At 67.2% G+C, this 54,071-nt stretch carries 52 protein-coding genes, 1 tRNA gene and 1 other RNA gene (1 of these 54 cut by a window edge); 26 read left to right on the forward strand and 28 right to left on the reverse strand.

The features are described 5' to 3' along the window. The first annotated feature begins 27 nt into the window (after positions 1 to 27). Positions 28 to 2,706, forward strand: a complete 2,679-nt coding sequence (gene ppdK, locus CHRYSEO8AT_RS09830) for a pyruvate, phosphate dikinase (protein WP_159849572.1) — start codon at positions 28 to 30, stop codon at positions 2,704 to 2,706. 228 nt (positions 2,707 to 2,934) lie between these two features. Beyond that, positions 2,935 to 3,462, forward strand: a complete 528-nt coding sequence (locus CHRYSEO8AT_RS09835) for a porin family protein (RefSeq protein WP_159849574.1) — start codon at positions 2,935 to 2,937, stop codon at positions 3,460 to 3,462. Between the two features lie 72 nt (positions 3,463 to 3,534). Here CHRYSEO8AT_RS09835 and CHRYSEO8AT_RS09840 read toward each other — a convergent pair whose 3' ends face one another. Continuing rightward, positions 3,535 to 3,795 (reverse strand): hypothetical protein, encoded by a 261-nt coding sequence (locus tag CHRYSEO8AT_RS09840; RefSeq protein WP_135194945.1) that lies wholly within the window; start codon positions 3,793 to 3,795, stop codon positions 3,535 to 3,537. Between the two features lie 143 nt (positions 3,796 to 3,938). Here CHRYSEO8AT_RS09840 and CHRYSEO8AT_RS09845 point away from each other — a divergent pair, with 143 nt between their 5' ends. Both CHRYSEO8AT_RS09845 and CHRYSEO8AT_RS09850 read left to right on the forward strand, forming a co-directional pair. Beyond that, a complete protein-coding gene (locus CHRYSEO8AT_RS09845; protein ID WP_159849576.1) occupies positions 3,939 to 5,144 on the forward strand; it encodes a M48 family metallopeptidase in 1,206 nt (401 codons plus the stop codon). A 39-nt stretch (positions 5,145 to 5,183) separates the two neighbouring features. Continuing rightward, entirely contained in the window at positions 5,184 to 5,645 is a 462-nt protein-coding gene (locus CHRYSEO8AT_RS09850) for a DoxX family protein (RefSeq protein WP_159849578.1), read from the forward strand. Positions 5,646 to 5,719: 74 nt separating this feature from the next. Here CHRYSEO8AT_RS09850 and CHRYSEO8AT_RS09855 read toward each other — a convergent pair whose 3' ends face one another. The 5 genes from CHRYSEO8AT_RS09855 to CHRYSEO8AT_RS09875 form a co-directional block, all read right to left on the reverse strand. Continuing rightward, positions 5,720 to 6,871, reverse strand: a complete 1,152-nt coding sequence (locus CHRYSEO8AT_RS09855) for a beta-ketoacyl-ACP synthase III (protein ID WP_201304402.1) — start codon at positions 6,869 to 6,871, stop codon at positions 5,720 to 5,722. Positions 6,872 to 6,899: 28 nt separating this feature from the next. Next, positions 6,900 to 8,954, reverse strand: coding sequence for a capsular polysaccharide biosynthesis protein (locus tag CHRYSEO8AT_RS09860; RefSeq protein WP_236547498.1), 2,055 nt, complete (start codon positions 8,952 to 8,954; stop codon positions 6,900 to 6,902). Between the two features lie 219 nt (positions 8,955 to 9,173). Further along, positions 9,174 to 10,007 (reverse strand): CoA ester lyase, encoded by an 834-nt coding sequence (locus CHRYSEO8AT_RS09865; protein WP_159849580.1) that lies wholly within the window; start codon positions 10,005 to 10,007, stop codon positions 9,174 to 9,176. Then, on the reverse strand, positions 10,007 to 10,684 hold the full coding sequence (locus CHRYSEO8AT_RS09870) for an SDR family NAD(P)-dependent oxidoreductase (protein ID WP_159849582.1): 678 nt from the start codon (positions 10,682 to 10,684) through the stop codon (positions 10,007 to 10,009). The genes CHRYSEO8AT_RS09865 and CHRYSEO8AT_RS09870 overlap by 1 nt, the downstream gene beginning before the upstream one ends. A gap of 46 nt (positions 10,685 to 10,730) precedes the next feature. Continuing rightward, positions 10,731 to 11,228, reverse strand: a complete 498-nt coding sequence (locus CHRYSEO8AT_RS09875; protein ID WP_159849584.1) for a GAF domain-containing protein — start codon at positions 11,226 to 11,228, stop codon at positions 10,731 to 10,733. A 180-nt stretch (positions 11,229 to 11,408) separates the two neighbouring features. Between CHRYSEO8AT_RS09875 and CHRYSEO8AT_RS09880 the strand changes: the two genes are divergently transcribed. The 3 genes from CHRYSEO8AT_RS09880 to CHRYSEO8AT_RS09890 all read left to right on the forward strand — a co-directional run bounded on the left by CHRYSEO8AT_RS09880 (position 11,409) and on the right by CHRYSEO8AT_RS09890 (position 13,575). Next, entirely contained in the window at positions 11,409 to 11,879 is a 471-nt protein-coding gene (locus CHRYSEO8AT_RS09880; RefSeq protein ID WP_159849586.1) for a hypothetical protein, read from the forward strand. Positions 11,880 to 12,162: 283 nt separating this feature from the next. After that, on the forward strand, positions 12,163 to 12,762 hold the full coding sequence (locus CHRYSEO8AT_RS09885; protein ID WP_159849588.1) for a hypothetical protein: 600 nt from the start codon (positions 12,163 to 12,165) through the stop codon (positions 12,760 to 12,762). Between the two features lie 426 nt (positions 12,763 to 13,188). Beyond that, positions 13,189 to 13,575 carry a helix-turn-helix domain-containing protein gene (locus CHRYSEO8AT_RS09890; protein WP_236547499.1) on the forward strand — a complete coding sequence of 129 codons (387 nt, stop codon included), beginning with the start codon at positions 13,189 to 13,191 and terminating at the stop codon, positions 13,573 to 13,575. On the opposite strand, the gene CHRYSEO8AT_RS09895 is transcribed toward CHRYSEO8AT_RS09890, so the two are convergent. From CHRYSEO8AT_RS09895 to CHRYSEO8AT_RS09920, 6 genes are all read right to left on the reverse strand, one after another. Further along, positions 13,572 to 15,197, reverse strand: coding sequence for a TadG family pilus assembly protein (locus tag CHRYSEO8AT_RS09895; RefSeq protein WP_159849592.1), 1,626 nt, complete (start codon positions 15,195 to 15,197; stop codon positions 13,572 to 13,574). The two genes, CHRYSEO8AT_RS09890 and CHRYSEO8AT_RS09895, sit on opposite strands and share 4 nt — an antisense overlap. 1 nt (position 15,198) lies before the next feature. Continuing rightward, a complete protein-coding gene (locus tag CHRYSEO8AT_RS09900) occupies positions 15,199 to 15,609 on the reverse strand; it encodes a TadE family protein (RefSeq protein WP_159849594.1) in 411 nt (136 codons plus the stop codon). Positions 15,610 to 15,796: 187 nt separating this feature from the next. After that, the gene (locus CHRYSEO8AT_RS09905) at positions 15,797 to 16,123 is read right to left on the reverse strand and encodes a hypothetical protein (RefSeq protein WP_159849596.1); all 327 of its coding nucleotides are present in this window, start codon (positions 16,121 to 16,123) and stop codon (positions 15,797 to 15,799) included. 2 nt (positions 16,124 to 16,125) lie between these two features. Next, positions 16,126 to 16,395: a hypothetical protein gene (locus CHRYSEO8AT_RS09910; protein WP_159849598.1), complete on the reverse strand. Its 270-nt coding sequence runs from the start codon at positions 16,393 to 16,395 to the stop codon at positions 16,126 to 16,128. Between the two features lie 257 nt (positions 16,396 to 16,652). Further along, positions 16,653 to 17,687 (reverse strand): DNA repair protein RadC, encoded by a 1,035-nt coding sequence (gene radC / locus CHRYSEO8AT_RS09915; RefSeq protein ID WP_159849600.1) that lies wholly within the window; start codon positions 17,685 to 17,687, stop codon positions 16,653 to 16,655. Positions 17,688 to 17,813: 126 nt separating this feature from the next. After that, entirely contained in the window at positions 17,814 to 18,224 is a 411-nt protein-coding gene (locus tag CHRYSEO8AT_RS09920) for a helix-turn-helix domain-containing protein (RefSeq protein ID WP_159849602.1), read from the reverse strand. 104 nt (positions 18,225 to 18,328) lie between these two features. Here CHRYSEO8AT_RS09920 and CHRYSEO8AT_RS09925 point away from each other — a divergent pair, with 104 nt between their 5' ends. Then, the gene (locus CHRYSEO8AT_RS09925; RefSeq protein ID WP_159849605.1) at positions 18,329 to 18,514 is read left to right on the forward strand and encodes a nucleotidyltransferase family protein; all 186 of its coding nucleotides are present in this window, start codon (positions 18,329 to 18,331) and stop codon (positions 18,512 to 18,514) included. 194 nt (positions 18,515 to 18,708) lie between these two features. Here the strand turns inward: CHRYSEO8AT_RS09925 and CHRYSEO8AT_RS09930 are convergent, their stop codons facing one another. Both CHRYSEO8AT_RS09930 and CHRYSEO8AT_RS09935 read right to left on the reverse strand, forming a co-directional pair. Beyond that, a complete protein-coding gene (locus CHRYSEO8AT_RS09930) occupies positions 18,709 to 19,758 on the reverse strand; it encodes a hypothetical protein (protein WP_159849607.1) in 1,050 nt (349 codons plus the stop codon). 277 nt (positions 19,759 to 20,035) lie between these two features. Next, a tRNA-Ile gene (locus tag CHRYSEO8AT_RS09935) sits at positions 20,036 to 20,111 on the reverse strand. 211 nt (positions 20,112 to 20,322) lie between these two features. On the opposite strand from CHRYSEO8AT_RS09935, the gene CHRYSEO8AT_RS09940 reads away from it, so the two are divergent. After that, positions 20,323 to 21,114: an SIMPL domain-containing protein gene (locus CHRYSEO8AT_RS09940; protein ID WP_159849609.1), complete on the forward strand. Its 792-nt coding sequence runs from the start codon at positions 20,323 to 20,325 to the stop codon at positions 21,112 to 21,114. Positions 21,115 to 21,239: 125 nt separating this feature from the next. Here CHRYSEO8AT_RS09940 and panD read toward each other — a convergent pair whose 3' ends face one another. Next, positions 21,240 to 21,593, reverse strand: coding sequence for an aspartate 1-decarboxylase (gene panD / locus CHRYSEO8AT_RS09945; RefSeq protein WP_159849611.1), 354 nt, complete (start codon positions 21,591 to 21,593; stop codon positions 21,240 to 21,242). 224 nt (positions 21,594 to 21,817) lie between these two features. On the opposite strand from panD, the gene sppA reads away from it, so the two are divergent. From sppA to CHRYSEO8AT_RS09960, 3 genes are all read left to right on the forward strand, one after another. Then, complete coding sequence (gene sppA, locus CHRYSEO8AT_RS09950; protein ID WP_159849613.1) at positions 21,818 to 23,596, forward strand: signal peptide peptidase SppA; 1,779 nt, start codon at positions 21,818 to 21,820, stop codon at positions 23,594 to 23,596. A 105-nt stretch (positions 23,597 to 23,701) separates the two neighbouring features. Further along, positions 23,702 to 24,025, forward strand: coding sequence for a hypothetical protein (locus CHRYSEO8AT_RS09955; protein ID WP_159849615.1), 324 nt, complete (start codon positions 23,702 to 23,704; stop codon positions 24,023 to 24,025). A 13-nt stretch (positions 24,026 to 24,038) separates the two neighbouring features. Then, positions 24,039 to 24,800, forward strand: a complete 762-nt coding sequence (locus CHRYSEO8AT_RS09960) for an N-acetylmuramoyl-L-alanine amidase (protein ID WP_159849617.1) — start codon at positions 24,039 to 24,041, stop codon at positions 24,798 to 24,800. Here the strand turns inward: CHRYSEO8AT_RS09960 and CHRYSEO8AT_RS09965 are convergent. Together CHRYSEO8AT_RS09965 and CHRYSEO8AT_RS09970 are read right to left on the reverse strand one after the other, a co-directional pair. Continuing rightward, entirely contained in the window at positions 24,797 to 25,093 is a 297-nt protein-coding gene (locus CHRYSEO8AT_RS09965; protein WP_159849619.1) for a type II toxin-antitoxin system RelE/ParE family toxin, read from the reverse strand. The two genes, CHRYSEO8AT_RS09960 and CHRYSEO8AT_RS09965, sit on opposite strands and share 4 nt — an antisense overlap. Further along, the gene (locus CHRYSEO8AT_RS09970; protein WP_159849621.1) at positions 25,094 to 25,291 is read right to left on the reverse strand and encodes a hypothetical protein; all 198 of its coding nucleotides are present in this window, start codon (positions 25,289 to 25,291) and stop codon (positions 25,094 to 25,096) included. 78 nt (positions 25,292 to 25,369) lie between these two features. On the opposite strand from CHRYSEO8AT_RS09970, the gene rnpB reads away from it, so the two are divergent. The 12 genes from rnpB to CHRYSEO8AT_RS10030 all read left to right on the forward strand — a co-directional run bounded on the left by rnpB (position 25,370) and on the right by CHRYSEO8AT_RS10030 (position 39,098). Further along, positions 25,370 to 25,760: RNase P RNA component class A (gene rnpB, locus CHRYSEO8AT_RS09975), an RNA gene on the forward strand. A 455-nt stretch (positions 25,761 to 26,215) separates the two neighbouring features. Then, on the forward strand, positions 26,216 to 26,692 hold the full coding sequence (locus CHRYSEO8AT_RS09980; RefSeq protein WP_159849624.1) for a division/cell wall cluster transcriptional repressor MraZ: 477 nt from the start codon (positions 26,216 to 26,218) through the stop codon (positions 26,690 to 26,692). After that, positions 26,689 to 27,654 carry a 16S rRNA (cytosine(1402)-N(4))-methyltransferase RsmH gene (gene rsmH / locus CHRYSEO8AT_RS09985; RefSeq protein ID WP_159849626.1) on the forward strand — a complete coding sequence of 322 codons (966 nt, stop codon included), beginning with the start codon at positions 26,689 to 26,691 and terminating at the stop codon, positions 27,652 to 27,654. Before CHRYSEO8AT_RS09980 ends, rsmH begins: the two co-directional genes overlap by 4 nt. Continuing rightward, complete coding sequence (locus CHRYSEO8AT_RS09990) at positions 27,651 to 28,094, forward strand: cell division protein (protein WP_159849628.1); 444 nt, start codon at positions 27,651 to 27,653, stop codon at positions 28,092 to 28,094. Before rsmH ends, CHRYSEO8AT_RS09990 begins: the two co-directional genes overlap by 4 nt. Beyond that, positions 28,091 to 29,863 (forward strand): penicillin-binding protein 2, encoded by a 1,773-nt coding sequence (locus CHRYSEO8AT_RS09995; RefSeq protein ID WP_159849630.1) that lies wholly within the window; start codon positions 28,091 to 28,093, stop codon positions 29,861 to 29,863. The genes CHRYSEO8AT_RS09990 and CHRYSEO8AT_RS09995 overlap by 4 nt, the downstream gene beginning before the upstream one ends. Further along, positions 29,860 to 31,323: a UDP-N-acetylmuramoyl-L-alanyl-D-glutamate--2,6-diaminopimelate ligase gene (locus tag CHRYSEO8AT_RS10000; protein WP_159849632.1), complete on the forward strand. Its 1,464-nt coding sequence runs from the start codon at positions 29,860 to 29,862 to the stop codon at positions 31,321 to 31,323. The genes CHRYSEO8AT_RS09995 and CHRYSEO8AT_RS10000 overlap by 4 nt, the downstream gene beginning before the upstream one ends. Continuing rightward, positions 31,316 to 32,734, forward strand: a complete 1,419-nt coding sequence (murF, locus tag CHRYSEO8AT_RS10005) for a UDP-N-acetylmuramoyl-tripeptide--D-alanyl-D-alanine ligase (protein WP_159849634.1) — start codon at positions 31,316 to 31,318, stop codon at positions 32,732 to 32,734. The genes CHRYSEO8AT_RS10000 and murF overlap by 8 nt, the downstream gene beginning before the upstream one ends. 9 nt (positions 32,735 to 32,743) lie before the next feature. Further along, on the forward strand, positions 32,744 to 33,853 hold the full coding sequence (mraY, locus tag CHRYSEO8AT_RS10010; protein WP_159849636.1) for a phospho-N-acetylmuramoyl-pentapeptide-transferase: 1,110 nt from the start codon (positions 32,744 to 32,746) through the stop codon (positions 33,851 to 33,853). Between the two features lie 4 nt (positions 33,854 to 33,857). Next, entirely contained in the window at positions 33,858 to 35,246 is a 1,389-nt protein-coding gene (murD, locus tag CHRYSEO8AT_RS10015) for a UDP-N-acetylmuramoyl-L-alanine--D-glutamate ligase (protein WP_159849638.1), read from the forward strand. Then, positions 35,243 to 36,421, forward strand: coding sequence for a putative peptidoglycan glycosyltransferase FtsW (locus tag CHRYSEO8AT_RS10020; RefSeq protein WP_135194971.1), 1,179 nt, complete (start codon positions 35,243 to 35,245; stop codon positions 36,419 to 36,421). Before murD ends, CHRYSEO8AT_RS10020 begins: the two co-directional genes overlap by 4 nt. A gap of 366 nt (positions 36,422 to 36,787) precedes the next feature. Continuing rightward, positions 36,788 to 37,876, forward strand: coding sequence for an undecaprenyldiphospho-muramoylpentapeptide beta-N-acetylglucosaminyltransferase (gene murG / locus CHRYSEO8AT_RS10025; protein ID WP_159849640.1), 1,089 nt, complete (start codon positions 36,788 to 36,790; stop codon positions 37,874 to 37,876). Between the two features lie 76 nt (positions 37,877 to 37,952). Then, positions 37,953 to 39,098, forward strand: coding sequence for a mechanosensitive ion channel family protein (locus CHRYSEO8AT_RS10030; RefSeq protein WP_159849642.1), 1,146 nt, complete (start codon positions 37,953 to 37,955; stop codon positions 39,096 to 39,098). Here the strand turns inward: CHRYSEO8AT_RS10030 and CHRYSEO8AT_RS10035 are convergent. From CHRYSEO8AT_RS10035 to CHRYSEO8AT_RS10055, 5 genes are all read right to left on the reverse strand, one after another. Next, positions 39,067 to 39,492, reverse strand: a complete 426-nt coding sequence (locus tag CHRYSEO8AT_RS10035) for a surface-adhesin E family protein (RefSeq protein ID WP_159849644.1) — start codon at positions 39,490 to 39,492, stop codon at positions 39,067 to 39,069. The two genes, CHRYSEO8AT_RS10030 and CHRYSEO8AT_RS10035, sit on opposite strands and share 32 nt — an antisense overlap. Further along, on the reverse strand, positions 39,489 to 42,926 hold the full coding sequence (gene smc, locus CHRYSEO8AT_RS10040) for a chromosome segregation protein SMC (RefSeq protein ID WP_159849646.1): 3,438 nt from the start codon (positions 42,924 to 42,926) through the stop codon (positions 39,489 to 39,491). Before smc ends, CHRYSEO8AT_RS10035 begins: the two co-directional genes overlap by 4 nt. A 12-nt stretch (positions 42,927 to 42,938) precedes the next feature. Further along, positions 42,939 to 43,550 carry a thioredoxin domain-containing protein gene (locus CHRYSEO8AT_RS10045; protein WP_236547500.1) on the reverse strand — a complete coding sequence of 204 codons (612 nt, stop codon included), beginning with the start codon at positions 43,548 to 43,550 and terminating at the stop codon, positions 42,939 to 42,941. Positions 43,551 to 43,554: 4 nt separating this feature from the next. Continuing rightward, positions 43,555 to 44,199, reverse strand: a complete 645-nt coding sequence (locus CHRYSEO8AT_RS10050; protein WP_159849650.1) for a DsbA family protein — start codon at positions 44,197 to 44,199, stop codon at positions 43,555 to 43,557. Between the two features lie 96 nt (positions 44,200 to 44,295). Continuing rightward, on the reverse strand, positions 44,296 to 44,847 hold the full coding sequence (locus tag CHRYSEO8AT_RS10055; protein ID WP_159849652.1) for a DUF721 domain-containing protein: 552 nt from the start codon (positions 44,845 to 44,847) through the stop codon (positions 44,296 to 44,298). Between the two features lie 20 nt (positions 44,848 to 44,867). On the opposite strand from CHRYSEO8AT_RS10055, the gene mutY reads away from it, so the two are divergent. Continuing rightward, positions 44,868 to 45,917 (forward strand): A/G-specific adenine glycosylase, encoded by a 1,050-nt coding sequence (gene mutY, locus CHRYSEO8AT_RS10060; protein ID WP_159849654.1) that lies wholly within the window; start codon positions 44,868 to 44,870, stop codon positions 45,915 to 45,917. A 2-nt stretch (positions 45,918 to 45,919) separates the two neighbouring features. Here the strand turns inward: mutY and CHRYSEO8AT_RS10065 are convergent, their stop codons facing one another. From CHRYSEO8AT_RS10065 to CHRYSEO8AT_RS10075, 3 genes are all read right to left on the reverse strand, one after another. Continuing rightward, a complete protein-coding gene (locus CHRYSEO8AT_RS10065) occupies positions 45,920 to 48,067 on the reverse strand; it encodes an amylo-alpha-1,6-glucosidase (protein WP_159849656.1) in 2,148 nt (715 codons plus the stop codon). Positions 48,068 to 48,216: 149 nt separating this feature from the next. Then, positions 48,217 to 49,332 (reverse strand): glycosyltransferase family 4 protein, encoded by a 1,116-nt coding sequence (locus CHRYSEO8AT_RS10070; protein WP_159849658.1) that lies wholly within the window; start codon positions 49,330 to 49,332, stop codon positions 48,217 to 48,219. Positions 49,333 to 49,542: 210 nt separating this feature from the next. Next, positions 49,543 to 50,619, reverse strand: a complete 1,077-nt coding sequence (locus tag CHRYSEO8AT_RS10075) for a site-specific DNA-methyltransferase (protein ID WP_159849660.1) — start codon at positions 50,617 to 50,619, stop codon at positions 49,543 to 49,545. 315 nt (positions 50,620 to 50,934) lie between these two features. On the opposite strand from CHRYSEO8AT_RS10075, the gene CHRYSEO8AT_RS10080 reads away from it, so the two are divergent. Beyond that, positions 50,935 to 51,138, forward strand: coding sequence for a hypothetical protein (locus CHRYSEO8AT_RS10080; protein WP_236547501.1), 204 nt, complete (start codon positions 50,935 to 50,937; stop codon positions 51,136 to 51,138). 3 nt (positions 51,139 to 51,141) lie between these two features. Here CHRYSEO8AT_RS10080 and CHRYSEO8AT_RS10085 read toward each other — a convergent pair whose 3' ends face one another. The 3 genes from CHRYSEO8AT_RS10085 to CHRYSEO8AT_RS10095 form a co-directional block, all read right to left on the reverse strand. Continuing rightward, positions 51,142 to 51,318 (reverse strand): hypothetical protein, encoded by a 177-nt coding sequence (locus CHRYSEO8AT_RS10085; RefSeq protein WP_201304403.1) that lies wholly within the window; start codon positions 51,316 to 51,318, stop codon positions 51,142 to 51,144. A 61-nt stretch (positions 51,319 to 51,379) separates the two neighbouring features. Then, complete coding sequence (locus tag CHRYSEO8AT_RS10090; protein ID WP_159849665.1) at positions 51,380 to 52,480, reverse strand: HlyD family secretion protein; 1,101 nt, start codon at positions 52,478 to 52,480, stop codon at positions 51,380 to 51,382. A 13-nt stretch (positions 52,481 to 52,493) separates the two neighbouring features. Beyond that, positions 52,494 to 54,071, reverse strand: partial view of an MFS transporter gene (locus tag CHRYSEO8AT_RS10095; protein WP_159849667.1) — the 3' portion only. 120 nt of this gene lie beyond the right edge of the window; the window shows 1,578 of its 1,698 coding nt (coding positions 121-1,698); its start codon lies beyond the right edge, outside the window; its stop codon occupies positions 52,494 to 52,496.

The raw sequence follows: 54,071 nt of genomic DNA on the forward strand, positions 1-54,071 counted from the left end.
CGATCCGAAAAGCTCAGGGACTGCAATATGACCAAGTGGGTGTACGGCTTCGGCGGAGGCTCCGCCGACGGCGACGCGTCGATGAAGAACCTTCTCGGGGGCAAGGGCGCCAATCTGGCGGAAATGTCGTCGCTGGGTCTGCCGGTCCCTCCTGGCTTCACCGTCACCACCGAAGTCTGCACCCACTATTACGCCAACGGCGAGACCTATCCCGCCGATCTGGAAGCCCAGGTGAAGGCCGCCCTGGATCACGTCGAGGGCATCGTCGGCAAGACGTTCGGCGACGTGAATAACCCGTTGCTGGTCTCGGTCCGCTCGGGCGCGCGGGCCTCGATGCCGGGCATGATGGATACCGTCCTGAACCTGGGTCTGAACGATCAGACGGTCGAGGGCCTGGCCAAACTGTCGGGCGACCGCCGTTTCGCCTTCGACAGCTATCGCCGCTTCATCACCATGTATTCGAACGTCGTGCTGGGCCTCAGCCACGACGATTTCGAAGAGGTGCTGGACCAGCACAAGGACCGGCTGGGCGTCACCGTCGACACCGATCTGAAGGCCGAGGACTGGCAGAAGGTGGTCGCCGACTACAAGACCGTAGTCGAGCGCGAGCTGGGCCACCCCTTCCCGCAGGATCCCAAGGACCAGCTGTGGGGCGCTGTGGGCGCCGTCTTCGCCAGCTGGATGAACGACCGGGCGAAATTCTATCGCCGCATGCACGACATCCCCGAGAGCTGGGGCACGGCCGTCAGCGTCCAGTCGATGGTGTTCGGCAATATGGGCGAGACCTCGGCGACCGGCGTGGCCTTCACCCGCAACCCCTCGACCGGAGAGGCGCGCCTGTACGGCGAGTTCCTGATCAACGCCCAGGGCGAGGACGTGGTGGCGGGCATCCGTACGCCGCAAAGCCTGACCAAAATCGGCCGCGAGGAGATGGGCGAGACCGCCCCCTCGATGGAAGAGGCCATGCCCGAGGTGTTCGGCCAGTTCGTCGAGGTGGTGAACACGCTGGAGAGCCATTACCGCGACATGCAGGACATCGAGTTCACGGTCGAACAGGGCCGGCTCTGGATGCTGCAGACCCGCAACGGCAAGCGCACGGCCAAGTCGGCGCTGAAGATCGCCGTGGATCTGGCGGCCGAAGGCGTCATCACCCAGGAAGAAGCCATCAGCCGTGTCGAGCCGTCGGCTCTGGACCAACTGCTGCACCCGACGCTGGACCCCGATGCGGCACGCACCGTGGTCGCCGCCGGCCTGCCGGCCTCGCCCGGCGCCGCCACCGGCAAGATCGTCTTCGACGCCGACGAGGCCGAGCGCATGTCCGGCCTGGGCGAGGCGGTCATCCTGGTGCGCGAGGAAACCAGCCCTGAGGACATCCACGGCATGCATGCGGCGCGCGGCATCGTCACGGCGCGCGGCGGCATGACCAGCCACGCCGCCGTCGTGGCGCGCGGCATGGGGCGCGCCTGCGTCTCCGGCGCCGGCGAAATCCACATCGACGAGGCCAAGGGCACGTTCACCGCGCGCGGCCGCACCTTCAAGACCGGCGAGATCATCACCATCGACGGATCGAAGGGCGAGGTGCTGGACGGCGCCGTGCCGATGATCGAGCCCGAGCTGACCGGCGACTTCCAGACCCTGATGGCCTGGGCCGACAAGGTTCGCCGCCTCAAGGTGCGCGCCAACGCCGAGACGCCGCTGGACGCCAAGACCGCGCGCGGCTTCGGCGCCGAGGGCATCGGCCTGTGCCGGACCGAGCACATGTTCTTCGACGACACCCGGATCGCCGCCGTGCGCGAGATGATCCTGGCCGACGACGAGGCCGGCCGCCGCACGGCCCTGGCCAAGATCGCGCCGTTCCAGAAGTCGGACTTCGTCGAGCTGTTCGAGATCATGGCCGGCCTGCCGGTCACGGTGCGCCTGCTGGACCCGCCGCTGCACGAGTTCATTCCCCATACCGAGGAAGACATCGACGCCCTGGCCGCCTCGTCCGGCATCGACGCCGACAAGCTGAAGCGTCGCGCCAAGGAACTGCACGAGACCAACCCCATGCTGGGCCATCGCGGCTGCCGCCTGGGCGTGGCCTATCCCGAGATCTACGAGATGCAGGTCCGCGCCATCATCGAGGCGGCGCTGGAGGTGCAGAAGACGTCGGGTCAGGCCCCGCTGCCGGAGATCATGCACCCGCTGGTCGCCCTGGGCCTAGAGATGAAGTTCCTGCGCGAACTGACCGACCGCACCGCCAAGGCCGTGTTCGAGGAGACGGGCCAGAGCATCGACTATCTGGTCGGCACCATGATCGAACTGCCCCGCGCCGCCATCCGCGCGGGAGATCTGGCCGAATACGCCCAGTTCTTCAGCTTCGGCACCAACGACCTGACCCAGACGACCTTCGGCATCAGCCGCGACGACTCGGGCCGGTTCCTGCAGGCCTATCTGGACAAGGGCATCTTCGAGACCGATCCGTTCGTGCGTCTGGACCAGGACGGCGTGGGCGGTCTGATCGAGATCGCCGCCGAGCGCGGTCGCGCGGTGCGTCCCGAGGTCAAGCTGGGCATCTGCGGCGAACACGGCGGCGACCCGTCGTCCATCGCCTTCTGCGAGAAGGCCGGTCTGGATTACGTCTCCTGCTCGCCCTACCGCGTGCCGATCGCCCGGTTGGCGGCGGCCCAGGCCGCGCTGAACGTGGAGCGCGAGAAGGACCGCTAGGCCTTCTGCACGTCAGAAACGCGAAAAGGGCGGTCTCTGCCGAGGCCGCCCTTTTTCTTTGTCACAAAACCGCCAACCTTGGCGGAACGCCGTATGTGTCCTGGCGTCCACAGGCATTCGTTGTGTTTTTTAGCCTCTGGAACAGATGAAGGCCTGACCTATTTAAGCTCTCGCTGGATGGGGCTGATGATCGGTCCGGTCATCACATCTAGGAGTTAATAAGAAACAATGCGTAACATTCTTCTCGCCGCCGTCGCCGTTTCCGCAATCGCCGCTCCGGCCTTTGCTCAAACCAATCCAGAGCCGCGCGGTTACGGCTCGCTGGGTTACACTCATCTTGAAGGCGACAATGCAACGACGGGCGCCGTCACGGGTCGTCTGGGCGTAAACCTCAACCGTTACATCGCGCTGGAAACCGAAGCCTCGGTCGGCGTCAAGGACGACGACTTCACCGTCGCCGGCGTCGATGGCTCGATCAAGCATGAGTGGGACGCCGCCGGTTATGTGGTCGGCAAGGTGCCGGTCTCGGACAAGCTGGAACTGTTCGCGCGCGGCGGCTACGGCCACACCGAGCTGAAGCAGGAGTTCCCCGGCGCCAACACCGATGTGGGCGCTGACAGCTGGAACTACGGCGCCGGCGCCAACTACTACCTGGATGGCGTAAACGGCGTGCGAGCCGACTGGACCCGTCGCGACTACCGTGACGATGCGGGCAAGGCCGACGCCTATTCGGTCAGCTACATCCGTCGCTTCTGATCTTTAGGATCAGCTAGAACGACGAAGGCGCGCTCCGTAAGGGGCGCGCCTTTCGCGTTCAGGACAGTGATATCAGGCGAAGTCGCCCGCGAGGGCCCAGCGTTGAGAGCCTTCGCCGAACGGACGCACGAACCAGTCGCGGTATTGTTCGAAGGTCTCGATGATCTTCTGGCGCAGATCGGGCGGATTGACCGCCTCGCCGCGCTGACGTTTCATCGCCGCGACGCAATCGACCACCATATTCTGGTGCGCCGAACCGCCCATGCTCTTCAGCACGGCGGCAATATCCTTGGCCAAGCTTTCCAGCACCTGCTTCGGTGTCATGTGAGCCATCTGGGAAATCCCCTGTTCTCGACAATCGAATGCGTTGCAAAATACTGTGACAGTTTCAAGCGTGGCGGCGCAAGAATCATCATGGATGGGAATTAACCTGACATAACGCGGGTCACGCGCTTTGGTTCTCTTAAGGAGAAACCATGAAGAATTTCGATCCGGCAGTCGCCACGGCCCAGTGGCTTGCGACCCTGTCGCCCCAGGATACGGCCCGCGCCGTCGCCTATACCCACGGATCACACTGGCTGATCCTGTGGAGTTTCCTGGTTTCGGCCCTGGTCGCCTGGATCATCGTGCGCACCGGCCTGCTGGTCGCGATCCGCAGCCGGATCGAGCGCCGCCGTAATCGACCGCTGATGGCCAGTTTCGCCGTCGCCCTGGTCTATTCGATCATGAGCTGGGTGCTGACCCTGCCTTGGTCCATCTATGAAAGCTGGTATCGCGAGAAACAGTATGGCCTGACGAGCCAGGCTTTGGGCGGCTGGCTGGGGGAGGCGGTCATCGGCGCAGCGATCTCGGTCGTGATGACCGCGCTGTTGCTGGTCGCCATCTACGCCCTGATCCGGCGCGCGCGGCGGTTTTGGTGGGCCTGGGCGTCGGCGGTGACGGCGGCCTTCATCGTCATCGGCCTGGTGCTCGCCCCGCTAGTGATCGAGCCGATCTTCAACACCTATACGCCCGCGCCGAACGGCCCGGTGCGCGACGCCGTCGTGGCGCTGGCCAAACAGACCGGCACGCCGTCGGACAAGATCTTCATCTACGACGGGTCCAAACAGTCCGACCGCTACACCGCCAACGTCTCGGGCCTGTTCGGCACGGCGCGGGTGGCGATGAGCGACACCATGTTCAAACAGAACGCGGACCTGGCTGAGGTGCGCGGCGTCGTCGGTCACGAGATGGGCCACTACGCCCATGCCCACATTCTCTGGACGGTCGGGGTGCTGGTGCTGCTGTCGGCCCTGGCCTTCTGGCTGACGGACCGGCTTTACCCGCTGGCGCACCGACTGCTGAGAGCAGACCGCGTGGGCGACATCGCCGATCCCGCCGGCCTTCCGATCCTGGCCCTGGTCCTGGCCTTCCTGGGCGTGCTCGGCACCCCGGTCTTCGCCACCCTGACGCGGACGATGGAGGAGGACGCCGATCATTTCTCGCTGGTCCACGCCAATGCGCCGGACGGCCTGTCCAAGGCCTTGATCAAGACCGCCGAATACCGCGCCCCGTCGCCCTCGGCCGTAGAGGAGTTACTGTTCTACGATCACCCCAGCGTCGAGAACCGCGTCCGTCGGGCGATGGAATGGAAGGCGACGCATCCGCCCCAAGACATGCCAGGGCAACCGACGCGTCCGTAAGGCATTGAAGGCTCCGCCATCCAGCGGAGCCTTTGTCTGATGATCGACCTCTATCGCGGCTTCGGCCTGGGCGTTCCGGCGCTGATGGACATCGCGCCCTTGATCGCGCGCGTCGTGGTCGGAGGGATGTTCTTCCTGTCCGGCTTCTACAAACTGTTCACCCCGGCCCAGGCCGAGAAGATGCAGAAGACCATGGTCGAGGCCGGCGTCGCCGCCCCGCGCCAGACCGCGCGGTTCGTATCGGTGTGCGAGTTCGCCTTCGGCGCCCTGTTGATCATGGGCCTGTTCACCAGCCTGGCGGCGCTGGTGCTGCTGGTCATCTGCGTCGTGGCCCTGGTGACGGTGGCGTCCAAGTCCGTCGAGGGCGCCAGTCTCGGCTATCGCCTGTCCAGCTATTTCGACCTGCCCGAGACCCTGCTGATGGTCATCCTCATCTGGCTGATCGCCAACGGGCCGGGGCTTTGGAGCCTGGACTTCGTCCTGTTCCTGCCCCGGCTCTAGGGCACGTTAAGGTAAGAGCCTGATTCACGCTTCAGCCGGAACCGCGACGCGGTTCCTTCCGAAACGATCAGGCTCTACGCGCGCTTCCTGACGAAGACCGTCCCGGCGGAATAGCCGGCGCCGAAGCTGCAGATCAGGCCCGTGTCGCCCGGGGCGAACCCGTCGTTGTGCAGATGGAATGCGATGATCGACCCGGCCGACGAGGTGTTGGCGTAGTCGTCCAGGATGATGACGTTCTCGTCCGCCGAGGGCTCACGCCCCAGCACCTTTTTGCCGATCATCGTATTCATGTTGATGTTCGCCTGGTGCAGCCACAACCGCTTCAGGTCGTGCGGATCAAGGCCCAGTTCGCCGCCGTGATCCACGATCATGTCCGACACCATCGGCACCACGTCGCGGAAGACCTTGCGGCCCTGCTGGATGAACAGCTTGTCGTTCTGCACGCTGTCGTCGGCGGCCGGTGTGTCCAGATGCGCGGTGTCGCGCGCGTTGCGGTTCAAAAAGCCGAAGTTGTTGCGGATATTGTTCGAGAAGGTCGTCTTCAGCCGCGTGCCCAGCACGTCCCAGCCGCCCGGTCCCGCCGTCTCTGACGATTCCACGATCACCGCCGTGGCTACGTCGCCGAAGATGAAATGGCTGTCGCGGTCGGTGAAGTTCAGGTGGGCCGAACAGACCTCGGGGTTGACCATCAGCACGGCCTTGACCGAGCCGCCGGCGATGAAGTCCGTCGCCGTCTTGATGCCGAATGTCGCCGAGCTGCACGCCACGTTCATGTCGAAGGCGAAGCCATCGATGCCCAGGGCCTGCTGCACCTCGATGGCCATGGCGGGATAGGCGCGCTGCATGTTCGACGCGGCGCACAGGACGGCGCCGATCTCCGAGACCGGCTTGCCCCAGGCCTCGATCGCCTGACGCGCCGCCTTGACCGCCATCTCGGCCAGGATCGAGATCTCGTCGTTGGAGCGTTCGGCAAGGTTCGGAGCCATCCGCTCGGGATCGATGATCCCGGCCTTGTCCAGCACGAACCGGCTCTTGATGCCCGACGCCTTCTCGATGAACTCGGGCGAGGAGTGGGCCTTGGCCTCCAGTTCGCCGGCCTCGATCTGTGCGGCGTGGCGGGCGTTCCAGCCGTCGGCCCAGGCGTTGTAGCTGTCGACCAGCTCGGCGTTGGAGACCGACTGCTCGGGGGTGAAGAGGCCGGTGGCGGCGATGACGGCTTTGGACACGGGAAGCGGGTTTCCTTTACGAACCCCCTTAATAGGACGGCGGCGGCCTGCGGTCGAGACTAGCGATTATACCCGCAGCCCAGCGCTGGATCTGACCGCGCGGCGCCTTGGGCGTGGGCTGGTCGCGCGCCGCGATCAGGGCCTGGACCAGGTCTTCCGCTTCGCAGGGCCATCCCGAGGGCGTGACATAGATCGGATAGTGGATCAGTGCGGCCAGGATCAGGTGATCCACCGTCGCCCGGCGCTTCCGACGCGCAAACGCCAGCCGGTCGTCGGTCAGCCCCCATCCGGCATAGAAGGGCCGCCCATAGACCGACACGGCCTTGCCCCGCATCAGGGCCTCAAACCCGGTCAGGGAGGTCAGGGTGGCCACCCGGCGACAGGCGTTCAGGCAGTCGACGATGTCCAGTCCATCAGCGCTGGCGTCCACCGAGGCCATGGCCGACGCATCCAGCCGCCCCGGCCGGTTGCCCGCCAGCACATCGGGGTGATTGCGATAGATCAGGAAGGCGTCGGGATGATCGGACCGCGCGGCCTCGACCAGGGCCGAGTTGGTGGCCAGGTCCGGCTCGCACCCCAGCAGGATCGACTTGTCGTTCTCGACCTGGCCGACGACCAGCAGGATTTCGCGATCGACAGGCCAGCCGGCCGGCGCCTGGCCCTTCAGATTGTATTTCGACAGCCCGGCCTGGACGATGCGCGCGCCCAGCGCTGCGGCGCGCGCCAGCTGCTCCGGCGTGGCGTCCGTCGTCTCGATCAGGGTCTCCAGCCGCGACGGACGCGACGGGTCGTAATAGACGCCCTGGTCGTCCAGGGCGACCGACAGGGCCCCGACGAAATCCGACCCCAGGCCGCGCGAGCGGATGAAGCCGTCCTCCATCCGAACGGTGGGGCCGTCGAATGCGGCGGCCGCCTGACGCGTCGCCTCGCTCTCCTTGCCCGCCCACCAGATCAGCCGGCCGTTCGTCGCGGTCGCATGGGCGGCGGCCCGCGACGGCGACATGAAGTATCGCATCGTCGCCTTGGGCGAATTCAGCAGGCGGCGCACCGGCGGCCGCTTGGCCGGCGCGAACCCCACCGCCGACCACGACCCCGCCAGCCGGTCGGCCCGGTCGCGCAGCGCAATCAACCGCTCCACGGCTTGTTCGGCCTCGCAACCGTAGCCCGTCACCGGATCGACATAGCGGCTGTAGGCGATCAGGGCGGCGGCGGCGACCTGTTCGATCGATCGCGCAGCGCCCCGGCGTCCGGTCTGGACCGCATCGGTCGTCAGGCCCCAGCCGGAATAGAAGGGCCCCCCGAAACAGCGCACCGGCAGGCCGCGCAACAGCGCCTCGAACCCCAGGGCCGAGGTGACGCAATAGACCGCATCCACCGCCGCCAGCAGGTCGGCGGGCCGCACGTCCGTATCGACCAGGGTGACCCCGGCCAGGTCGGTCACGCAGCCGCGCTTCTTGCCCGCCGCCACCGCCGGGTGGCGTTTGACAATCAGTTGGGCGTCCGGCTCGTCGCGCCGGGCGGCGGCGATCATGTCGTCGAAGCTCTGCTGCGTCGCCAGACCATGGGCAATGGAGGCGTCGCCGAAGGTCTGGTCCACGATCAGCAGACGCCGACCGGGCTTCAGCAGGCCCGGATCCAGCGGCCCGCCCATGTTTGTCTTGGACACGCCCGAGGCGACGATCCGGTCGATCAGCCCCCGCGTCCGGGCGGTCATGGCGACGTCGCACCAGTCGTCGGCCGTCTGGATCAACTGCTCCAGCCGGCTGGGCCGCGTCGCATCATAATAGACGCCCAGATCGTCGACGATCAGGCTCAGGCTGGTCGCCCCCGCCTCGCCGATCCCGACCGACCGCAGAAACCCGTCCTCCAGCGCCACATAGGGCCGCCCGTTCTTCTCGGCCCACCTTCGCCCCGCCGCCGCCGTCGGCTTCATCCCCCAGCCGAGCACAGCCTCAACCTCGTCCCCCGGCAGGCGACGCAGGTTGTAGTCGGGCAGGAAGACGTCGAGAAAAGGGACCTTCAGCACGCCGGGCGCGCAGACCCAGGCCGAGATTTTCGAAGACGTGTCGGCAGGTAGGGTCAAGGCGGGTCCGCTGAGTTTCGACGCGAGGTTTAGGGCGGTTGCGTAAAGGCGGCTAGGGTCCACACCCGTCTCCTCCCCATTTCATGGGGAGGTGGCTCGAAGCGCAGCGGAGAGACGGAGGGGTTCTTCACCGCATCACAGGCGCCTGTGGGACTTCAAGAGCCCCTCCACCACGCTTTGCGCGGTCCCCCTCCCCAGGATGTGGGGAGGAGACGGTGTTCAGCCTTCCGCCCGCGTCAGCAGCGCCTTAGCCTGCTCCAGATGCAGCCGCTCGACCATCGCCCCGTCCACGCGGATCGCGCCCTGGCCTTCGACATCCGGCTGCGCAAAGGCCGCCACAACCGCGCGGGCCTGGGCGATCTCGGCGTCCGACGGCGAGAAGGCGGCGTTGGCCCCCGCGATTTGGGACGGATGGATCAAGCTCTTGCCGTCGAACCCGTACAGCCGCCCCTGCAATGCCTCGGCCGCCAGGCCGTCCGCATCGTCGATCCGGTTGAACACCCCGTCGATGGCCAGCAAGCCATTGGCCCGCGCGGCGGCGACCAGCATGGCCAGCCACGGCTTGAACGGTTCGCGATCCGGCGACGCTCCGGTCCCTAGCGCCTTGGCCAGGTCGTTGACCCCCAGCATCAGCCCATCCAGCGCCCCGTCTGCGGATGCGATGTCGCCAAGCGCCATCAGGGCGCGCGGCGTCTCGATCATGGCCCACAGGGCGCAGCCCTTGCCCAGGCCGGCGGACAGGGCGTGGACCGCCTCGGGCGTCTCCACCTTGGGCGCGACCACCAGCGTGGCCCCCGCCGCCTTCATCGCCGCCAGATCGTCCAGGCCCCATTCGGTGTCCAAGCCATTGATCCGCACGCCCAGGCGCGGCCCGAACCCGCCTTCCCGAACCGCCTCGACGGCGGCGGCGCGCGCATCGGCCTTGGCCTGTGGCGCCACCGCATCCTCCAGGTCCAGCACGGCGACATCGCAATCCAGCGTCCGCGCCTTCTCGATCGCCCGCGCATTGGAGGCGGGCAGATAAAGGACGCTGCGGACCCGGTCGCTTCGCATCAGACGCGGCCCGTGACGGGGATCAGGGCGCCGGTCATGGCGCGGCTCTCGGGCGAAGCTAGAAACAGGATCACCGCCGCCAGATCGGCCGACGCGACCCAGGTCGCCGGATCGGCGTCGGGCATGTCCTTGCGGTTGGCGGGGGTGTCGATGATGGAGGGCAGGACGGCGTTGACGGTGACGCGGGTGGTCTTCAGCTCTTCCGCCAGCGCCTGGGTCAGGGCGTGGACCCCGGCCTTGGCGGCGCCATAAGGCCCCATGCCGGCGCCGACCTTCAGCGCGGCGGCCGATCCGACATTGACGATCCGTCCCTCGGGCGAGGCCTTCAGCGCGTCCAGTGCGGCGCGGCTTGCGTTGACGGCGGTGGTGACGTTCAGGGCGTACATCCGATCCCAGGTCGGTTCCGCGTCGTCGGTCGTCTGCCAGACGAAGCCGCCGGCGATGTTCAACAGGGCGTCCAGCCGCCCGAACCGGGCGATGACCGCATCGACGGCCCCTTGCGCCTGGCCCGCATCGGTCAGATCGACCCCGCCGACCTCCAGCACGCCCTGCGGCACAGGGTGGCCCGCGGCATGATCGATGACGGCGACCTGCCAGCCGGCCTTCAACGCCGCCTCCAGCACCGCGCGGCCCAGGACGCCATGCCCGCCCGTGATTGCGACTGTCCGCTGTGTCATCCGTTCCTCCATGTCGCCGGGGACCATAGAGCCGGGCGCGGCGCGATCAACCTGCCGCGAAAACCTTCGCCATCAACCGTTCCAGCGCCGCCTGATCCTCGGTATCGAAGGCGGAGGGCGTCGTCGCATCCACGTCCAGCACCGCGATCAGTGCGCCCGAGGCGTCCAGCACCGGAACCACGATCTCGCTGGCCGAGCGGCTGTCGCAGGCGATGTGACCCGGAAAGGCGTGAACGTCCTCGACCAACTGCGTCGTGCGCGTCGCCGCCGCCGTCCCGCACACCCCGCGCCCGAACGCGATCCGCAGACACCCCAGCGTCCCCTGATATGGCCCGACCACCAGCTCGTCCGCCTTGTCCGGCGCCACCACATAGAAGCCGGTCCAAAAGTAATGCGCGAACGCATCCGCCAGCATCGAGGCTGCGGTCGCCATCCGCGCCGTCACGTTCGGCTCCCCCTCCAGCACGGCCAGGATTTCCTCCTCGACCTCCAGATAGCGCGCGGCCTTGTCCGAGGGACGATCGGTGCGAGCGACATAGGCCATGGGAGGACTCCGGGAGGGACAGGCTGGCGATATAGGCGAGCGCCCAGGCAAAGGGGAGGGGGCGACGCCATCGATCGATTTCGCCACACCGGGAACCCGTCGCGTCAGCCCCGTGTTGGCGGCTGGAAACCACGACGGAGCCGCACCGTGACATCGACCTCATCCAGATCACTCAGCCTGATGGCGACGCTAATATTATCGGCCGCCACCGCCGCCTGTGGTCAGGAAACAAGCGCGCCGAACTCTGCAGCCGATCCTCCGCCGCAGCAGGCTCCGCTCGCACCGACTTCATCCCCGACGCCCGCTCAGCCTCCGGCCAAGACTGATGCTGGCCATGAAGCGTCTGCATCCGCGCCCGCGCCGCCGGCCTCCTCGCGGCGCAAGTGCTATCTCGCCGTCGATGCCAAGGTCCTTGTCGATGAGCCGTGCCTGGTCTTTCCGTTCGGAGACGGCGGCTACACCCTGAACGCCTGGTCGGAGGGCAAGCCGAAGAACTCGCATTTCGCCGTTGTCGTCCTCAACGCCGACGGATCCGGGGCCGCGACCTGGAATGCCGATCCCGACGACGACAAGGCCGGCGATCCTCTGGGGACCGTCCGACTACGCGGCGATTGCTGGGTGAACGACCGGGCACGCATCTGCGTCAGCTGATCAACTTTTTACAGGAGGTGGTGTCGGGACCGTCTAAGACCGTCTTAGTCGACCATGGGGAGAGGAACATGCGGATGATCAGCCGATGGGGTCTGGTGGCATTGGCGCTGGCGCTGAGCGCCCCGACACTGGCCGAGGCGCTGGATCAGGAGTGCGGGGATGTCGCCAGGATCGTGGACCGAGCCTACCCCAACGCCGTCGCGCAAGGCGAGCGCGCTGTGCGTGTAGGCAACCGCACCCTGACGCTTCCCTCCGCGTCGTCCATTGATCCTCACGCCATGGTTTGTCGGCGCTGGCGTGGCCAGCCGGGCTGGTGTTGGTGGCCGTTCCGCTCATCGCCGAGGTCGGATCAGACTCAACCACGGGCGATCTGGATATCCTAGTCGTCGATGAAGCCACCGGAACGCCGCGCCAACGTCGTCGCCTTGCCCATGCCATGGATGACGACGCCGTTCGGATATCCAGCGTCGCGTTCGACACCGCCGCCTATCGCCTTGAGCCGGATCGACTGGCGTTCGGCGTGAGACGCGAATGGGCGGGGAGTTCACGTCCCAACCCGTTCCATGAGACGACGCTGTCCCTGTACGAGGTGCGAGGCGGCGGGCTTGCGCCCGTCCTCGAAAATCTGGTGGTCTTCCGCAGCGCCGGGGAATGGGATTTGTCCTGCGCCGGCCAGGCCGCCGTGACCGAGCGCATCCTGCGAATGATCCCCGGCCCGCATGGGCAGGACATTTCTGTGCTGGAGCGCCGGACACACAGCACTTCGAGCGAAACCAAGAGCGGAGAGTGCCGCACGGCAGACCGACCCGAGGCGCCCCGCACGATCCGCCTTCCATTCGACGGTGAGCGGTACGTTGTGCCTCAAACTCTCAAGAGAGGCTGACCGAGTGCAGCAAGCGCCAAGCTCGAACGTTCCTGGCGCAACCGAAGTGGTCTCAACACAGGGATTGTCGGCACCGCCTAAAAGTGGCTCAACCAATCCCTGAAAAACCGCTCAATTTCTTTGACTACCACTTAGTCAACCACTCAACGGTGCCTCAGTCGCATCTTGCATCGTTTCACGGCGCTAAGGCCTAACATTAAGCGCTTAGCATGTGCCACTCGCCAAACTCTGCGGCAGAGCCCCGCTGCTGACCTGCCATTTCGTGCGCTTGGTGAACTGAGAGGTGTAAAGCAAAAATCACCCTAATGCTGTCAGACGCTCGACTGGTCAGGATGGAGCGCAATGCAATCTGATCACCCACCGCCCAACATGCCAAAATGCAGGTTAAGGTTGTGTTGGGGGCGGATTGTGGGCATACAGATATTCATGCCCGATTTAAGTTCGCGGATTCCTCATGTCGTAGATAGAGCCGTCGGGGCTCGCGTCGTTACTCGCAGGCTCGCGCTTGGCATCAGCCAGAAGGTGCTCGCGCAGGACATCGGAGTGAGCTTCCAGCAGGTTCAAAAGTACGAGAGCGGGAAAAATCGGATATCGTCGTCTAGGCTTTCGAAGATTGCCGCCGCTCTCGATGCGCCGATGATCTATTTCTTTGAAGGTCTTCCGACCGGCGCCGACACCCATATCGACCAACCAGTCGTCACGCCTTGGGCGAACGAACTGATCACGCTGGAGTCGAACCTTCCTGCTAGCGCACGCAAGCTTATACTGAAAATGGCCCGGCAGCTCGCAACGCCAGACTTTACTGCAGGCTAGCCCACGAGACGGGGAGGCGCTCTGCCGGTGTCCGGGCAGGACAGACCGAGAACCGAGATGTCAGCCTCACCAAGCTTGAGCCCCAAAACGTCGAGGATGGGCGAGATCGCGCCGTCCAGCACCGGCCCCAACGGGGCGAGGAGATTGCCGACGGCCGATGCAAGGCCGCCAAGTGGCAGGCCGATCACGTCGAGTTCGAGACGCTGCAGGAGAGTGGTCACGAGGCCTGTCGCCAAGTTCCGGCTCTTCACGGTCTTGATCCGTCGTTGGGCGATATCGTCGGCGCTGAAGACAATGGACTGGGGCGCGACGTCCGCAACCTCGATGTCCGCCTTGCCCTTCACCGTCACCACCCCCAGCACGGCGGCGAGGGTCGCCTTGACCGGTACGACAGGCGTCTGGAAATCGTCCAGGCGCGTTTCGTCCACCGCACCCACCATGGCGCGCGCCAGACCTGGCCGTGCCAAGACGCGCACGGAGCGCGCCGGCGTGCAGCTCAGCCTTTCGAGCCGGGCTTCGGCGGGCGCCAGTTCGATCAGGATCGGCAGATTGATCTGGGCCAGACCTGACAATGACTGCGCCGTTCGCGTCCGAAGGTAGAGCCGCGCCTGGGCCGTGCGCAGGACGGGGTCGCCGCGCGCGGTGACGGCGATCCAAGGCGAGGTGTTCGGACGCTCGCCAATCGCCAGCGTCGCCTTGAGATCCGCGACGCCGGCCTGGGCGCCGAGCTTGAGATCGATCTGCCGGTCGCCGCCTGCGATTTCCGCGATGGCCATGACGAGATCCAGCGCGCTGACTTGGGCGTCCAAGCCTTCCCGCAGTCCCTGCCGGGCGTCGACCTCGGCGCCGATCAGGCGATCGACCTTGAGGTCCAGGCCGGCCGCCGCCGCAGTCAACCGTCCCAAGGCGCCGCCGTCGCGTCCGCCCGCCAGCGCCTTCACCACGCCGAGCGCGTCTCCGGCGTCCACTTGCGTCGCCAGAAGATGATCGTAGTCGCCCACGGTCACGCCCGCCTTGGTCGCCAGGGCGTCCGAGAACTGAAGCAGATTGACGTCCAGATCCGCCAGGGCGCGGTAATCCATCACGCTCAACGAGACCTGGCTGCCCAGCAGACCGCTCAGCACCTGATTGGCGACCCCTCCATCCAGCCTCGCCAGTCGCGAGCCGAGGCTGATCATCGCCTTCGGCGTCTGCGGCGCAGCAGCCGTCGCCTGGCGGGTGACCAGCACCTCGTCGCGGCCGAGTAGCCAGCGGCTGAAATAAACCGGCGCCTTGGCGGTGACCGTCACGCGCGCGGCGTCGATCTCGGATGCGCCGGCTTCGAAGCGGTCGGCCGGCTTTCGTGCAGGATCAGGCACATACCGGCCTGTTTCAGTCCCGATCACGCGGACGTTGGTGAGATTGAGGGCGACCGTCGTCCTGGCGGCCGCGTCGGCGCCATCAAGGCGCTGTGCGGCGGCCAGGGCCGCAAGATCTGCCGCCCCCTGCACCTTGCGTGCATGCAGGGCCAAGGCGCCGAGATCGACGGCGATCGCGGCCGCCAGACAGGCGAGGGCTGCACCAAATGCGCTGATGACGGCGACGCCGCCGTGCGCGTTCGCCCAGATCGATCGACGGTCCATGTCAGGGCGTTCCGATCTGGATGGCGGCCGAGCGGGCGATCCTCTTCGGCGGCTGCGGGAGAAAACCGCCGATAAGAAGCAGGGGATGGTTACTCAGGTCATAGGCGACGACGACCCGGAGCGCGGACTGGTCGATGCGCACTTCCGAGGACAGTCGCTCCGCCTGAAGGCCCATATCGCGTCCACGGGATTGGACCACCGCCTGCGCTAGGCGTGATCGTTCGGCCGCATCAAGGCCCGCGATGCCCGCGCGGGCGCCTTCGGCCGCCAGAGACTGAACCGACTGAGCGCTCAGGAACCAGAACCCGTAGACGACGATGGCGATCAGAATGGCGAGGAACAGAGGCCCCACGAGCGCGAACTCGACAGCAGCGGAGCCTTCACGGGACGGACGACGGGCGGATCGGATCATCGGCGCATTTCCTACACGCCTAGGTTATCTCATAGACTCGTATAACGAGTCGTTACGCTTTCAGGTTGCAATCCATGTCCGCTTCGATCCCGGTTCAAACTGACGACGCGGAGGGCTGATGGGCAGCAGTTCCCCAACCGCGGGGACACTCCAAGGCAAAGCGGTTTCGCCTGCCCGGCGCCGCCCCTCACCCGTGATCCTGCTCGATATGGGCGACGACGGCTTCAAGGTCCTGCTTGAGATCCTGATCTTCGGGCTCCTCCACATTGTAGCGCCACATTTCGACGGCCTCGAGCACCTCCGCGTGGTCAGCAGCATTCAACCATGTGAGTCGTAAGGGCGGCAGCACCGCGTCGAACTGCGGGTAGCACCCTCTGAACGCCTCGAGATTGGCGGCGTACAGGGATTGCGCCAGCCCTTCCGGCGTTTGACCCGGAGAGAGGCTGACGGCTCGCGTCTGCGCATCGGTGGCGATCAGGCTGTACGCCCTCGAGTCCAAAATCGTGACCGACATGGTCAGCCGACGGCGCGAAGGGCGGGTGTCGCCTGGCTCTCGATCCAGTTGATGACCCGTCCGACGGCCTGGACGTCCAGTTCGTCCGGGCGGCCGCCATGCCGCAGGTTCTCCAGAGCTGTCGCCAACACCATTCCGGCGTCCTCTGATCCCAAGGGTCTGTGTTTCAGAATGATCAACTCGAGGCGTTCGAGGTGATCGCTGTCGTCTGTTTCGACGGCGTCTCGCCGCGCCGCAAAGGCGGCGCCGATCATTTGAATTCTGGCAGCCATCAGGCCCTCCCCCTTTAAAACAGCCAAGAGATGTATGGATCTACTTTCCACAGGTTTAGGTTGCTCCTAAACGGTTAATGCTCTCTTTAAGCGCGGGGCTTGGGGGGGTGGCCCCGGACGTCTTCGCCGTCCGACTGATCGCCTGGAAGCTCACACGATTGGCGACTGCGGTACGGGCAACCCCGACGTCGTTACAAAACCGCTTGTCGATCGCTTACCCGCCACCCAATAAGACGGCGGCGCGCGAGACGATGGGCTTAGCGCCGGCCTACCGATCGGGGCAACAGGTCGCGATCGACGAAGCTGACGACCTTGGTCCCGGCGACGACCAGATGATCGATCAGGTTGATGTCGAGGGCTGCGGCGGCGCGACCGATCTGCGCGGTGATGTCGAGGTCCGACTTGGAGATAACGTCACTGCCCGAGGGATGATTGTGCACGAGAATCAGACCGCTGGCGGATAGCTCGAGGGCTCGTCGAACGACCTCCCGACTGTAGACAGGCGCGTGAGCGACCGTGCCCTCCGCCAAGGTCTCCAGAGCAATCAGTTGGTGCGCCTGGTCAAGGAAGAGGACTAGGAACTTCTCGCGGGGCTCCGACGCCAGGAGGGCGCGAAGATAGGTACGCAACGACGACGCATTGGCCAGAACGGGTCTGGCGGCGATGTCCGTAAAAAGGATGCGACGCCCGAGTTCCCGGGCCAGCTTCAGGTGAAGGGCGGCGGAGGACGAGACGCTGCGCGACGTCGTGCTCTGCGCGTTCGGCACGATCTGCTGAAGGCTCGGCAGAGACGCCGACAACACCCCGCCAAGATGTCCGAATCGGTGAAGCAGATGATCTGCGCGATCGGCGGAATCGGCGTCGAGCGTGCCGTGATACAGAAACAGGGTGAGAAGCTCGGCGTCGGTGAGGATCTCAAGCCCCTGCGCCATGGCGCGCTGTTCGAGGGGATGGTCGCCGATGGCCGTCACGTCCCGTCCCTGGACAAACAGGCCGGACACCGCCCCGTGAGAATCCCGCATCGGCTCGTAGGAAATGTCCAGACGGCGTTTGGCGGGCTGACCTTCCGGCGCGTCGTCGAACCTAGCCGGCTTGTCTCGCATAAAGACCGGCTCGCCGGTCATAAAGGCTTTACGCGGCGCGTCGGCGAAACCCTGGTCGTTCAACTCAGGGAAGACGTCCGCCCGCGCCTTGCCGATGAGCCCCCGGTCGCCGAAGGCCTCGCGATGCGCGGCATTGACGAACTCGAAGATGTGGTCCGGACCGCGAAGCACCGCGATGAAACTTTTCATGCTCGCCGCCGCTCCGCAATTTCTGCGTCGCACAAAGCTCGCCTCGACTCTGGACACTGTCAACCCAGAGTATTGCCTCTATCCTAGGGCATAACGTAGAGTTGAGACTGCAACGAGGGCACGACCTCAGTCGGCGTCTTCACCGGCGAGGACCCGAACGAAGTCCAGAGCGAGTTTCTGCTTGCGGATCGACAGCTGGGGGACCAGTCGCGACAGTTCGATCGCGGACCGGGTCGTCTTGGTCGTGTGCTCGAATGCGGCAGCCTGATCCTCGGCCACACCCCCTGCATCTTGCGCGAAATCCTCGAAGAAATGACTGATATCGACGGCCAGAAATCGGGAGATGTCCCAGAGTTTGGACGCGGATATTCGGTTCGTCCCCTTCTCGTACTTCTGCACCTGCTGGAAGGTCAGCCCTATGGCGCGACCGAGGTCTGACTGGCTGAAGCCGCGGTGCAGGCGCAGCGCCGCGACTCGTCGACCGACGTGGCGATCGACCGGATGAGGTCCACCGACGGAGGGTTTGGTCGTCGTCATGCTGCTCCTAGCTTATAATTCGCCAAGCTGCGGGAAACCTTAACCTAGACTGTGGCGGCGCCATGTCCGGGCCTAAGTACACCTTCTTCTGAGGACGTCAGCGGATGAACCGAGAAGACCTAATCGAGGCGTTGCAATCGTTTGAGCAGAGGCAGGTGCTCGAAGGCATTGAGCATCTGTATCTGTTCGGATCGTTTGCACGTGGCCAAGCGACCTCCCGGTCCGACGTCGACATCGCTTTCGACGTAAGGCCCGAGTTTGAGTTGAAGTTCTCGCTGATCGACCAGTGACGAATTCAGCGAGAAATCTCAGCATCATTGAACCGCAAGGTCGATTTTGTGGAGCGAGCCTATCTGCGCCCCCGCATCGGCGGCTCGCGACATGGTTTGCATCTTTTGACCACTCGTTCAGATCCTCAGACCTCACGGTCCCACCTAGCTTACCGATCGCGCGAAAACGGCCGATGGCGGGCCACAATGCCGTCCTAGCGGATCGATGGTTGTCTGCGTCGGCTATGATTGAGGGGAGCGTAGGATTGCACCCTTCTGGCTCTCACTTCCTTCTCAACAATTCGCTCCAACTCGTCGCGCTTGTGAAAACCGCGACCTAGCGACGATTTGAGATCGTAGGCCTCAAGGTGTCGCCACAGATGCCGGGGCATCACACCCAAACGCGCTGCGGCCTCTCTGGTGTTCATCCAGGCCTCGCTGAACTCCTCAACTTCACGTCGCCGGTATCTGGTCCGCTCTTCTGGAATTGGGAGGAGATGGCCCTTTTCGAGGAGATAGCTGATCTCCACAGCTGAGCAGTTCAGGTACGACGCGGTCTCACCAGGCGAGAGCCAGTTGCGAGCGGAGCCTTTGTATTGGTTAGATTCAAAACCAAACCAAGGAGCTGACGAGGGGCCACCCATTATGATGGTGCGCGCTACCGCTGTGTATATTGCCAAGGTCGGCTCTCCGCCGAGCCCCACGTTGATGGGCCCGCCGGGGAGACTTCCATCAAGCCATGCGCCCAAAACCGGCCCCCAAGGCTTCTCTCGTCCGCCTACACCAAGGAATGCGTCTCGAAGTCGGCTCCAGCCTTCGGCGCCAAGGCGGTGCGGTACCCTGTCGAACCGGGTCAGGAATGGGTGCGCGGATTTGGCAGTGAGAAGTTTTCCGCCCTTCAAGATTTCAACTGCGGGGTCCAGACGGTCCTCGAGATGGTCTAGCGCGACAAGCTGTTCGACTGCGATTTCGGGCAGATCGGTCATCGACTGAAACCATCGATACGACACCGCCGAATCGCAGGCCGTCTGAAGTGAACGGATGTCGCCTTCGGCAAATAGACTGACTTCGTATCGTGCGCGCCGGGATCGGATTGGCGCGAGAAGTTTGGCTTCCACCAACTGCTTGAGAGCACCCGGCGTGACGCCTAGCTCATATGCTGCGCCCTTTGAGCTCATTTCTCCCGATGTCTGCCGACTTCGACCGACATCGATGGTCGGACGGTTGTGGACGCTCACATTGATGCAGGTCAGCTCCGCGCGCACGATCGGTACGTTCGAGTTATGAGCAATGCGTCGCAGGGCGAAATGAAACGCAGTTCGATCGCCTGAATCATATCTGAAACACCGCTCAGCCGGCTATCAGCGCCCGTACGGTCTACTCGGCCTTGTCGCTGTTTCCCGACCTTTACGAGGAAGGCAATATCCCGGAAGACTTCGCACTGCTCTCCGTGCGAGCCTAAACTCTACGAACTGAGTGGAACCGGATGCTGAGCCACCCTTAAGTGGTTTTGAGCCACTTCTAAGTGGTCCCGACAAGGATTGGTAGGCCCGGAGGGACTCGAACCCCCAACCAGACCGTTATGAGCGGTCGGCTCTAACCATTGAGCTACAGGCCCCCAAGGCGCGCCTCGGCGGAAGGGGTCTCGCCTAGCAGGCGCGGGCGCGGCTTGCCAAGCGGGGGCGGGCAAGAAGGCGATCTTTCGGCGAATTCACGAAGATGAACGGAAACTGCCAAGCCTCACGGGCGTTCGTTCAGGCGAGCACGGCCAAGGTCGTTGCAACGGATCGGCGAACGCGCCGTCCTGGATCGCTTACGGAGAAGACCGCATGACCCGCACACTGGCCGCCCCGATGAAAGCCGTGTCCTTCAAGACCCTGGCAATGGGTGGAGCCGTCGCCGCCGCCGCCTTCCTGGCCGCCGCCACGCCGCGCGCGATGGCCCAGACCGCTGAACCCTCGATGGGAGCCATGCACATGATGCAACCCGCGCCGTCCCTGAACCTGTCGGCCTATGGCGAGGTCAAGGCCGCGCCCGACATGGCCACCATCACCTTCGGCGTCCAGACCGAGGCGGTCACCGCTCAGGAAGCCATGCGCGACAACGCCACGCAGATGACGCGCGTCGTCGCCGCCCTGCGCCGCGCCGGCATCGCAGAGCGCGACATCCAGACCTCGGGCCTGAACCTGTCGGCGCAATATGACTATGTACAGAACGAACCACCCAAGCTGCGCGGCTATCAGGCGGTCAACCGCGTGACGGTGGTCATCAACGACCTGACCAAGGTCGGCACGACGGCCGACGCCGTGGTCGCCGCCGGCGTCAACCAGATCGACGGCATCAGCTTCGGCCTGAAGGATCCGACGGCGGCCGAGAACCAGGCGCGCCAGCTGGCCGTGCGCAACCTGCAGGCCAAGGCCCAGCTGTACGCCCAGTCGCTGAACGTCCAGCTGTCGGGCATTCGCAACCTGACCGAAGGCGGCGGCTATACGCCCCAGCCGCCGATGCCGATGTTCGCCGCCCGCGCCATGTCGATGGACCGCGCCGAAAGCACCCCGGTCGCCGCCGGCGAACTGACGGTGCGGATCGACATCACGGGCGTCTACGACATCGCCCGCTGATCTGATCGGCGGAAACGAAGAAAGGCCCGCCGGCGACGGCGGGCCTTTTTGTTGTTCGGTGGGGCGCTGAGAGCCCCTCCACCGCTTCGCGGTCCCCCTCCCCACGAGGTGGGGAGGAGACGCGGCTAGGCGTGTTTGATCTCGTTGGCGTCGTCCAGCAGGACCACGTTCGGGTTCCACTGGCGGGCTTCTTCCTGGGGCATCTGGCCATAGGTGACCACGATCACCTTGTCGTTCTTCTGGACGAGGCGGGCGGCGGCGCCGTTGACGCCGATCACGCGCGAGCCGCGCGGGGCCTCGATGGCGTAGGTGGTGAAGCGCGCGCCATTGGTGATGTTCAGCACATCGACCTGTTCGTGCGGATAGATGCCCGCCGCGTCCAGCAGGTCCATGTCGATGGCGATCGATCCCTCATAGTCGAGATCGGCCTGGGTCACCGTCGCACGGTGCAGCTTGGACTTCATCAGGGTGACCAGCATCGCCCGGTCTCCAAATATACGCGGGGCGCAGGCCCTCGCTCTCAGGACGCTCATATAGGGATTTCCGAGCCCCGCATCAATCGGGGCGCCGCGCCGCAGCAAACGGGTTGCGGGTGCGAACGGGCGGTTGCGGGCATATTGCGCGAGCTTCATTTGACGACGGCCCACGGCCCCCTATGCTGGCGCGGCCATTTCCGGCCTGCGAGCGCGCGTTTCCTAATCCGATGAAGCAATTCTTCCTGACGGTCCTTGGTGTCTTCACCGGGTTGATCCTGTTCGTCGTCGTCATTCCCGTGGTGCTGCTGACCGTCGCCATCGCCTCGTCGTCCAAGCCGACGACGCCGGCGAACACGGTGCTGGAACTGGATCTGCGCGGCGGCATCAGCGACCAGCCGTCGTCCAATCCGTTCGCCGCCTTCGGCGGTTCGGGACTGGCCCTGACCCAGGTCGTGGACGGCCTGCATCAGGCCCAGGGCGACAAGAGCGTCAAGGCCCTGCTGATCCGCCTGCCGGAAAGCGGCATGACGCCCGCGACCGCCGACGAACTGCGCCAGGCCATCCATCGCTTCCGCAACTCGGGCAAGCCGGTCATCGCCCACAGCCAGGGCTTCGCGCCGTCGGGCGCGGTGATGTCCACCTATATGGTCGGGGCCTCGGCGTCCGAACTGTGGATGCAGAACACAGCCGGCTTCCAGGCCACGGGCTTCTCGGCCGACAGCCTGTTCCTGGGGCGCGCCTTCGAGAAATACGGCGTCAAACCGAACTTCGAACAGCGCTACGAGTATAAGAACGCCGTCAACGAATACACCCAGAGCGACTATACCGGCCCGCACCGCGAGGCGATGACCGCCTGGATGACGTCCATCTACGACAGCGCCCTGGCCAACGCCGCCAGGGATCGCAAGACCACGGCGCCGGCGCTGAAGACGATCATCGAGGCCGGTCCCTATTCGGCGCCGCAAGCCTTGGCCAACCGCCTGATCGACAAGGTTGGCCAGGTCGAAGAGGCCGAGATCGCCGTCAAGGCGCGCGCCGGCAAGGGCGCCGAGATCGTCGAGTTCGGCAAATACGCCAGCCAGCAGGGTGAGCGCACCGGCTCCGGCAAGAACGCCATCGCCATCGTCGGCGGGGAGGGGGCCATCGTCACCGGCCGCGGCGGCGGCGGAAGCTTCGGCGGCGGTTCCTCGATCCACTCCGACGACACGGCCGAGGCCATCTACGACGCCATCGAGGACAAGAGCGTAAAGGCCATCGTCTTCCGCGTCTCGTCGCCCGGCGGCTCGCCCGAGGCCTCGGAACAGATCCTGGCCGCCGTGCGCGCGGCGCGCGCGGCGGGCAAGCCGGTGGTGGTGTCCATGGGCGCCTACGCCGCCTCGGGCGGTTACTGGGTCAGTTCGGAGGCCGACTGGATCGTGGCCCAGCCCTCGACCCTGACCGGCTCGATCGGCGTGTTCGGCGGCAAGTTCGTGCTGGCAGACGCGCTGGGCCGGTTCGGCGTCGACATGCGCGAGCTGACGGTGGGCGGCCCGTACGCCGACGCCTTTTCGCCGACGCAGGAGTTCACGCCGGAGCAGCGCGCGGCCTTCTCCGGCTCGATGGACCGGATCTACGACGACTTCATCGCCCGCGTCGCGACGGGCCGCAAACTGTCGCCCGACCGCGTGCGCGAAATCGCCAAGGGCCGCGTCTGGACCGGAGCCCAGGCCCTGCCTCTAGGCCTGGTCGATCAGCTGGGCGGCGTCACCGAGGCGGTGAACAAAGCCCGCGAACTGGCCAAGATCCCGTCCAGCGAGCCCGTCCGCTTCAAGCATTTCCCCAAGCAGCAGTCGCCGTTCGAGGCCCTGTCGGAAATGTTCGGCGTCCAGACTGAGGCGGCCAAGGCCCTGGTCATGCTGGGCGGCGTCATGGCCGATCCCCAGGCCCAGGCCGTGATGCGCCGTGTCGAAAGCGACCGGATGCGCGGCGAGGGCGCGGTGGTCCTGGCCGACCAGCCGATCTTCTGAAGGACCGCGCCGCACGCGACCGTGCGTCGCGGTCCATTGACCGCAGGCCCCGATGGACCGACATTGCATGTCAGGCGTTCCTCGGATCGCCTGAAAGGATGATCCATGTTCCAGCCTGAACGTCTCGCCACCATCGGTTTCACCGCGCGCCGCCGTCCCAACGGCCTCGTGGCCTCCGTCATGTGGGTCGCCGGCATGATCGCCGCCGTCTGCGCCATGGCCGTCGGTGCGGTGCTGGCCGTCGTCACTGCCGCAGCGGTGGCCGTGATCGCCCTGATCGCTGGCGTGCTGGTCTTCCTGGTCGGCCTGGTCATGCGGACCCGTCGCAACACGACCCCGCGCCGCCGCAACGGCGATCCCGACCTGATCGAGGCGCACAAGGTGGACGGCGCCTGGGTCGCCTATGGCTGGGAACGCAACGGCCGCTGAGCCGGCGCTTCCCATGATCGATTTCATTGACGCGCCTTCGCCCAACTTCGACGCGCGCCGTGCGCCGCCCGACATGCTGGTGCTGCACTATACGGGCATGCAGACGGGCGAGGCCGCTTTAGCGCGTCTGCGCGACCCCGACGCCAAGGTCTCGGCCCACTATCTGGTCGAGGAAGACGGCCGCATCTTCCAGCTGGTCCCGGAGGAGCGCCGCGCCTGGCACGCCGGTCGCGGCGTCTGGCAGGGCGAGGACGACTGCAACGCCGCCTCCATCGGCATCGAGATAGTCAATCCGGGCCACGAGTTCGGCTACCGCGCCTTTCCAGAGGCCCAGGTCGCGGCGCTCATCGCCCTGATCGACGACATCCGCAGTCGCTGGAGCATTCCAGACAACCGCATCATCGCCCATTCCGACCTGGCGCCGGATCGCAAGACCGATCCCGGCGAACTCTTTCCCTGGAAGCAACTGGCCGAGGCCGGCCATGGCCTGTGGTTCGAACCGGCCCCCGAACGGATCCAGGCCCTGGGCGGCCTGCTGCAAAAGGGTGACCAGGGCATCGGCGCCATGGTCCTGCGCGCGGGCCTGCACCGTCTGGGCTATGGGCTGAAACCCGGCGGCGACTATGACGCCGAGACCGAAACCGCCGTCCGCGCCTTCCAGCGTCACTGGCGGCCGACCCGCGTCGACGCCGTCGCCGACGGCGAAACCCGCGCCCGCCTGGTCGGCCTGCTCCAACTCGCCAGCGCTGAGAGCGTCACGGGCGTGCTGAACTAGAGGTCCGCGCGGTCCTGGAAGGGGCCGAAGACTCTGATGATCGAAATGGTGCGGTGCCCATCGTCGATCCGATACAGGATGCGATGGCCCTCGACGGGGCGTTCTCGAACGCCTGACGTTTGACTCTCGGGCCATCGGAACGGCGTGAACTGCAATTCGACGATGGCGCGCGTGATGCGGGCGGATCGCAAGCGCGCCTTCAGGCCGCTGCCGGGCTGATACAGCCAACGCCGTACCGCGAGCAGATCGACGCGCGCTCGAGCGGTAAAGATGACCTGATAAGGGCCGCTCATTCAGCTGAGGTTGGGTTCTTCGAGGTCTTCGCCAGCCGCCCAGCGATCCAGCCATTCCAGGGCTTCGTCGCCGGAAATGACGCGCCAGGCGGCGATGTCCGCGTCGGCTTCGGCGATGCGCGCACGTTCCCAGGTCAGGCGGCGCTCACGCTGCTCCGCGCTTTCCTGATCAGCGATGTTGGAGGCGGGTTCGGCCATGCATGGACCATAGCCCATTTCGCCTGCCGCCGCATCCGTTGGTTGACCTCGGCGGCAGGGCGGCGCATCTAGCGCGCGCCAGACGGCTGGGCGGTCGCGGCAGGGTTCGCCCTTGTCGAGGAAAGTCCGGGCTCCACGGTGAAAAGGCGGCGGATAACTTCCGCCCGGGGCGACCCGAGGGATAGCGCCACAGAAAGCAAACCTCCGGCCTCGCGAGGCCGGTAAGGGTGAAAGGGTGGGGTAAGAGCCCACCGCGTGCCTGGCAACAGGGACGGCATGGCAAGCCCCGCCTGGAGCAAGACCAAATAGGGACATCGCGCGGGGTTCGCCTCGCGGGGCTCACCGCCTCAGATGTCCGGGTAGGTCGCGAGAACCGTTCAGCAATGGACGGTCCAGAGGAATGATCGTCGCCGATCCAGGCCTCGGCCTCGGAGCGGAACAAAACCCGGCTTACAGGCCGTCTGGCATACTTTTCTGAGGGCCTATCGCGCTTCGCGCTGCTTGAGGCCGATTTTTCCTGGGCCTATCGGCCTTCATCCGACTTGAGGGCCGTTGGGTGGGGCTTCCCGCCCGCCGATGCTGCGGTGGTTTGCACGCCCCCTTGGTCCAAGCTCGGATTATCCCCGCATTTCAGCGTTCTGACAGCGGTCCCGCAGGTTTGCGGCCGTTAACCTATTGTCTGCTCAAGGAAGGTTAGAACGCTTCACAGCCTGTGAATACTTTGTTTGTTCCGTGTATGTTCCGACTGTTCGAGCGTGCTTAAGTCGTCACACGTCAAAACATGGTTAAATCTTGGCTTCGATCCCATTGAGGCCCATCTGATCCCATGCTATCCCAGCTTCATGATTTGGGGCTGAGAGGCGGGCGCGGCGGGCGTTCGCCAGGGCATCTAGGGACGGGCCGAAGGGCTCGATTGGACAGGGCGTGTTTCTCTCGACCTACGAGAAGCAGCTGGACGGCAAGCGCCGTCTCCTCATCCCCAATGATTTCCGCACGACCGAAAACGGCGCGGCCGGCGGTGTCTTCATCTTCCCCTCGATCGAAGCGGACTGCCTGGAAGCGGGCGGCGACCGCCTGTTCGCCGTCTATGCCGAGATGATCGAGGCCCTGCCGTTCGGCTCCGAAGAGCGTTCGGCGCTGGAGTGGCAGGTCATGGGCGAGCAGGTGCGCCTGGCCTATGATTCGGGCGGCCGCATCACCCTGCCCGAAGCGCTGTGCAACGAAGCGGGCCTGGACGACACCGTCGTCATCGTCGGCCTGAACGACCGGTTCCAGATCTGGTCGCGCGAGAAGTGGGCGGCCCGCCGCGCCGAACAGCGCGCCCTGGCCAAGGCCGGCATGGCCCAGATCGGCGCCCTGAAGCTGGCGGCCCAGATGAAGCTGGCGGGAGGCGGATCATGACTGACGCGCCCCACGCCCCCGTCCTGCTCGCCGAGGTGATCGAGGCCCTGGCGCCCGCGCCCGGCGATGTCGTGATCGACGCCACCTTCGGCGCCGGCGGCTATACCCGCGCCATCCTGAAGACCGGCGCCCAAGTCATTGGCCTAGATCGCGATCCGACGGTCCAGCCGCACGCCGACGCCCTCGCCGATGACTTCCCTGGTCAGTTCCAACTGATCCGCACGCCTTTCTCGGGTCTGGCCCAGGCCTTCGCCGACAGCGGCAAGGCCCATCTGGACGCCGCCGTCTTCGACATCGGCGTCTCGTCGATGCAGCTGGACCAGGCCGAGCGCGGCTTTTCCTTCATGCGCGACGGGCCGCTGGACATGCGGATGTCAGACGACGGGGCGACCGCCGCCGACATCGTCAACGGCTGGGACCACGGCCCCCTGGCCCATATCTTCAAACTGTATGGCGAAGAGCGTCAGTCGGGCCGCGTCGCCACCGCCATCCTGCGCCGCCGCGTCGAACAGCCCTTCACCCGCACCCTTGATCTGGCCGAAGTCGTCGAAAAGGCCCTGGGCGGCCGTCGCGGCGCGCCGATCCATCCGGCGACGCGGGTCTTTCAGGCCCTGCGCATCGCGGTCAACGATGAACTGGGCGAACTGGAGCGCGGTCTGGAAGCAGCCGAGGCGACCCTGGCGCCCGGCGGGCGTCTCGCCGTCGTCACCTTCCATTCGCTGGAGGACCGGATCGTCAAGGCCTTCATGACCGAGCGTACGGGCAACAGCCCCGCCGGCTCGCGTCACGCCCCCATGGCCGTCGATCCGCGCAAGCCCAGCTTCACGCTTCAGTTCAAGGGCGCGCGCGAGGCGGGCGACGAAGAGCGTTCGACCAATCCCCGCGCCCGTTCGGCCAAGCTGCGCGCCGCCGTCCGCACCGACGCCCCGGCATGGGGCAAGATTTCGGGTGGGGCCGCATGACCACGGCGCCCTTCTTCACCTATTCCCGCACCGCCCTTCAGCGCCTGTTCGACTGGAAGGTGCGCGGCGTGCGCTGGATCGAGATCATCGGCGTGGCCCTGGTCGCGATCATGATCGTGTCGGTCTATGCGGCCAAGGCGGCGGCGGCGCGCGAGAGCAGCCGCATCGCCCAGCTAGAGCAGGACATCCGCGAGAACGGCCAGCGGGTCCGCCTGCTGCGCGCCGAGGTCGCGCGCCTGGAACAACCCGCCCGCCTGGAAAGCCTGTCGCGTCAGATCGGCATGGCCCCTGTGGACGTGCATCGTCAGGCCAAGGAAGCCCAGCTGACCGAGCTGAAGCCCGTGTCGGTCCCGACCGCACCGGCGGCCGCCGTCGTCGCCCCCGCTGCGACCCCCGCCGTCGCGGACGACGCCGCCCCCGCACCGGAGACGGCGCGATGAGCGTTCAGGACCACCGCTATCACCGCCCCGCGCCCGGCGTCGATCTTCAGGGCCGGCTGTCGCCGTTCTGGCGTTGGCTGTCGGAAACCGTCTGGCGTCTGGAGCACGGCTTCGAACGCGCCCGCGCCGACGCTCGTCCGGAAGAGGACACGCGAGTCCGCATCTTCCTGATCCTGATCGTCTTTTCCTGCGTCTTCGGCGCCCTGGCCGTCGGCGCCTCGTACAAGGCCCTGTTCGCAGAGGCGAACGGGCGCGGCTCGGGCGTCAATCCGAACGCACTGGTGCGAGGCGATCTGACGGATCGCAACGGCGAACTGCTGGCCACCAACATCGTCCACTACGGCCTCTATATCGACCCGGCCCAGATCTGGGATCGCGACCTGGCCTATCGCCAGATCCGCCGCGCCCTGCCGCGCATTTCCGCCGAGCGGCTTAAGCGCTTGCTGGGCGGCGAGCGCCGGCTGATCGCCCTGACCGGCCTGACGCCTCAGGAAAAGGCCGCCGTCCACGACCTGGCCCTGGGTGGGGTGACGTTCGAACCCGAAGACCGCCGCGCCTATCCGCTGGGCACCTCGGCGGTTCACCTGATCGGCGACGCCGACACAGGCGGGCGGGGCGTGTCCGGCGCCGAACTGGCCTTCAACGACGAAATCCGTGCGGCGGGTCAGCGAGGCGAAAGCTTCCCCCTGTCCATCGACCTGCGCGTCCAGGGCGTGCTGGAAAACGAACTGGCCGCCGCCGCCATCAAGGCCCAGGCCAAGGGCGCCGTCGGCATCGTCACCGATGTCCAGACCGGCGAAGTCCTGGGCATGGCCAGCTGGCCGACCTTCAACTCGTCAAACCGCAATGCCGCGCCCGACGGCGCGACGCTGAACCGCGCCGTCTCGGGTCACTACGAGATGGGTTCGGTCTTCAAGACCTTCACCGTCGCCGCCGGTCTCGACACCGGCCGCGCCGACATGAACACCCTGTTCGACGCCTCCCAGGCCTTCCAGATCGGCGATCGCAAGATCAAGGACTTCCACGCCCAGAACCGCGTGATGACCCTGGAAGAAGTCTATCTGCACTCCTCCAACATCGGCACCTCGCAACTGGCGGTGCAGATGGGGCCGGACACGATGCGGGATTATTTCCGCCGCCTGGGCCTGCTGGACGCCTCAACCATCGAGCTGAAGGAATCGGCCAAGCCGGTCGTGCCGCGTCGCTGGGACAACTCCACCCTGGCCTCCCTGTCGTTCGGCTACGGCATCATGATCACCCCGGCCCAGATGGTTCAGGCCATGGGCGCCCTGACCAACGGCGGGCGCATGATCCCGCTGAGCCTGCGCAAGGGCGGCGCGCGCGGCGCGCAGCCCCAGCAGGTCGTCACCGAGGAAACCTCGCGCACCATCTTGGATCTGCTGCGTCGCAACGTCGTCAAGGGTTCGGGCGGTTTCGCCGACGCGCCGGGTCTGCGGGTCGGGGGCAAGACCGGCTCGGCCAACAAGCTGGTCAACGGTCGCTACGATCCCAGCCACGCCCTGGGCTCCTTCGCGGCGGTCTTCCCCGTCGATGGGCCGCTGAACGGCAAACGCTACGCCATCCTGATCGTCATGGATGAGCCGGGTGCCTATCCCAAGACCGGCGCCTATGTCGCCGCACCGGCCGTGAAGAACATCGCCGACCGCATCGCCGGCTTCCTGGGCGTCGAACGCCGCGAGGACCGCTGGCGCACGGCCTTGGGCGAAAAAGTGCCCGAGTATCAGGACGTGGCGGGGGACGGCCTGTGAGCGCCCTTCACCTGTCCGACCTGCTGCGCCGCGACGTGTCCAGCGATCCCATCATCACCGGCGTGACCGCTGACAGCCGCAAGGTCGCCCCCGGCGCCCTGTTCGTCGCCCTGCCGGGCACGGCCGCCGACGGCCGCGCCTTCATCCCGCAGGCCTTGGCGCAAGGCGCCGCGGCGGTCCTGGCCCCGACCGATACGCCGGACGGCGCCGCGCCGGTCCTGGTCACCTCGGGCGACGTGCGCCGGGCCTACGCCATCGCCGCGCGCGGCTTCTACGGAGTCCAGCCCAAGACCTGCGTCGCCGTGACCGGCACCAACGGCAAGACTTCGGTCGCCACCTTCTGCCGCCAGATCTGGGCCGGCGTGGGCCACAAGTCGGCCAGCATGGGCACCCTGGGCGTCATCGGCCAGAAGGGCGCCAAGACCTACGCCCTGACCGGCCCCGGCCTGACCAGCCCCGACGCCGCCGAGGCCGCGCGCCTGATGGCCGAGCTGGCCGCCAAGGACGTGACCCATGTCGCGCTTGAGGCCTCGTCGCACGGCATCGACCAGCGCCGGCTGGACGGGGTGGCGCTGAAGGCCGCCGCCTTCACCAACCTGACCCAGGACCACCTCGATTATCACGGCACGATGGAGGACTATCGCGCCGCCAAGATGCGCCTGTTCGAGACCCTGCTGCCGCGCGGCCGCACCGCCGTTCTGAACGCCGATTCCGATGCCTATTCCGCCTTCGCCTCGGCCTCGATCATGGCGGGCCTGGGCGTGATGGGCGTGGGCGAACGCGGGCGCGATCTGGCCCTGATCGGCCGTCGCGCGACGCCGGAGGGCCAGCGTCTGACCCTGGACGTGCGCGGCCAGGTGCATGAGATCCTGCTGCCGCTGGCCGGCGCCTTCCAGGCCTCCAACGCCCTGGTGGCGGCGGGGCTGTGCATCGCGGCCGGCGATCCCGCCGACGCCGTGATCGGCGCGCTGGAAGGCCTGACCGGCGCCCAGGGCCGCCTGCAGCGCATCGGCGCCAATGACGCCGGACGCGGCGGCGAGGTCTATGTCGACTACGCCCACACCCCCGACGGTCTGGAGACGGTGCTGAACGCCCTGCGTCCCCACGCGACCGGCCGTCTGATCGTTGTGTTCGGCGCCGGCGGCGACCGGGATCGCGGCAAGCGGCTCCTGATGGGCGCCATCGCCGGGCGTCTGGCCGACGTCGCCATCGTCACCGACGACAATCCGCGTTCGGAAGATCCCGCCGCCATCCGCGCCCAGGTTCGCGCCGGATGTCCCGACGCCATCGAGATCGGCGACCGTCGCGCGGCCATCGAGGCCGCCGTCGAAATGATGCGCGACGGGGATGTGGTGGTCATCGCCGGAAAAGGGCATGAACAGGGTCAGATCGTCGCGGGCGTGACCCACCCCTTCGACGACGCCACCGTCGCGTCCGAGGCCCTGTCTTTGAATGCCTGATACATCCGCCCGCCCGCTCTGGTCGGCCGCCGAAGTCGCCGCCGCCACGGGTGGCGTGCTGCATGGCGACGACCGCCCCATCACGGGCGTGACCTACAACAGTCGCGAGATCTTCCCCGGCGACCTTTTCCTGGCGCTGAAGGGCGCACGCGACGGGCATGAGTTCGCCTCCGCCGCCTTCGCCGCCGGCGCCGCGACCGCTCTGGTCGACCACCCGGTCGAGGGCGGCGCCTGTGTCGTCGTCCCCGATACCCTGCACGGCCTGGAAGCCCTGGGCGTCGCCGCCCGCGAGCGCGCGCCCCATGTGAAGCGCGGCGCCGTCACCGGCAGCGTCGGCAAGACCAGCGTCACTCAAGCCATCAAGGCCGGCCTCGACCTCGCCGGACCCGCCCACGGCTCGATCAAGAGCTACAATAACCATATCGGCGTGCCCCTGACCCTGGCCCGGATGCCGGTCGAGACCCAGCGCGCCGTGTTCGAGATCGGCATGAATGCGCCGGGCGAGATCGCGCCCCTGTCACGCTTCGTCGCCCCCCACGCCGCCTGCGTCACCACTGTCGGCCCGGTCCATATCGAGGCCTTCGCCGACGGCGAGGCCGGCGTCGCGCGCGAGAAGGCGTCAATCTTCCAGGGCCTGGTCCCCGGCGGCGCAGCCGTGGCGAACGGCGACGCCGCCTTCTTCGGCGTGCTGCGCGATTCGGCTCAGGCCGTCGGCGCCCGCCTGCTGACCTTTGGCTCGGACGCCGGCCATGACGCACGCCTGCTGGATTTCCGCGCGGACGCCGAGGGCGCCTCCGTCGCCGCCGAACTGTTCGGGCGGCGCATCGACTACCGTCTGGCCCAGTCCGGCGCCCACTGGGGCCTGAACAGCCTGTGCGTCCTCTTGATGCTCGACGCGCTGGACGTGTCGCTGGATACGGGCTTGCAAGCTCTTGCCGGGTTCCAGCCGCTGGCGGGACGTGGCCAGACGCGCACCGTCACCCTGGCCGGCGGCGACTTCACCCTGATCGACGAAAGCTACAACGCCAATCCTCTGTCCATGGCCGCCGGGTTCAAGACCCTGGGCGCGCGCAGCGTCTCGGGCCGCCGCGTGGTGGTGCTGACCGACATGCTGGAACTGGGCGACCAGAGCCGCGACCTGCACGAAGGCCTGGCCGGCCCCATCGACGCCGCCGGGCTGGACCTGGTCCACGCCGCCGGTCCCGAGATGCGCTGGCTCTACGACGCCCTGCCGGCCTCGCGACGCGGCGTCTGGCGCGCGACGGCGTCGGAACTGGCGACCGAGGCGGCGCTTCTGGTCGCGCCTGGCGACGTCGTCATGGTCAAGGGCTCTAACGGGTCCAAGGCGTCGCTGGTGGCGAAAGCCCTGGCCGATCTTCAAGGCCGCGACACGCCGCCCGCGACGCGATAGGGAACGAGAATGTTCTACCTTCTGTATCTCTATTACGCCGACGTGGCGCACCAGTATCCGCTGCTGAACCTGGTCCAGTACCAGACGGTGCGCGTCGCCCTGGCCATGGCCACGGCCATGATCGTCGCCGTCGCCATGGGCAGCCGCTTCATCAACTGGATCCGCACCAAACAGGGCCGGGGCCAGCCGATCCGCGACGACGGCCCCGTTTCGCACCTGTCCAAGGTCGGCACCCCCACCATGGGCGGGCTGATGATCCTCGCCGGCATCGGCGTGGCGGTCTTCCTGTGGGGCGACCTGACCAATCCCTACATCTGGATCGTCAGTTTCGTGACGGCGGCCTTCGGCGTGCTGGGCTTCATCGACGACTACGCCAAGGTGACCAAACAGACCTCGGCCGGCCTGACCTCGAAGCAGAAGCTGCTGGCCCAGACGGTCGTGGCCGTCGTCGCCGGCGTCCTGACTGTGCTGTGGATGACCGTGTCGCCGACCTCGCCGGGGCTTGAGACCTCGATCGCGTTTCCGTTCTTCAAGGCCGTGCTGCTGAACATCGGCTGGTTCTATGTGGCGTTCGCGGCCTTCACCATCGTCGGCTTCTCCAATGCGGTGAACCTGACCGACGGTCTGGACGGCCTGGCCACCGTGCCGGTGATGATGGCGGCGGGCGCGTTCGGGGTCATCTCCTACCTCGCCGGCAACTTCGTCTTCGCCCAGTATCTTCAGGTCCACCACGTCCCCGGCGCGGGCGAACTGGCCATCTTCTGCGCGGCCATGATCGGCGGCGGCGCGGGCTTCCTCTGGTACAACGCCCCTCCGGCCAAGATCTTCATGGGCGACACCGGTTCGCTGGCCCTGGGCGGCGCCCTGGGCGCCATCGCCGTCACGACCAAGCACGAGCTGGTCCTGGGCATCGTCGGCGGCCTGTTCGTCGCCGAGGCCGCTTCGGTCATGATCCAGGTCGGCTATTACAAGCTGACCAAGAAACGCATCTTCCTGATGGCGCCGGTCCACCACCATTTCGAGAAGATGGGCTGGCCGGAGTCCACCGTCGTCATCCGCTTCTGGATCATCGCCGGCGCCCTGGCCCTGCTGGGCCTGTCCACGCTGAAGCTGCGTTGATCCGATGATCCCCGTTCCCGGCTATGAGGGCAGGCGGGTCGCAGTCTTCGGCCTGGGACGGTCGGGGATCACGGCCGCGCGCGCACTCCAGGCCGGTGGCGCCATCCCCATCCTGTGGGACGACGGCGTCTCGGGCCGGATGCAGGCCGAGGTCGAAGGCTTCGCGGTCGAGGATCTGACCACGGCCGACTGGTCGGGCTTCGCCGCCCTGGTCCTGTCGCCCGGCGCACCCCTGATCCATCCCAAACCGCACTGGAGCGTCGATAAGGCGCGCGAGGCCGGCGTGCCCGTCATCGGCGACATCGAACTGTTCGCCCGCGCCCTGGCCGCCCTGCCGAAAGAGCAGCGCCCCCGCGTCGTCGCGATCACCGGCACCAACGGCAAGTCCACCACCACCGCCCTGATCGGCTGGGTGCTGAAATCGGCGGGTCTGACGGTCCATGTCGGCGGCAACATCGGCATCGGCGTCCTGGCCCTGCCGGCGCAGACGCCCGACGCCGTCTATGTGATCGAGGTCTCCAGCTACCAGCTGGACCTGACCACCACCTTCGCCCCCGATGTCGCCATCCTGACCAACATCTCGCCCGACCACCTGGACCGCCACGGCGGCATGGAGGGCTATGTCGCGGCCAAGGCGCGGATCTTCGCGGCCCAGGGACCGGACGCGGTGGCCCTGGTCGGCGTGGATGAAAGCTGGGGGCAGGGGATTGCATCACAACTGTCCCAGCGTGTGATCACCATCTCCACCAATCCTTCTCCCCCGAGGGGAGAAGGCTATGTCGCGCAGCCCGGCGTTATTCTGAAAGACGGCGAATCGATCGCCGACCTCGCCGCCGCCCGCTCGCTGCCCGGCCGTCACAACGCCCAGAACGCCGCCTTCGCCTATGCGACCGCCCGCGCCCTGGGCATATCCCATGACGCCGCCGTCGCCGGCCTGCTGTCCTTCCCCGGCCTGGCCCACCGCTTGGAGGCAGTCGGCCGCCTCGGCTCGGTCCGCTTCATCAACGACTCCAAGGCCACCAACGCCGACGCCGCGCGTCAGGCTCTCGCTTCCTATCCCTGCGTCTTCTGGATCGCGGGCGGCGTGCCAAAGGCCGGCGGCATTGACGATCTGGCCGACCTCTTCCTCCGCGTGACCAAAGCCTATCTGATCGGAGAGGCGGCCGAGGCCTTCGCCACGACGCTGGCCGACACCCCCCACGTCATCGCCCGAACCCTGGACGACGCTGTCGCCGCAGCCGCCGCCGACGCCGCATCCGCAGGCGGCGACCAGATCGTCCTGCTATCCCCCGCCTGCGCCAGCTTCGACCAGTATCCCGACTTCGAGGCGCGGGGCGAAGCCTTCCGCGCCGCCGTCCTGGCCCTCGGGGCCGTCCCGGAAACCGCGTCATGAGCGCCCCCTACACCCCCGCCTTCTCGCGCAACGACCAGAGCCACGTCGCCCAGTGGTTCTGGACCGTGGATCGCGGCCTGCTGGGCGCGGCCCTGGCGCTGATGGGTCTTGGCGTGGCGCTCAGCTTCGCCTCCAGCCCTGCCGCCATCTTGGCCGACGAATCGATCACCGACCCCTTCCACTATTCCTGGCGGATGATGGTCTTCTCGGGCCTGGGCCTCAGCCTGATGCTGACCAGCTCCCTGCTGTCGCCGCGCGGGGTGCGCCGCATCGCCGTCCTGGCCCTGTTCGGCGCCATCCTGGTGATGATGGCCCTGCCGTTCATCGGCGACACGGTGAAGGGCGCCGCCCGCTGGGTGAACTTCGGCCCGTTCAGCCTGCAACCGTCCGAGTTCGCCAAGCCCGGCCTGATCGTCTTCGCCGCCTGGATGTTCGCCGAGGCGCAGAAAGGGCAGGGGGTGCCCGGCGTCACCATAGCGTTTGGGTTCTACGCCCTGACGGTGTCGCTCTTGCTGATCCAGCCCGACATCGGCCAGACCCTGCTGATCACCACCACCTTCATGGCCGTCTTCTTCATGGCGGGCGTGCCGTTCAAATGGATGGCGGTCCTGGCCAGCGCGGGCATGGCGGGGCTGGTGTCGCTGTATTTCGTCTTCGGCCACATGCGCGACCGCCTCAGCCGCTTCTTCTCGCCCGAGACCACCGACACCCATCAGATCGATAGCGCATCCGAGGCCATCCGCGCCGGTGGCTTGCTGGGCCGGGGCATCGGCGAGGGCGTTATGAAACGCCGCGTCCCCGACCTGCACACCGACTTCATCTATTCCGTCGGCGCCGAGGAGTTCGGCCTGATCCTCAGCCTGATCATGATCGGCCTCTACGCCTTCATCGTCATCCGGGGCATGCGCCGGGCGATGAAGCTGACCGACCCGTTCGAGCAGACGGCGGCGGCGGGCCTGTTCATGCTGATCGGGCTTCAGGCCTGCATCAATGTGGCGGTGAACCTGAACCTGATCCCGACCAAGGGCATGACCCTGCCCTTCATCAGCTACGGCGGCTCGTCCATGCTGGCCATGGGCCTGACCATGGGCTTCGCCCTGGCCCTCACCCGCCGCCGCCCTGGCGCCTACGAACCGGGCGCCAGCCTGCCGGGAAGACGGCGGCGGTTGCTGTAGTTCACTAGAATTCCGTCATCCTAGGCCTTGTGCCTAGGATCCATAGACTCCGCTTCGCCCGCTCGGACTCTTTCGGTCGATACCGGGCGTATGGATCCTCGCCACAAGGGCGAGGATGACGAGAAGGTTAGTCAGCATAGGGTGGAAGAAAAAAGAGCGCGTTTTCAACGTTATATGTATTTTTCGGGGCAATCGACCTACCACACCCCAAAACCGTGCGATCCTGTCGCCGACCCATCCTCGACCCCACTCGCCCACCGCCGATTTCAGACGAATTTCACTATTCAGACGGTGTTTTTCACGCCTCCACCGTCTGAACTTCAGACGTTTCAGACTATTCAGACCCTCTTTTTTCGGAGCCGCCCCATGACCAAGCTCTGCGTCGTCGCCGCTGGCGGCACCGGCGGCCATATGTTCCCGGCGGAGGCCCTGGCGCGCGAGATGGCGGCGCGCGGCTGGCGGGTGGTGCTGGCGACTGATCATAGGGGCGAGCAATACGCACACGCCTTCCCCGCCGAGGAACGGCTGGCGCTGGACGCGGCCACCGGCTCCGGCCCGCTGGGCCTGATCAAGGCGGGCGTCGCCATCTTCAAGGGCGTGGTCCAGGCGCGCACGGCCTTCGACCGGCTGGGTGCCGACGTAGTGGTGGGCTTCGGCGGCTATCCGTCCGCCCCGGCCCTGGTCGCGGCCGTCACGTCCCAGCGCCCGACCGTCATCCACGAACAGAACGCGGTCCTGGGTCGCACCAACCGCATCTTGGCCCCCTACGTCGGCCAGGTCGCCTCGTCCTTTCCGACGCTGGAGCGGGCGCCGGCCAAGGTCCAGGGCCGCTCCCATGTCGTCGGCTCGCCGGTGCGCGCCGAAATCCGCGCCCTGTTCGACCGCCCCTATATCGCCCCTGCCGACAACGGCCCCGTCCATGTGCTGGTGACCGGCGGTAGTCAGGGCGCCCGCATCCTGTCCGAGACCACGCCCCGCGCCTTGGCCGCATTACCCGAGGCCCTGCGCCGTCGCCTGAAGGTGCAGCAGCAGTCACGGCCCGAGACGCTGGAGGCCGCCCGCCAGATCTATCTGGAAGCCGGGATCGAGGCCGAGGTCGCCCCCTTCTTCCGCGACATGGCCGAGCGGCTGTCCAGGGCGCATCTGGTGGTGGGGCGTTCCGGCGCCTCGACCTGCGCCGAGCTGGCGGTGGCGGCCCTGCCGTCCGTCCTGATCCCGCTGAAGATCGCCACCGACGACCACCAGCGCCTGAACGCCAAGGCCCTGACCGACGCCGGCGCGGCCGAGGTCATTCTGGAAGACGACCTGACCGTCGACCGCCTGGCCTCGACCCTGGCGGCCCTCCTGTCGGACCCGACGCGCCTATCCGCCATGTCCGCCGCCGCCCGCTCCGTCGCCATCCCCGACGCGGCACAACGCCTGGCCGATCTGGTCGAGGCCACGGCGGGGCGGTGACATCTCGTCTCCTCCCCATCGCTTCGCGATAGGGAGGAGACCTCAACCCTCTCGGCCCTGACGCGTTAGGAAGCCCATGCCTCCCGAAATCATCGCCGTCACCCGCCAGATTCGCGCCCTGTGGCACCGCTTCGACTGGCTGCCCGAGTGGGCGGTCGTCGTGCTGGTCCTGCTGGTCTTCGTCGGCGGCGGCTGGCTGACGCACAAGATCGTCTTCGCCATCCTGCGCCGGGTGGTCAGGAACAAGGACGTCTTCTGGCGCGGCGTGGTCGAGCGCGCCCGGATCAAGCTGCGCGTGCTGATCATCATCATCGGCATCGGCATCGGCGTGACCGTCTCGCCCATGGATCCGGGCCCGTCCCAGGACATCCGCAACATCCTGCAGTTCCTGTTCGTCCTGACCCTGGGCTGGCTGGCGTCGGGTGTGCTCGACATGTGGTCCGTGATGCACCTGAAGCGGTACAACATCGCCGTCGAGGACAATCTGCTGGCCAGGAAGCACCTGACCCAGACCCGCATCCTGCAGCGGGTGGCCAAGGTCGTCCTGTTCATCGTCACCGTCGGTCTGGCCCTGATGACCATCGCCAGCTTCCGCCAATGGGGCGTCAGCCTGCTGGCCTCGGCCGGGGTCGTCGGCATCATCGCCGGCCTGGCGCTTCAGCCGATCCTGACCAATATGGTCGCCGGCATCCAGATCGCCCTGACCCAGCCCATCCGCCTGGACGACGCCGTCATCGTCGAGAATGAGTGGGGCAATGTCGAGGAGATCACGGCGACCTATGTGGTGGTCAAGCTGTGGGACTGGCGCCGGATGGTGCTGCCCCTGTCCTATTTCATCACCACGCCGTTCCAGAACTGGACCCGAGAGAACGCCCGCCTGATCGGCGTGGCCTTCTTCTACGTCGACTACGAGGCGCCGATCGACAGGCTGCGCACCGCCTACGAGGGTATCGTCAAGGCCTCCAAACACTGGGACGGCGACGTCCAGGTGATGCAGGTGACCGACATCACCGAACGCGTGCTTCAGGTCCGCTGCCTGGCCAGCGCCCGCTCCGCCGGCGTCGCCTTCGACCTGCGCTGCGAGATTCGCGAGAAGCTGATGGCCTTCATGCGCGACGACTGCCGCGAGGCCCTGCCGCGCGATCGCATCGAGTGGCCGCAAGGCTCGGACAAGGCCGCCGATGGGCCGATTAGTCGGCCAGACCCGCCTGTCCTCGCCTGATCGCCTCGTCCAGTGACAGGGTCTCGGCGGGCCGCTCGGCCGCGCAGGCGATGGCCAGCAGTTCCGCCGCATCCCCGCCCGGCGCGGCGGCGTATGCCGGGGCCGGGTCGGCCGTCGCCGGCCCTTCGGTCCCGTCCGCCCTCAAGGAGGAGAAGTCCAGCCGATCCGCCGTCATGGCCCGACAATCGAACGCCCAGCGCGACCAGCCCCCGACATAGACCACGTCCCCGACCTTGAATCCCGTCTCCGTCACCTGCAGCTCCCGCATCCGCGCCACATCGCCCTCGCGTTCGATGGAGGCGACATCGGCATAGATTGCGAACCGTCCCACGCCTGTGGGGACCAGTTGGGGATCGGCCCCCGTCGGCAGCAAGGCCAGCAGCAGGGCGATCATGCGACCAAGGTCTCCGCCTGATGCAGATCCACGCTGACCAGCTGGCTCATGCCGCGTTCGGGCATGGTGACGCCGTACAGTCGGTCCATCCGGCTCATGGTCACGGGGTTGTGGGTGATGACGACGAAGCGGGTGTCGGTGCGGCTGCGCATCTCGTGCAGCATGCGGCAGAAGCGGTCGACGTTGGCGTCGTCCAGCGGCGCGTCCACCTCGTCCAGCACGCAGACCGGGGCCGGGTTGGCCAGGAAGACGCCGAAGATCAGCGCCGCCGCCGTCAAGGCCTGCTCGCCGCCGCTCATCAGGCTCATGACCGACAGCCGCTTGCCGGGCGGGCAGGCGTAGATTTCCAGCCCCGCCTCCAGCGGGTCGTCGCTCTCGACAAGTTTCAGTTCGGCCTGGCCGCCGCCGAACAGGGCCTCGAACAGGCTCTTGAAGTTGGCGTTGATGACGTCGAAGGCGGCGACCAGCCGCTCGCGCCCCTCGGCGTTCAGCTCGTCGATGCCGTCGCGCAGCTTGGCGATCGCCTGGGTCAGGTCGATCCTTTCCGACTTCATGCTGTTCAGCCGGTCGCCGTATTCGACGGCCTCATCCTCGGCGCGCAGGTTGACGGCGCCCAGGGCCTCGCGTTCGCGCTCCAGCCCGTACAGCAGGCTCTCGGCGCCCGCCGCGTCGGGCGGGCGGGCGATGGCGTCGTCGGTCAGCTTGCGGCCCAGGTCGTCCGGTGACATCTGGGCCGTTTCGCGCAGAGTGGTCTCGGCCTCGGTCAGCTTCTCGGCGGCGGCCTCGGCGCGGGCGGACAGGCCGGCGCGGGCCTCGCGGGCCTGCGACGCTGCGGTCTCGGCGGCGCGCGACGCGCGGTCGGCGTCGGTCGCCTCGGTCTCGGCCACGGCCATGGCGTCGGACGACGCCTGTTTCCTCTGTTCGGCGGCGGTCAGCGTGTCCAGCAGTTTGCCACGCTGTTCGGCGAAGCCCTGGGGTGCGACCTCGGCCTGTAACAGCTGCGCGGCGGTCTTGTCCGCGTCCTTGCCCAGGGCGGCGACGCGGGCGGCGCTGTCCCTGGACCGCGTGACCCAGCCCTCGCGGGCGCGGGTCAGGCTGCCCAGTCGCTGTTCGCGGCCCTGGCGGTCGCGCGCCTCGGCGTCACGATCCGAGCGGGCGGTCTGGGCGGCGAGGCGGGCGACATCAGCGGCGGCGCGGGCGGCGGTAAGGTCGTCGCGCAGGCCCGACACGGTCTCGGACGGGGCGTCCCTGGTCTGGGCGGCGTCCAGAGCGGCCTGAGCCTCGGCCACCTCGGCCGCCAGGCGGGCCACGGTGTCGTCCAGGGCCTGGGCGCGGGCCTCGCGGCGGGCCTGGTCGCGGGCCAGAGTCTCGACGCGGTCGCGGGCGGCGGTCACGGCCTTGTCGGCGGCGAAGGGCCTGAGGCGGGCGGTCTTCACCGCCTCCTCGGCGGCGCGGAAGGCGTCTGTGGCGGCTTTCTGGGCGGTCTGGGCCTGATCCAGGGCGGGTCGGCCCTTGTCGATCTCGGCCTCCAGCTCGGCCAGCCGCGTGCGCTGGGCCAGGCGGACGGCGGCGGGGCGCGGCGCCTCGGCGCGGCTGACGAACCCGTCCCAGCGATAGAGGTCGCCCTCGGTCGTCACCAGGCGCGCGCCGGGCGGCAGGGCCTGGGCGAGCCGCGTCGCGTCGGCCTTGGGTGCGACCCCGCAAAGGGCGAGGCGCGCGGTCAGTTGATCCGGCGCTTGAACGTGGTCGGACAGGGGCGTGACGCCGGCGGGCCAAGACGGCGAGGGCGTTTCAGCCCCGCCCCAATAGGCGGCGGCGCGGGCGTCCAGCGCCGCGTCCAGATCGTCGCCCAGGGCGGCGGCGAGGGCGGCCTCATAGCCCTTGTCGGCGCGTACCTTGTCCAGAGCCGGGGGATGGTCGCGTTTGCCGGTGACCAGTAACTGGGCCAGGCCGCGCGCCTCGGTCTGGAGCCGGCCCAGCCGGTCCTCGGCGGCGCGGGCGGCGGTGCGGGCGTCTTGTTCGGTGCGGGCCAGGTCGCCGCGTGTCGCCTCGGCCGCCTCGACGGCATCGCGGGCGGCGGTCAGCTCGGCCTGGGCGGTCTCCAGCGCCTGACGGGCGGTATCCAGCTCGGGCGTCTCCAGCGGACCCAGGGCCTCGCGTTCGCGCCTGGCCTGATCGTGCTGGCCGGTGACGCGGGCCAGCCGGGTCTCGGCGTCGCGCTTGCGCGCCGTCTCGGCATTGGCGCGGGCCTCGACGGCGGCGAGCGTCCCGGCCAGACGTTCGACCTCGCCGTCGGCGGCCTTGCGGGCGTCCTCGGCGGCGGTCAGGGCCTTGTCCAGTTCGGGGCCGCGTTCGGGGGCGGCGGCGATCTCGGCCTTCAGCCGGGTCAGTTCGTGGTCCAGCCGGTCCAGTTCACGCTGGGCGTCGGCGGCCATGTTGGTTTCACGCTCGACATCGGCGGCGATGCGGGCGGCTTCGGCCTTGAGCCGGTCCACCTCGGCGCGGGCGGCCTGTTCGGCCATGTCGAGCCGGTCACGCTCCAGGCTGGCGCGGTGCAGCAGGGCCGAGGCGACGGCGTCTTCCTCGCGCGCAGGCTTCAGGGCTTCCTGAGTGGCAAGGGCGGCCGTCTGGGCGGCGGCGGATGCGGTCGTGGTGTCGGCGACGGCGCGGTCGGCGTCGCGCAACTCTTCGGCTGAGGCCTCGGCAGCCAGCCGCGCATCATTCCAGCGCACGTAGAGCAGGGCGGCCTGAAGCGCGCGGATCTCAGCGGAGATTTTCTTGTACTTCTCGGCCTGGCGGGCTTCGCGCTTCAGCCGGTTCAGCGCCGTCTCCAGCTCGCGACCGATGTCGTCCAGCCGTTCCAGATTGGTCTCGGCGGCCTTGAGCCGCAGCTCGGCCTCATGGCGGCGGGTGTGCAGGCCGGCGACGCCGCCCGCTTCTTCCAGGATGCGCCTGCGGTTCTGCGGCTTGGCGGCGATCAGCTCGCTGATCTGTCCCTGACGAACCAGGGCGGGCGAGTTGGCGCCGGTCGAGGCGTCGGCGAACAGCAGCTGGACATCCCGCGCGCGGACCTCCTTGCCGTTGATCCGATAGGTCGAGCCCTGGCCGCGGTCGATGCGGCGCGACACCTCCAGCATGGGGCTGTCGGTAAAGGGTTGGGGCGCGCGGCGTTGCGCATTGTCGATGGTCAGGCTGACTTCGGCGTGGCTGCGTGGGGGACGGCCCGCCGCGCCGGCGAAGATGACGTCGTCCATGCCCTGACCGCGCATGGCCTTGGCCGAGTTGGCCCCCATGACCCAGCGCAGGCCTTCAAGGACGTTGGACTTGCCACAGCCGTTGGGGCCGACCACGCCGGTCAGGCCGGATTCAATATGCACCTCCGCCGGGTCGACGAACGACTTGAAGCCGACGAGCCGGAGGCGCTGGAACTGCATCGTCCTGGCGGACTAAGGGCGCAGCAACGGGTCGATGGCGGCCGACAGGGCGTCCAGCGAATGATCGACGACGGCGGTCCCGTTGACGAAAAAGCTGGGCGTGCCGGTGACGCCGGCCGCGCGCGCGCCCTCGATCTGGGCGTCCAGGGCCGCGCGGATGGTCGGGCCTTCGAGGCAGGTCTCGATCTGCTCGCGCGTCTTGCCGCTGGCGGCGATGCCGGCCGCGAACCAGGGCTGAGGCCCCGTGGTCTGCAGATTGGCCTGATCGCGCATGAAGACGGCCGCCACCTCGAAATAGCGCTCTGGCGCAGCGCACAGGGCCACTGCGGCAGCGGCTGCGGCGACATTGGCCGGCTGGGTCGGCAGGTTGCGGTGCACCAGCCGGACCTTGCCCGTGTCGATGTATTTGGCCTTGAAGGCCGGCAGCACGGTGTTGTGGAAGTCCGCGCAGTGCGAGCAGGTGAAGGACGCGTATTCGATCACCGTCACCGGCGCGTCCGCGCGACCCAGGACATGGTCCTGGGCCGTGACGGGCGGGGGCGCATCGGCGGCGAACGCAGGCGCAGCTAGACCTGTGGTCATGGCGGCGACGGCGAACGAAACGGCGAGGAGGGCGCGTCGCATCATCTTACTTGGCCAGAGCCGCGTCGATGGCGGTGGACAGGTCGGCCAGGCTGGCGCCCTCGCCGCCGGGCGAGATGACCTGGGTGTCGTTGACGTAGAAGGCCGGGGTGCCGGTCACGCCCTGGGTGCGGGCGGCCTGGACGCGCTTCTCCATGGCGGCGACGGCGTCCTTGTCGGTGACGCAGTCGTTGAACTGCTGCTCTGACATGCCGGCCGCCTGGGCGGTGCGCAGCAGCCACTCGCGCGGCGAGGACGTCAGCATCTCCTGCTGGGTGGCCATCAACTGGTGGACGACGTCGAAATACTTGTCCGGACCGGCGCAGCGCGCGATCAGGAAGCCGGCGGTGGCGGCGTCGACCGGCGGGGTCGGCAGTTCGCGGAAGATGTAGCGGACCTTGTTGGTGTCCACGTATTTGGCCTTGAACGCCGGCCAGGTGTTCTTCTGCCACAGGGCGCAATGGGGGCAGGTGACCGAGGCGTATTCGACCACGGTGACCTTGGCTCCTTCCGGCGCGCCCAGGCCCATGTCGCCCTCGGCCGCACCCTTGGATCCACCGCCGCACGCGGCCAGAGCCATGGTCGCCAGGGCGGCGCCGGTGATGGCCGCACGACGGCTCATGCGGACGAAGCGGGATTCAGTGTCGGCCATGGGACTTCCTTGATCGGATCGTTGGCGAATGGTGGCGCGATTCCCCCGGAACGGCGCAACCCCAGACTAGTCGAGAACAGGTGCGGCGAAGTTTTGTCAATCCTGCCTGTCGGTGCGGGAAAGCGCGACGCGGCCCAGCCGGGCCAGGGCGGCGCGCAGATCGTCGGGGGCGGAGGCGATGGAGGCGGCGAGATCGGCCTCGGCCTGGGCGGGCAGGGGCGGGGGCTTGGCGCTGCGTTTGGGGCGCGAGGCGGCCTCTTTCAGCGGGGCGACCGGCCCCTGGGCGATGCGCAGGCGATCGACCGTTCCGGCGCCCAGGAACAGATTGACGCGGGCCAGGATGTCTTCCGACTGGTGCTGGATCAGCAGGGCGGCGGCGCCGGCGACGCGCAGCTCCAGCACGCCGGGTTGGCCGCCCTTGCCCTTGGTCAGTTTCTGGGGGCGGGTGACGCGGGCCAGGCGGTCGCCGACGATCTCGCGCCAGCGGGGCTCCAGCGCGCCGGCGCCGCGTCCGAACTGTTCGTCCAGCTTTTTGATCAGGGGCGTCAGCGCCTTGCCCGCGCGCGGCGCCGGCCGGGGGACCGGACGGGTGCGGCGGCGAGACAGGATCTCGCGGACCTCGGCGTCTGTGGGCAGCGTGCGGCGCATGGGTCTATATAGCCCGACCGATGCCCGACGTCTCTCCCGACATAGACCTGATCCGATCCGACCTGCTGGCCTGGTACGACGCCCATGCGCGCAGCCTGCCGTGGCGGGCGGCCGTGGGCGCGGCGCGGACCGAGCCTTACCGTGTCTGGTTGTCGGAGGTCATGCTGCAGCAGACGACCGTGCCGCATGCGACGCCCTATTTCCACGCCTTCACCACGCGGTGGCCTAAAGTCTCGGACTTGGCGGCGGCCGAGGATGCGGAGGTGATGGGGGCCTGGGCGGGGCTCGGCTACTACGCCCGCGCCCGCAATCTGCTGGCCTGTGCGCGAGCGGTGGCGGGCGAGCATGGCGGGGTCTTCCCGAATACGGAGGCCACCCTGCTGGCCCTGCCGGGGGTGGGCGCCTATACGGCCGCGGCCGTAGCCTCCATCGCCTTCGACCGTGCCGCCAATGTGGTGGATGGCAATGTCGAGCGGGTCATGGCGCGGTTGTTCGCGGTCGAGACGCCGGTCCCGGCCGCTCGGCCCGAACTGAAGCGTTTGGCGGGCCTGTTCATCACAGACGAGCGGCCGGGGGACTGGGCGCAGGCGCTGATGGACCTGGGCGCGACGGTATGTCGGCCCAAGTCGCCCTCGTGCGGGGTCTGTCCCGTGGCGAGCGAATGTCTGGGTTTGGCGAGCGGCGAACCGACGCGGTTTCCGCTCAAGACCAAGAAGGCGGATCGGCCGCACCGGCGGGGTGCAGCCTATGTGCTGGTCGACGATCAGGGGCGGGTCGCGGTGGAGACGCGGCCGGACAAGGGGCTGCTGGGCGGAATGCTGGGTCTGCCGACCAGCGACTGGACGACGGACGCGCCGTCAGGAGCGGCGCCGATAGAGGCCGAGTGGCGCGAGGCGGGGGCGGTCGAACATGTCTTCACCCACTTCAGCCTGACCCTGACGGTGATGACGGCGCGCGGCGAGACGGCAAGCCCCTGGCGTTGGATGCCGGTCGAGGCGGCGCGGGCGGCCCTGCCCACGGTGTTCGCCAAGGCGCTGGATCGGGCGAGCGCGCCAGATCTTTTCACATAGGCTTACCGCAGGGTTCGGATCGCGACCTTGCCCTGTTTGTGATTGGGGATGACGACGGCGCGGCCGCCGGCGTGCTGGATGTTCAGATCGACGACGGAGCCGCCGACCTCCAGGCCGGTGATCCTCAGACGGTCCAGGCCGGCGGGCAGGACGGGGTCGGCGAGGTCGACGGTCTCGGTCCAGGCGTCGATGGACAGGCCCAGCGTCGCCTGAAGCATCAGGAAGACCGAACCCGCCGCCCACGCTTGGGGCAGGCAGGCGACCGGATAGGCAATGGGCGGCTCACCCGGTTCGCGCGGGAAGCCGCAGAACAGTTCGGGCAGGCGCAGGTGGAAATGGGCCGCGGCGGCGTAGATCTCGGCCAGGATGGCGGCGACGGCGTCGCGCTCTCCATAGTTTGCCATGCCGGCGGCGGCCATGGCGGTGTCATGGGGCCAGACCGAGCCGTTGTGATAGCTCATCGGGTTGAAGCGGGCCTGGCCCAGCTCCAGCGTGCGGATGCCCCAGCCGGTGCGGAACTCGGCCGATAACAGGCGTTTGGTGACGCGGCGCGCGCGCTCCAGCGACGGCAGACCGGTGAACAGCAGATGGCCGGCGTTGGAGGCGATGGCGCGGCACTGCTCGCCGTCGCCGTCCAGAGCGACCGCATAGAAGCCCTCGTCCTCCATCCAGAACTTGTCCTCGACCAGGGCGCGGACCTGTTCGGCGCGCATCCGCCATTCGGTCGTGCGGTCGTCGTGCAGCCGATCGCCCAGGTCGGCCAGGGCCTTCCAGGCGGCGAAGGCGTAGCCCTGGACTTCCAGAAGCGCGATGGGCCCCTTGGGGAAGCGGCCGTCGGCGTGGAAGATGCTGTCTTCGGAGTCCTTCCAGCCCTGGTTGGACAGGCCGGTGTCGGCGCCGCGCTGATAGTCGATCAGGCCGTCGTTGTTGCTGTCGCCATAGTCGCGCATCCAGTCGGCGGCGGCGATCAGATTGGGCCAGAGCGTGCGGATCAGGTCCAGATCGCCGGTGCGGTTGGCATAGGCGCCGGCCAGGGCGATGAACAGGCAGGTGGTGTCGACCCCGCCGTAATAGAGGCCGAAGGGCACCTCGTGCAGGGCGCTCATCTCGCCCCCGCGCGTCTCGTGCATGATCTTGCCGGGCTGGCTGTCCTGGAACAGCGAGGTCTCGGTCGCCTGGCGCGAGGCCAGATAGGTCAGGACGCCCTTGGCCAGGGACGGATCCAGCCACAGCATCTGCCAGGCGGCGATGATACCGTCGCGCCCGAACGGGGTCGAGAACCAGGGCGTTCCGGCATAGGGATAGGGACCGGTCGGCAGATCGGTCGTCAGCAAGGCCATGTCGGCCCGCGACTGATCCAGCCAGTCGTTGAAACGGGGACTGCGCGGGCCGCGCACCGAGGCGCCGCGACGGCGTTTTGCGCGCATGGCCAGCCGGGCCTGGACGGCGTTTAGACGCCAGCGCCCGGCGTCCGGCGTCTCGCAGGCATCGACGCCGCATTCGATGAACAGGTCCATGGCCCGGCCCTTGGGCAGGCTGAACATGAACTCGGCCCTCTGGTGCGTCAGGCGGGCGGGCGGCTCGGAGAAGGCCAGGCAGCTGGAGCGTTCGACATCGTCCAGCCCGGTGTAGCGGAAGGTCACGCGGCGACCGTCGGTGGTCGGGGTGTGGATCGTGCCGCGCTTGGCCCGGTGCGTGCCCCGCACCTGGAAGATGTCTGCGAAGTCGGCGCCGAAATCGAAGGCTAGCGGCAGGAGGATGTCCTCCACGCCGTGGTTGACCATCTGGATCCGCTCGAACATCCGCCGGCCCCACAGGAAGCGACGCCGCTCGATATGCAGCACGCCGGCGGGGGCGGACCGGCCGCCCATCGGGGGCAGGGGGCGGTTGGTGGTGTGGCAGGAGAAGAAGACGTTGTCCTGGCTAACGCCGGAAGACAGGCGCGACGGCTTCAGCAGGCCGACCGTCATGGCCCAGCGCGACAGGACGCGCGTGTCGTCGGCAAATAGGCCGTCCGCGCCACCCTTCATGTCGCCCCAGCCGTCCGCGACCAGGAAGGTGTCGCCGTCCTTCAGCGCCATCAACTGTTCGAGGCCAGAGGCCTCGACGGTCTCGCCGGCGGTCAGTTGGGTGGAATAGGCGTCGTCCATGCGGTCTCTTCCCCGTCGTTTGAGGCCTTGGCCGAACGTGTCGCACCCGAATGCGGCGCTGAGGGGCCGCTTGAATGATCAAATGAAGCAGGCGGCGGAGGGTTCACCTCCGCCGCCTGTTTTTCTTCGATAATCGTCGGCTGTGACGCTTAGGCGCTGGCGGCGAAGCTGCGACCTTCCTCAAGTGGGCGCAGCGGTGTGACCACATTGCCCAGCGCCGCCTCGGCGAAGGGGCGACGGGCCAGGAGGTCGCCGTAGACGTCCAGATAGCGACGCGCCATGGCGGTAGCCGAGAACCGCAGGTCGAAGCGGGCGCGTACAGCCTCGCGGTCCAGCAGATGGGCGCGGCCGGCGGCGGCGATGGCCTGTTCCATGGTATCGACCAGGAAGCCGGTGGCGCCGTCCTCGATGATCTCGGGCGTCGAACCGCAGCGGAAGGCGACGACAGGCGTGCCGCAGGCCATGGCCTCGATCATCACCAGGCCGAAGGGCTCGGGCCAGTCGATGGGGAACAGCAGGGCGTCTGCGCCGCCCAGGAAGGCGGATTTCTGGTGGTCGCCGATCTCGCCGATGAACTCGATCAGGGGATTGCCCTCGACCATCGGGCGGATGGTTTCTTCCCAATAGCGTTTGTCGGCGGCGTCAACCTTGGCGGCCATCTTCAAGCGCTTGCCCAGCTTGGTGGCGATCTCGATGGCGCGGTCGGGGCGTTTCTCGGGCGAGATGCGGCCTAGGAAGGCGAGGTAGCCCTCGGACTTGGGCGAGAACAGATACTGTTCGCCGGGCATGCCGTGATGCACGGTCGCCTTCCAGTTGGCGAAGTGCAGGGGCTTGCGCTGATCATCCGAGATGGAGACCAGGCCGAACTCGCTCCAGCGGGCATAGACGCCGGGCAGGTCCTTCATGTCGAGGCGACCGTGCAGGGTCGTGATCGTCTTGTCCGCATACTGCCGGAAAAGCGGGAAATGGATCATGTCGGTGTGGAAGTGCATCACGTCGAACTCGTCGGCGCGGTCCATCACCTCGCCCAGCATGGAGAGGTGGGCGGCGAGGTCGGATTTCAGCGGCGCGGGATCCAGGCGGATGGCCTGATCGCGAACGGGAACCAGGCGCGCCTTGGTCTGGGCGTCGGCGCTGGCGAATAGGGTGACGTCATGGCCCAGATCGACCAGGGCGTCGGTCAGGTGGGCGACAACGCGTTCAGTGCCGCCGTAAAGCTTCGGAGGAACGGCCTCGTAAAGCGGGGTGACCTGCGCGATCTTCATGATGTTGTGCTCCGACCCCGCAATGGCGCGGGCCGTGGACAACAATGATCTCGCAACTGCGAAGTTCCATCGCGGGTTGCGGATTTTCACATAGGTTTCGGTGGGTTACAGCGAAGCTGAACCACTGTCAGTGTGCGGATTCGTACGTTTTGAGTTCGTCCGCGCGGCTAAGTGATTGATGTGGCTGATGCGACGCGGCGTCGCACCGGCCTACATCGCGGCGCGGACCTCGGAGCGCAGGGCGTCGATGGATTTCAGGCCCTGGTCGGTCTTGAAGCGCCAGTAGGTCCAACCGTTGCAGGCGGGGGCGTTTTCAAACAGGGCGCCCAGCTTGTGGATCGAGCCGCTGAGCGAGCCGGACACCAGCGAACCATCGGCGCGGACGCGGGCCTCGCGCTCGCCCTTGGGGCAGTACAGACGGTCGCCGGGATGCAGCAGGCCGGCCTCGACCAGGGCGCCGAAGGGCACCTTGGGTTCGGCGCGTTTGGAGCCAGTGACCATCAGGTCTTCGGGACGGGCGGGGATGACCGAGGCGATGCGGGTCTCGGCGACATCGGCATAGGTCTCGTCACGTTCGATGCCGATGTAGTGGCGGCCCAGCCGCTTGGCGGCGGCGCCGGTGGTGCCGGTGCCGAAGAAGGGGTCCAGGATCACATCGCCGGGGCGGGTCGCCGACAGCAGGACGCGGTGCAGCAGGGCCTCGGGCTTTTGCGTCGGATGGGCCTTCTTGCCGTCGGCGTCCTTGATCCGCTCCTCGCCGGTGCACAGGGCGAAGGTCCAGTCCGACCGCATCTGCGTGTCTTCGTTGAAGGCCTTCAGGGCGTCGTAGTTGAAGGTGTAGCGCTTCTGATCGCGGCTCTTGGCGGCCCAGATCAGGGTCTCGTGGGCATTGGTGAACCGGGTGCCCTTGAAGTTCGGCATCGGGTTGGACTTGCGCCAGATGATGTCGTTCAGCACCCAGAAGCCGAGATCCTGGATCGCCGAACCGAGGCGGAAGACGTTGTGATAGGAGCCGATGACCCAGATCGAGCCTTCCGGCTTCAGCACCCGGCGGCATTCGGCCAGCCAGGCGCGGGTGAAGGCGTCGTAGTCGGCGAAGCTGGCGAACTTGTCCCAGTCATCATCGACGGCGTCGACCTTGGAGTTGTCGGGACGCAGCAGGTCGCCGCCCAGCTGTAGATTATAGGGGGGGTCGGCGAAGACCATGTCAACCGAGGCGTCGGGCAGGCTTTTCAGCACTTCGATGCAGTCGCCACGGTGAATGACGTCAGTCTTCAGATCGGACATGGAAACGCGGCCCCGGAACAATGAGACCGCTATGGTGAATCCTTGTGGTTAAGGTCGGGTAACCGGCGCGAGACGATCGCCCTGTTTCGCCTTGGGGACAAGAACGATGGCTGTCTCCTCCCCACATCACGGGGAGGGGACCGCGAAGCGGTGGAGGGGTTCATGAAGTCTCACATGCGCCAAGAGGCGCCGCGCCACCTTCCCATGGAATGGGAGGAGACGGTAATCCACAGTCTCGGCAACTCAGCATGTTCCGCATTTGTTCTCGCCGTGCTCTAACCGTCTTCGGCGGTCGGCGGTGCGATGGAGGATCAGATGAACGACGGAATACTGGCCCATATGATGGCCGAACTGGACGCAGAACTGGCGCGGGCGGAATCGTCCTTGCCCGCACATCCTGAGCACACGCGTCAGACCGAGATCATGCGCGCTTTAGCGCTGGGTCTGGGCAACTTCGAGCGGATGCGCGCGCATGACGTGCATCTGCTCGCCGCCAGCCTGTCGTCGCGCAGAGCGTGAGGCTCAGGACTTCTTCTTGAAGGTGTCGCCGATCTCCGTCGCGTCCGGCCCATCTGGTCCCGCGCTCTGACGTTCGACCTGACCGACCTTTTTCGTATCCTTGTCGGAGGTCAGGGCGTCCGGCTTTCCGGCCGGATCGGCGCCGTTCTTCTCACGACCTTCGGTCTGTTCGCGATCCATGATGATCTCCCTTGCTGGGAGGAATAGCGCGAGGGCGGCCGAGGCGTTCCGAAACGGGCACCTAACCCGCCGTATTCACCTTCGCCACCACAGACATGCCCGGCGCCAGGCGTCCGGCCGCTTCCTGGTCCGGATCGATGCGGATGCGGACGGGGATGCGCTGGGCGACCTTGGTGAAATTGCCGGTGGCGTTGTCGGGGCGGATGACGCTGAACTCGCTGCCGGCGGCGGGGGCGATGCGTTCGACGTGGCCGCGCAGGGTCTGGCCGCCCAGAGCGTCCACGGTGATCTCGACCGGCTGGCCGACGCGGATGTTCTTCATCTGCGTCTCCTTCATGTTGGCCGTCACCCAAACGACGTCGGGGACCAGGCCCATCAGCTGGGTGCCGGCGGTGACATACTGGCCCTGGCGCACGCCGATTTCGCCCAGGCGGCCGGGGCGGGGGGCGGTGATGCGGGTGTTGGCCAGATCGATCTGGGCCAGGCGCACGGCGGCCTGGGCGTTCTCGACGGCGGCGGCCAGGCTGTCGCGGCCGACGACGGCGGAGGTGACGCCGGTCTGGGCGATGCCCTCGGCGGCGCGGGCCTGGGCGACCTGGGCCTGGGCGCTGCGCAGGGCGGCCTCGGCGATGTCGACATTGGCCTGGGCCACCCAGCCGCCGGCCTTCAGGGTGCGGGCGCGGTTAGCGTCGGCCTGGGCGCGGGTCAGGGTCGCCTCGGCGGCGGCGATGGAGGCGCGCTGCTGGGCCACCGAACCGCGCGCGGACGCCTGGGTCTGGGTCGAGTTGGACAGGGCGGCCTCGGCGGCGTGCAGACTGGCCTCGGCCTGCTCAAGACGCTGGCGATAGATGCGGTCGTCGACCTGGGCCAGCACCGCGCCCTGTTGAACGGTCTGGAAGTCCTGGACCGGCACCTGAACCACATAGCCGTTCACCTGAGGGCTGATGATGGTGACCTGGCCCCGCACATAGGCGTTGTCGGTGCGCTGGATCGCGCCCCTGAACGGCGGCAACTGCCAGGCATAGAGCACCAGCAGCACGCCCAGCAGGGCGACGCCGGCGGCGATGACGGTCCACAGCACATTTTTCTTGGGCGCAGGAGCCGGCGCCGGCGCGGCGGAGGCCGGTTGAGGTGCGGAGGCGGGTGGGGCGGCGTCGGTCATGGCGGGTCTCGGTTCAATCTGCGGCGGCGACGGCGGCGGCCTGGGCGGCGGCGTCAGCATTGTTGTTCTTGGCGTCGCGGCGCGCCTTCCAGCGCGGGCGAAGATGGGTGACTGTCACCCAGGCGCAGCCCAGGGCCGCGATCACGGCGATGACCAGGAAGACGTCGTTGTAGGCCAGGACATTGGCCTGTTGCGTCACCTGTCGGCTCAGCAGGGCGGCCCCCTCGGCGTTCAGCAGGGCCGGGTCGGTGATGGTGGACGCATAGGCGCCCGACAGCTGGCGCAGGCGAAGCGCCACCTGGGGGTCCAAGGCCGAGATGCCGGCCGCCAACTGGTTGGAATGGTATTTCTCGCGGACGATCTGCAGCGTGCCGGTCAGGGCGCCGCCGGCCAAGCCGCCCACGTTCTGAAGCACGCTGAACATGACGATGAAGCTGATCAAGTTCTGCTTGCCCTGGGTCAGCACCTTGGCGATGCCGATCATCAGGGCCGGGCCGATGAACATGGCCGAGGCGAAAGCGATCAGGGCCTGGCTGAAATAGAGCTGGGCCGGGCGGGTCAGGACGGTCGAGTGGCTGTCGATCCAGGCGCCCAGAGCGATCAGGGCCAGGGCGATGGCGATCGGCTTGTTCAGCTTCTCCATGTTCAGAGTGAAGGCGCTGACCAGGGTGCCGGCGATCATCGACAGAAGGATGACGACGAATAGGCCGTGCAGTTGATCCGGCCCCAGCCCCACGACCGTCAGGAAGCCCACCGCGCCCGAGGTCTGTTCGGTCAGCACCATGCGGATCAGCAGGATGGCCCCGAACAGGCGCAGCAGGTCCGGCCCCGTCAGCCAGCGGGTGTTGATCAGCGGATTTTTCCGGTTGTGCTCGACCAGGAAGGCGGCGGTCAGCAGGACGATGGAGCCGACCAGGGCCCAGCCGATCCAGGGGGCTTGCGTCCACCACACGATCCGCCCCAGGCCCAGCGAGGCGCACAGCAGGGCCACCCCCGGCGCGAACAGGGCGAAGGTCAGGAAGTCCAGACGGTCGAACACCCGCAGCCGCTCGGACGGCGGCAGCTTGACCACCTGCACCGCGCCCCAGGCGACCAGACACATGCCCAACTCAAACATGTAGAAGGCGCGCCAGTCGCCGAGCAGAAGCAGGCCGGGCATTACCAGGCGAGAGATCGGCACGGCGAAACTGGCCAGGCCGATGCCGATGATCAGCCCCTTCAGCCGGTGCGCCGCCGGAAAGGCCTGGATGATGTAGAGAAAGCCCAGGCTGCTCAGGCCCGCGCCCGCCATGCCGGCGATGGCCCGCACTAGCAGCGTCGACTGATAGTTGTCGACGAACAGGTGGGCGGCGCAGACCAGCACAAAGGCGCCCAAGAAGATCTGGGTGAACAGGCGCAGGCCATACTGCATCCTGAACTTGACCAGGATCAGGTTCATGCAGGCGTTGGTCATGACGAAGACGACCGGCAACCAGGCGGACTCGGTGATCGTGATCCCCAGCGAGCCCTGCAGGTTCTGGATGTTGGCGGTGACGGCGGCGTTGCCCAGCGACCCGACCATGGCGACCAGCAGGCCGGTCAGGGCGTACTG

Origin of the sequence: Brevundimonas sp. G8 (assembly GCF_902506205.1) — a bacterium.
Lineage (GTDB): Bacteria > Pseudomonadota > Alphaproteobacteria > Caulobacterales > Caulobacteraceae > Brevundimonas.

What these genes read in the sequence shown, in the direction of transcription:
- ppdK (WP_159849572.1), top strand. Translation starts at nt 28, where the DNA reads ATGACCAAGTGGGTGTACGGCTTCGGCGGAGGCTCCGCCGACGGCGAC.
- CHRYSEO8AT_RS09835 (WP_159849574.1), top strand. Translation starts at nt 2,935, where the DNA reads ATGCGTAACATTCTTCTCGCCGCCGTCGCCGTTTCCGCAATCGCCGCT.
- CHRYSEO8AT_RS09840 (WP_135194945.1), bottom strand. Translation starts at nt 3,795, where the DNA reads ATGGCTCACATGACACCGAAGCAGGTGCTGGAAAGCTTGGCCAAGGAT.
- CHRYSEO8AT_RS09845 (WP_159849576.1), top strand. Translation starts at nt 3,939, where the DNA reads ATGAAGAATTTCGATCCGGCAGTCGCCACGGCCCAGTGGCTTGCGACC.
- CHRYSEO8AT_RS09850 (WP_159849578.1), top strand. Translation starts at nt 5,184, where the DNA reads ATGATCGACCTCTATCGCGGCTTCGGCCTGGGCGTTCCGGCGCTGATG.
- CHRYSEO8AT_RS09865 (WP_159849580.1), bottom strand. Translation starts at nt 10,007, where the DNA reads ATGCGAAGCGACCGGGTCCGCAGCGTCCTTTATCTGCCCGCCTCCAAT.
- CHRYSEO8AT_RS09870 (WP_159849582.1), bottom strand. Translation starts at nt 10,684, where the DNA reads ATGACACAGCGGACAGTCGCAATCACGGGCGGGCATGGCGTCCTGGGC.
- CHRYSEO8AT_RS09875 (WP_159849584.1), bottom strand. Translation starts at nt 11,228, where the DNA reads ATGGCCTATGTCGCTCGCACCGATCGTCCCTCGGACAAGGCCGCGCGC.
- CHRYSEO8AT_RS09880 (WP_159849586.1), top strand. Translation starts at nt 11,409, where the DNA reads ATGGCGACGCTAATATTATCGGCCGCCACCGCCGCCTGTGGTCAGGAA.
- CHRYSEO8AT_RS09890 (WP_236547499.1), top strand. Translation starts at nt 13,189, where the DNA reads ATGCCCGATTTAAGTTCGCGGATTCCTCATGTCGTAGATAGAGCCGTC.
- CHRYSEO8AT_RS09895 (WP_159849592.1), bottom strand. Translation starts at nt 15,197, where the DNA reads ATGGACCGTCGATCGATCTGGGCGAACGCGCACGGCGGCGTCGCCGTC.
- CHRYSEO8AT_RS09900 (WP_159849594.1), bottom strand. Translation starts at nt 15,609, where the DNA reads ATGATCCGATCCGCCCGTCGTCCGTCCCGTGAAGGCTCCGCTGCTGTC.
- CHRYSEO8AT_RS09905 (WP_159849596.1), bottom strand. Translation starts at nt 16,123, where the DNA reads ATGTCGGTCACGATTTTGGACTCGAGGGCGTACAGCCTGATCGCCACC.
- CHRYSEO8AT_RS09910 (WP_159849598.1), bottom strand. Translation starts at nt 16,395, where the DNA reads ATGGCTGCCAGAATTCAAATGATCGGCGCCGCCTTTGCGGCGCGGCGA.
- radC (WP_159849600.1), bottom strand. Translation starts at nt 17,687, where the DNA reads ATGAAAAGTTTCATCGCGGTGCTTCGCGGTCCGGACCACATCTTCGAG.
- CHRYSEO8AT_RS09920 (WP_159849602.1), bottom strand. Translation starts at nt 18,224, where the DNA reads ATGACGACGACCAAACCCTCCGTCGGTGGACCTCATCCGGTCGATCGC.
- CHRYSEO8AT_RS09925 (WP_159849605.1), top strand. Translation starts at nt 18,329, where the DNA reads ATGAACCGAGAAGACCTAATCGAGGCGTTGCAATCGTTTGAGCAGAGG.
- CHRYSEO8AT_RS09940 (WP_159849609.1), top strand. Translation starts at nt 20,323, where the DNA reads ATGACCCGCACACTGGCCGCCCCGATGAAAGCCGTGTCCTTCAAGACC.
- panD (WP_159849611.1), bottom strand. Translation starts at nt 21,593, where the DNA reads ATGCTGGTCACCCTGATGAAGTCCAAGCTGCACCGTGCGACGGTGACC.
- sppA (WP_159849613.1), top strand. Translation starts at nt 21,818, where the DNA reads ATGAAGCAATTCTTCCTGACGGTCCTTGGTGTCTTCACCGGGTTGATC.
- CHRYSEO8AT_RS09955 (WP_159849615.1), top strand. Translation starts at nt 23,702, where the DNA reads ATGTTCCAGCCTGAACGTCTCGCCACCATCGGTTTCACCGCGCGCCGC.
- CHRYSEO8AT_RS09960 (WP_159849617.1), top strand. Translation starts at nt 24,039, where the DNA reads ATGATCGATTTCATTGACGCGCCTTCGCCCAACTTCGACGCGCGCCGT.
- CHRYSEO8AT_RS09965 (WP_159849619.1), bottom strand. Translation starts at nt 25,093, where the DNA reads ATGAGCGGCCCTTATCAGGTCATCTTTACCGCTCGAGCGCGCGTCGAT.
- CHRYSEO8AT_RS09970 (WP_159849621.1), bottom strand. Translation starts at nt 25,291, where the DNA reads ATGGCCGAACCCGCCTCCAACATCGCTGATCAGGAAAGCGCGGAGCAG.
- rsmH (WP_159849626.1), top strand. Translation starts at nt 26,689, where the DNA reads ATGACTGACGCGCCCCACGCCCCCGTCCTGCTCGCCGAGGTGATCGAG.
- CHRYSEO8AT_RS09990 (WP_159849628.1), top strand. Translation starts at nt 27,651, where the DNA reads ATGACCACGGCGCCCTTCTTCACCTATTCCCGCACCGCCCTTCAGCGC.
- CHRYSEO8AT_RS09995 (WP_159849630.1), top strand. Translation starts at nt 28,091, where the DNA reads ATGAGCGTTCAGGACCACCGCTATCACCGCCCCGCGCCCGGCGTCGAT.
- murF (WP_159849634.1), top strand. Translation starts at nt 31,316, where the DNA reads ATGCCTGATACATCCGCCCGCCCGCTCTGGTCGGCCGCCGAAGTCGCC.
- mraY (WP_159849636.1), top strand. Translation starts at nt 32,744, where the DNA reads ATGTTCTACCTTCTGTATCTCTATTACGCCGACGTGGCGCACCAGTAT.
- murD (WP_159849638.1), top strand. Translation starts at nt 33,858, where the DNA reads ATGATCCCCGTTCCCGGCTATGAGGGCAGGCGGGTCGCAGTCTTCGGC.
- CHRYSEO8AT_RS10020 (WP_135194971.1), top strand. Translation starts at nt 35,243, where the DNA reads ATGAGCGCCCCCTACACCCCCGCCTTCTCGCGCAACGACCAGAGCCAC.
- murG (WP_159849640.1), top strand. Translation starts at nt 36,788, where the DNA reads ATGACCAAGCTCTGCGTCGTCGCCGCTGGCGGCACCGGCGGCCATATG.
- CHRYSEO8AT_RS10030 (WP_159849642.1), top strand. Translation starts at nt 37,953, where the DNA reads ATGCCTCCCGAAATCATCGCCGTCACCCGCCAGATTCGCGCCCTGTGG.
- CHRYSEO8AT_RS10035 (WP_159849644.1), bottom strand. Translation starts at nt 39,492, where the DNA reads ATGATCGCCCTGCTGCTGGCCTTGCTGCCGACGGGGGCCGATCCCCAA.
- smc (WP_159849646.1), bottom strand. Translation starts at nt 42,926, where the DNA reads ATGCAGTTCCAGCGCCTCCGGCTCGTCGGCTTCAAGTCGTTCGTCGAC.
- CHRYSEO8AT_RS10045 (WP_236547500.1), bottom strand. Translation starts at nt 43,550, where the DNA reads ATGCGACGCGCCCTCCTCGCCGTTTCGTTCGCCGTCGCCGCCATGACC.
- CHRYSEO8AT_RS10050 (WP_159849650.1), bottom strand. Translation starts at nt 44,199, where the DNA reads ATGGCCGACACTGAATCCCGCTTCGTCCGCATGAGCCGTCGTGCGGCC.
- CHRYSEO8AT_RS10055 (WP_159849652.1), bottom strand. Translation starts at nt 44,847, where the DNA reads ATGCGCCGCACGCTGCCCACAGACGCCGAGGTCCGCGAGATCCTGTCT.
- mutY (WP_159849654.1), top strand. Translation starts at nt 44,868, where the DNA reads ATGCCCGACGTCTCTCCCGACATAGACCTGATCCGATCCGACCTGCTG.
- CHRYSEO8AT_RS10065 (WP_159849656.1), bottom strand. Translation starts at nt 48,067, where the DNA reads ATGGACGACGCCTATTCCACCCAACTGACCGCCGGCGAGACCGTCGAG.
- CHRYSEO8AT_RS10070 (WP_159849658.1), bottom strand. Translation starts at nt 49,332, where the DNA reads ATGAAGATCGCGCAGGTCACCCCGCTTTACGAGGCCGTTCCTCCGAAG.
- CHRYSEO8AT_RS10075 (WP_159849660.1), bottom strand. Translation starts at nt 50,619, where the DNA reads ATGTCCGATCTGAAGACTGACGTCATTCACCGTGGCGACTGCATCGAA.
- CHRYSEO8AT_RS10080 (WP_236547501.1), top strand. Translation starts at nt 50,935, where the DNA reads ATGAACGACGGAATACTGGCCCATATGATGGCCGAACTGGACGCAGAA.
- CHRYSEO8AT_RS10085 (WP_201304403.1), bottom strand. Translation starts at nt 51,318, where the DNA reads ATGGATCGCGAACAGACCGAAGGTCGTGAGAAGAACGGCGCCGATCCG.
- CHRYSEO8AT_RS10090 (WP_159849665.1), bottom strand. Translation starts at nt 52,480, where the DNA reads ATGACCGACGCCGCCCCACCCGCCTCCGCACCTCAACCGGCCTCCGCC.